We start from the raw sequence: 57671 nt of genomic DNA on the forward strand, positions 1-57671 counted from the left end.
CGTTGGTCTCATTGTTAAACGATGAAACCCTGCAGGATCGCGTAGAAGAAATCCGTGAAGAGCTGGAAGAGGCGCAGGATGCCGCGCGTCATATTCAGCAGCACGGCGTTTCCCTGACCAAGCTGGAGCCGTTGCTGTCGGTGCTGCAGAGCGATCCGCAGCAACATGAGCAGTTACAGCAGGATTACATCCAGGCGCAAAGCGTACAGCGTCAGGCTAAACAGCAGGCGTTTGCCTTGATCGAAGTGGTGCAGCGCCGCGCGCACTTCGGTTATACCGACTCTGCCGGTATGCAAAACGCCAACAACGATTTGAACGACAAGCTGCGCCAACGTCTTGAACACGCGGAAGCGGAACGTACCCGTGCCCGCGAGCAGTTACGTCAGTACCAGACCCAGTTTACTCAGTACAGCCAAGTGTTGGCGTCGCTGAAAAGCTCGTATGACGCCAAGCGCGACATGCTGAAAGAACTGAGCCAGGAGCTGGTCGACATTGGCGTACAGGCGGATGCCAATGCTGAAGCCCGTGCCCGCGCACGTCGTGATGAACTGCACGCCGGCCTGAGCAACAACCGCGCGCGCCGCAACCAGTTGGAAAAACAGCTGACCTTCTGCGAAGCGGAAATGGACGGTCTGCAGAAGAAACTGCGTAAGCTTGAGCGTGATTACCATCAGTTGCGTGAGCAGGTGGTGACCGCCAAGGCGGGCTGGTGCGCAGTGATGCGCATGGTGAAAGACAACGGGGTTGAACGTCGTCTGCACCGTCGCGAATTGGCCTATATGGACGGCGACGAACTGCGCTCGATGTCGGATAAGGCGCTCGGTGCGCTGCGTCTGGCGGTATCGGATAACGAACATCTGCGCGACGTGCTGCGTCTGTCGGAAGATCCTAAGCGTCCTGAACGCAAGATCCAGTTCTATATCGCGGTGTACCAGCATTTGCGCGAGCGTATTCGTCAGGACATCATTCGTACTGATGACCCGGTTGAGGCTATCGAGCAGATGGAAATCGAGCTGGGCCGTCTGACCGAAGAACTGACCGCCCGTGAGCAGAAGCTGGCGATCAGTTCCAAGAGCGTGGCGAACATCATTCGCAAAACCATCCAGCGCGAACAGAACCGTATCCGCATGCTCAACCAGGGCTTGCAGGCGGTTTCCTTCGGCCAGGTGAAAAGCGTGCGATTGAACGTCAACGTGCGTGAAGCGCATGCGACCCTGTTGGACGTGCTCTCTGAGCAGCAGGAACAGCATCAGGATCTGTTTAACAGCAACCGCCTGACCTTCTCAGAAGCGCTGGCCAAGCTGTACCAGCGCCTGAATCCGCAGATTGATATGGGCCAGCGCACGCCGCAGACCATCGGTGAAGAGCTGCTGGATTACCGTAACTACCTCGAGCTGGAAGTAGAAGTATTCCGCGGTTCCGACGGCTGGTTGCGTGCGGAGAGCGGCGCGTTGTCTACCGGTGAAGCGATCGGTACCGGGATGTCGATTCTGGTGATGGTGGTACAGAGTTGGGAAGAAGAATCTCGCCGCCTGCGCGGTAAAGATATCTCCCCATGCCGTCTGCTGTTCCTCGATGAAGCGGCTCGACTGGATGCCAAATCCATCGCGACCCTGTTCGAGTTGTGCGACCGCCTGGAAATGCAGCTGATCATCGCCGCACCGGAAAACATCAGCCCGGAAAAAGGGACCACGTATAAGCTGGTGCGTAAGGTGTTCCAGAACCATGAACACGTACACGTTGTGGGGCTGCGCGGTTTCGCTAACGAACCGCCTGCGGCACTGGGTGTCACCGCGGCTGAAACGCCGTAAGCGCAAAAAAGCCCGCTAATAATCTGAAAATAGCCGCCCTGGGGTGGCTATTTTTTTGTACGCATGGATGATAGTCCTGCTTTTTTATCCGCTTTTAAACGGGTAGCTTAATGAATTACAGTTATTCATTAGTGCCAAAGGGCAAAATGGCTTTTCTGTTCGTATACTGAAACTAATAAGCTGTCTTGGTTGTATTTTTTGTGAGCATACAGGGGGCAATGGATGTTGCTTAGAAATGGAAACAAGGTACGACGTTTGGCGTTGAGTTGTGCAATGGCATGTGGTCTTGCGTCGTCGCTACCCGTATGGGCAACCGTTCCTGCATTCCCGGTGGCGTCTTCCGGCATGTCAGTTGCGCAAAGTCGTTCGGAATTGCTCGCAGCGTTGCCGAAGGGCATTACGCCACATTATCTTTCAACGCTTGCTCCTTTGTACGCAGCGAACCGGATGCAACTGATGTGGCAGGATCGCGAAGCGGTACAGCAATTTCAGCAGCAGTTGGCCGAGTTGGCGATGTCTGGCGTTCAGCCGCAGTTCACCCAATGGGTGAAATTGCTGACCAATCCAGCCATTACCGGTGTGGCCCGCGATATCGTACTGTCTGATGCGATGTTGGGCTATTTGCAGTTCGTTTCATCGATCGGCGCCAATGGCAACAGCTGGCTGTATAGCAACATTCCCTACAAGCTCGGTTTGCCGCCGAATACGGTGATTAACCAGTGGCAGTTGGCGGTGCGTCAGGGTAAAACGGTGCCGTATGTCAACTCGCTGGCACCACAGCACCCGCAATACGCCAAGATGCATCAGGCATTACGCGACATGCTGGCTGATGGACGCCCATGGCCGCAGATGGCCAATGGCCCGAGTTTGCGCCCCGATCAACTGAGCGATGATATTCCTGCCTTGCGCGAGATCCTGGCGCGCAACGGTATGCTGACCACTTCTGCCGCGCCGGCAGAGGCGCAGGAGCCGCCTGCGGTATTGACCGGTTCGCGCAATGAGCCAGACGATGGTGGCTTATCGGTAGATGAAGAGAAAAATCGCGAGGCCCAGAGTGCGGTAGTCAGCCCGGCCGCCGCGCCGGTAAAAGACTTGGCGCCGTCACCGCAATCGCCGTTCAGTCAGCAGCAGGAGAGTCCGGTCACGGTCACGGACAATCGCTATACTGCCGATTTGGTTGAGGGCGTTAAACGCTTCCAGAAATGGCAGGGGTTGAGCGCTGATGGCGTGATTGGCGTACGCACCCGCGAATGGCTTAACGTAACGCCGCAAATGCGTGCTTCGCTGTTGGCACTGAACATCCAGCGTTTACGCATTCTTCCCGGCCGTGTTGACACCGGAATTATGGTCAACATTCCTAACTACTCGTTGACCTATTACCTGAACGGCAATGAGGTACTTTCGTCACGGGTGATCGTAGGGCGGCCCAGCCGCAAGACGCCGTTGATGAACAGTGCGCTGAACAATGTGGTAGTTAACCCGCCGTGGAACGTGCCGACCACGCTGGTGCGCGAAGACATTGTGCCGAAGGCGATGCGTGACGGCAGCTACTTCCAAAAACACGGTTATACCGTGCTTTCCGGCTGGAGCAACGATGCTGAGGTGATCAACCCGGCAATGATCGACTGGAATATGGTGTCGGCCCGTAACTTCCCGTACCGGATCCGCCAGGCTCCGGGAGCGACCAACTCGCTGGGGCGTTTTAAATTCAACATGCCGAGTTCGGACGCCATCTATTTGCACGACACGCCGAACCATAACCTGTTCCAGAAAGACATTCGTGCCCTGAGCTCGGGTTGCGTGCGGGTCAACAAGGCTTCGGATTTGGCGAATATGCTGTTGCAGGATGCGGGCTGGAACAATACCCGTGTTTCCTCCACCCTAAAACAGGGAAATACCACCTACGTAAATATCCGCCAGCATATTCCGGTTAAATTGTATTATTTAACCGCCTGGGTCTCTGATGATGGAAAGCCACAATTCCGTACAGATATTTACAATTACGATGATACGGTGAGATCGGGTGCACAAATTTTGGCTCAGGCCGAAAAATTAATGCAATAAATGCAGTAATTATAAATAAATAACGGTCAGAATATCGGGCCATGGTGCAGGCACTCATTCCGTGAGTGCCTGCAAACCGCGGGATATCACGGGTTGACTCAATCAGTGTGGGCGGTTATGGTTCAGGCAGTGCGCTGTTTTGTGCATATATTTTGATATTCTTGCCGGGTTTAACAGAAACATGGACAAAATTGATCATCATCGCCGTAAGTGGCTGGCGTTAGGTAGCGCCGCTGTGGGCATAGCGCTGCTCCCTGGGCAAGCCTTTGCCAGTCTTTCTACTTCGCGCCCGCGTATTCTTGTCGTTAATAATATGCATACGGGCGAATCCTTGAAAGCCGAATTCTTCGACGGCAAGGGATATAATAAAGACGAATTAGTTCGTCTTAATCATCTCTTCCGTGATTATCGAGCCAATAAAGTCAAGTCGATCGATCCTCGTCTATTTGATCACCTCTATCGCCTGCAGGGTCTGTTGGGCACCAACAAACCGGTACAGTTGGTTTCAGGTTATCGTTCCCTGGATACCAACAATGAGCTGCGTGAGCGCAGCCGCGGTGTGGCCAAGCACAGCTATCATACCAAGGGCCAGGCGATGGACTTCCATATCGAAGGCATCCAGTTGAGCAATATCCGCAAAGCGGCGTTAAAAATGAGCGCCGGTGGTGTAGGATATTACCCACGTAGCAACTTTGTACACATCGATACCGGCCCGGTGCGGACCTGGTAATCGCTGTGCACCATAAGTGAGTAGCGCCAGCCCGTCAGGGTATGGCGCTGTTGTCGTTGGAGCCTTATGAAATACCAAATTATTCCCGTTACCGCTTTTAGTCAGAATTGCAGCCTGATCTGGTGTGAGAGTACCCAACAGGCGGCGTTGGTCGATCCCGGCGGCGAAGCTGAGAAATTAAAGGCCGAAATTGCCAGGCAGGGCGTGACGGTCACGCAGATCCTGCTGACGCACGGCCATCTCGATCACGTAGGGGCAGCGGCTGAGCTGGCGGAACACTATCAGGTACCGATCTACGGTCCGGACAAGGAAGATGCTTTCTGGTTGGATGGTTTACCTGCACAGAGCCGGATGTTTGGTCTGGAAGAGTGTGCGCCTCTGACGCCAACTCGCTGGCTGGAAGAAGGGGACAGCGTGCAGGTGGGTGAAATGACGCTCAAGGTGCTGCATTGCCCGGGTCATACTCCTGGCCATATCGTGTTTATTAATGAGCAGGCGCGGTTGGCGCTGGTGGGTGACGTATTGTTTAACGGTGGCGTGGGTCGCAGCGACTTCCCACGCGGCGATCACCAGGCATTAATCAACTCGATCCGCACCAATCTCCTGCCACAGGGGGATGACATGGCGTTTATCCCGGGGCACGGACCGATGTCTACCTTCGGTCAAGAGCGTGAAACCAATCCGTTCCTGCGAGAAGAACCGGCCATCTGGTAAGGTTATTTCCCGGCAGAAATAACTAAGGGGCGCATTGAGCGCCCCTTTTGCTTATTTGAAACCGTAACCTTTACAGCACGGCGACGATGGCTTCACACAGAGGCGCCATATTGTCTGGCGTCATGCCGGCGACGTTAACCCGGCCGGAGTTAACGGCGTAAACGCCAAATTCGTCACGCAGGCGCAGCACCTGTTCTTTGGTCAATCCGCTGAACGAGAACATGCCGTTCTGATTAATGATAAAGCTGAAGTCCTGCTCTGCGCCTTTCTCCTGCAGAGTATTCACGAACAGCTGACGCATGCGGTGAATACGTTGACGCATATCGGTCAGCTCCTGCTCCCACAGGGCGCGCAGCGCATCATCACCCAGGATGGTCGCAACCACCGCAGCACCGTGGGAAGGCGGGTTGGAGTAGTTGGCGCGAATGGCGGCTTTCACCTGGCTGAAGGCGCGGTCAGCGGTATCCGCATCTGCAGCCACCAGAGTACAGGCGCCGACGCGTTCGTTGTATAGGCCGAAATTCTTCGAGTACGAGCTGGCTACGATCAGTTCCTGATGCTTGGCGGCGAAAATACGCAGGCCCTGCGCATCTTCTTCCAGACCTTTCGCGAAGCCCTGATAAGCAAAGTCGAACAGCGGCAGCCAGCCGTTAGCCACAGACAGCTCGGCTAACTGAGCCCACTGCTCAGGCGTAGGGTCAATGCCGGTTGGGTTATGGCAGCAACCATGGAACAGGACCACATCGCCTGCCTGAGCCTGTTTCAGGCTGTTCAGCAGGCCATCGAAGTCCAGCGCATGATTGGCCGCATCGTAGTAGGCATATTCCAGCACTTCCAGGCCGACGGCGCCAAACACATTTTTATGGTTCGGCCAGCTTGGGTTGCTGATCCAGATGCGTTTAGCGCTGGTCTGGTTGGCGATGAAGTCAGCTGCCACACGCAGGCCGCCGGTGCCACCAGGCGTTTGCGCGGTGCGCGCACGCTTGTCGGCAATGATTGGACTTTGTTTGCCGAACAGCAGCTCTTGCGTGCAGTTGGCGAAAGCGGGGATGCCCTCAATGCCGAGATAGTTTTTGGTGGCTTCATTTTCCAGCAGATACTGCTCAGCTTTTTTCACGCTGGTCAGCACCGGCGTTTTGCCGGTTTCGTCTTTGTAGACGCCAATGCCCAAATTGATTTTGTTCGGGCGCGCGTCGGCGCGGAAAATGTCGGTCAGACCCAGAATCGGATCGGCAGGTGCAGCAGTGATTTTTTCAAACATGTCAGGTGCTTCCATGGCTCGGAGTTAAGCAGACAGAAGCATCAGGGTAGCGCCAGTTATGCGCTTTGCCAACCGTTTGCGAGAAAAACACAGCGATCTTGTGAAGGGCGCAGATTCAGCATAAAAAATGAGGAAGAAGGGGACATTGGCAGGATAAAAATTTACGCGTAGCGCAAAAACAAAAACAGGGCCGAAGCCCTGTTTTTTAACTTAGCCGACGGTGAACCGCCGTTAAGTGAGACAACTTAGAACTGGTAAACCAGACCAACACCTACGATATCATCGGTAGCGGTGCCAGTAGCTTTGGTGAACTCGTTGTCGTCCAGCAGGTTGATTTTATAATCAACGTAGGTAGACATGTTTTTGTTGAAGTAGTAAGTGGTACCAACAGAAACATATTTAACCAGATCCTGGTCAGAACCCACGCCTGGGACGTTCAGGTTTTTACCTTTAGACTGCAGGTAAGACACTTCTGGACGCAGACCGAAGTCGAACTGGTACTGTGCAGTCACTTCGAAGTTCTGAGTTTTGCTGGCGAAGCCGCCGCAATCGGTAGAAGCATTACAGGTTGAGCTGAAGTTGCCGCCGCCGAATGGAGTCATGTTACGAGTTTCTGCGTACATAGCTGCCAGGTAAACGTTGTTAGCGTCGTATTTCGCGCCAACGGTCCATGCATCAGCTTTGTCGCCACGTTCGTTAGAACGCAGTTTTTGATCATCGGTACGGTTGGAAGAAGCGTATGCTGCACCTACGCTGATGCCTTCGCCGATGTCATAAGTAGAAGACAGGCCCCAGCCGTCGCCGTTTTGTTTCTTAACGTCACGGCCGTCGTTCTGGTTTTTACCTTGGTACTGAACAGCGAAGTTCAGACCGTCAACCAGACCGAAGAAGTTGTTGTTACGGTAAGTCGCAACGCCGTTGGTACGGCCAGTCATGAAGTTGTCGGTGTAGGTATAAGTATCGCCACCGAACTCTGGCAGCATATCTGTCCAGCCTTCTACGTCGTACAGTACGCCGTAGTTACGGCCGTAATCGAATGAACCGTAGTCAGCAAATTTCAGACCAGCGAAGCCCAGACGAGTCTTGGTGCCTTCGGTGCCTTGAGATTCAGAGTGGTTAGCCTGAACGTTGTATTCCCACTGGCCGTAACCGGTCAGTTGGTCAGTAATCTGGGTTTCACCTTTGAAGCCGAAACGAACATAGGTCTGATCGCCATCATTGCCTTTGTCGTCTGAGAAGTAGTGCAGACCGTCAACTTTACCGTACAGATCCAGTTTGTTGCCGTCTTTGTTGTAGATTTCAGCAGCGTTAGCTGCACCAGCGGCTAACAGAGCTGGGATTACCACTGCAAGAATATTGCGCTTCATCATTATATTACCCTCATTGGTGTTATTCGGACACCTTTGCCACTGCCGCCAATAATTCTTTTGGAACTATTGTTGATAGATTGGTGTCGTCCTGTGTCTGCACGCAGTGTTCCATTCACGGGCAGGTTAATCTAGAACGAAAATGCTACCAATGTCCTAATGAGGTTTCAAAAAGAAAGTATTTGTAACCAAATGTAATATTCACGGAACTTTGTGACGCTCGTCAATATTAAAAAATGCGAAAGGCCAGCTAAGCTGGCCTTGGTTTTGTAACTAAATTAATTGGAAAATGTATTATCTGATTAATTAAAAGGTTGCATTACGTGGTGTGCGAGGGAACGGAATTACGTCGCGCACGTTTTGCACACCGGTGACATAGGCGATTAAACGCTCAAAACCTAAACCGAAGCCGGCGTGTGGCACGGTGCCGTAACGACGCAGGTCACGATACCACCAATAATCTTCTTTATTCAGGCCCATGGCATCCAGACGCTGATCCAGCACGTCCAGACGTTCTTCACGCTGAGCACCGCCGATGATCTCGCCGATGCCCGGAGCCAACACGTCCATCGCCGCAACGGTTTTGCCGTCGTCGTTCATACGCATATAGAAAGCTTTGATGTCTTTCGGGTAGTTTTTCACCACCACCGGCGCTTTGAAGTGTTTCTCGGCCAGATAACGCTCATGCTCGGAAGACAGATCGATACCCCAGGAAACCGGGTTCTCGAAAGTCTGGCCAGAGGCGATCAGAATTTCCACCGCTTCGGTGTAATCAACCTGAGCGAAGTCGGAAGAAACAAAACGCTTCAGGCGGTCAATCGCATCTTTGTCTACGCGTTCTGCGAAGAACTGCATGTCATCCATACGCTCGTTCAAGACGGCCTGGAACACATACTTCAGCATTTTCTCTGCCAGTTCCGCGATATCCTCGAGGTCAGCAAAGGCGACTTCCGGTTCGATCATCCAAAACTCGGCCAGGTGACGGCTGGTGTTGGAGTTTTCGGCGCGGAAAGTCGGGCCGAAGGTGTAAATTTTCGACAACGCACAGGCATAGGTTTCGCCGTTCAACTGGCCGGAAACGGTCAGGAACGCTTCTTTACCGAAAAAGTCCTGACTGAAATCGACAGCGCCTTTATCGGTGCGCGGCAGGTTTTCCAGATCCAGCGTGGAAACGCGGAACATTTCGCCAGCGCCTTCGGTATCGGAAGCGGTGATCAGCGGGGTGGAAACCCAGAAGAAACCATTCTCGTGATAGAAGCGGTGAATAGCCTGCGCCAGGGTATGGCGAACACGGGCAACGGCACCGATCAGGTTGGTACGTGGGCGCAGGTGCGCCACTTCGCGCAGGTATTCGATGCTGTGGCGTTTGGCCGCCATCGGGTACGTGTCCGGATCGTCAACCCAACCGACCACTTTAATCTCAGTCGCCTGCAGTTCGAAACTCTGACCTTCGCCTGGAGAGGCGACCACTTTGCCTGTCACTTCAATCGAGCAACCGGTGGTCAGATGCAGCACTTCATCCTGATAATTCGGCAGAGAATTATTAACGACGGCCTGTAACGGATCAAAGCAGGAACCGTCATAGACGGCCAGGAAGGAGATACCAGCTTTAGAATCTCTCCGGGTACGCACCCAACCGCGCACGGTGACTTCACTGTCAACCGCAGCACGGCCTTGCAGTACGTCGACTACAGGCACTACGCTCATAGATTTCTCTCTTAATAATTTGGTTTAGAAATAGCTTACAACCCAAGAATATGGGGATGTTGCTATGTTACTTGCCGCGGTGCAGAGCACAAGCAGAAATCGCCGGATTGGTGCAACATTTCTTGGCTCTGGGCGAAAAGGGAGCACGGCGAAGTCTCTTATAAAGAAGAAAAAAGCCGGCGTGAGGTCTTCAGCCGGCTTTTTCGCGTTGGCAGGGCGGTGTGGCTTAGCTGGCTTTCTTCACCAGCGGTAAATCGAAGGCCTTGCGTAACGCTTTCACAAAGGCCTGATCCTGGCAGATGGTCTTGCCCGGGCTGTCGGACAGTTTAGCCACCGGCTTGCCTTTGCATTCGACCAGCTTGATCACGATGTTCAGCGGTTTAACCCCCGGGATATCGCAGGTCAGACGCGTACCTATGCCGAACACCAGATTGACGCGTTGGTAGAAACGGCGATACAGCGCCATCGCCTTGTCCAGATCCAGATTGTCGGAGAACACCAGCGTTTTGCTCATCGGGTCGATGCCCAGCTTCTGATAATGCGCAATGGCTTTCTCGCCCCATTCGAACGGATCCCCCGAATCATGGCGCAGGCCCTGATAACGCTGGGCGAACTGCGGACCGAAATCACGCAGGAAGGCGTCCATGGTGATGCAGTCGGTCAGCGCGATGCCGAGCTGGTCCGGATATTCATCCAGCCAGGCTTGCAAAGCTGCACGTTGGCTGTTGGCCAACACCGGGCTGATTTGCTGATGCGCCTGGAACCATTCATGAGCCTGAGTACCCACGGGCGCCAGAGCAAGCTGGTGAGCCAGATCGTAGTTGCTGGTGCCGACCAGATAAGGAAATTCGTCTTTCAAGGTGCTGACAATCGCCTGCTGCACACTCTGCGAGAAACGACGGCGGGTGCCAAAGTCCATCAGTTTGAAGCGAGAAATGTCCACGTCAGCGCTCATGGCTTTAAAATGCTCGAGTTTGCTGCGCAGATGAGCGACGGCCATCTCAGGCGTGACTTCCGGGGAGCGGTGACGGTGCACCACCTCACTGATCACTGCCAGCAGTGGGACTTCCCACATGATCACTTCACGCCAGGGACCGGCAATGCGGATGTGCAACTTGCCCGCATGATCTTCGATCTGAACCTGTTGCGGATCGTAACGAAACTCGCGCAGCCAGTTCAGGTAATCCTCGCGGAAGAAAGGCAGCCCGGAAAGATAGTTGAACTCAGCGTCTGTTAGCGCCAATTGGCTCATCAGTGCGATCTGGGCACGGATCTCGTCGGCATATTCGCCAAGCAGCTCGTCACCGCGGCAGCGGAATTCCGCCGCCACGCTGATAGCAGGATAGCGATGGAACACTGCTTGCTGCATATGAAGCTTATAAGCATCAGTATCAAGCAGTGATGTCAAAATCGGGGAGGCGTATTGAGTCATATCGCGTTACTGCATCCTCGTCAGGCGCGTGTCCAAATCCGGATAATCATAAAAAAGTGGGGGGAGTATACCCGGATTATCCTGTTATTGAAGCTGCATCACACCACAATTCATCGGAGCCGGTCGAGGATTAAACGTGCCTTTATCTCTGCTTGCCATCAGGATGCCGACAGAAAAGTCAGATAAGTCTGTAAGGTGAATGACTTAGCCTAATTAGTCATAAAAATTATAATGTTAATTATTTTAAACAACAATTCAGATAAAACCGTTCTGGGTATGAATGCCTATCCGGTCTTTGCCGTTTTTCTTGCAAAAATAGAGCGCTTCATCCGCCTGTTTGATTGCTGCCGGCAACAAGCGGATATCGCGAACCTGGGCAATGCCGCAACTGGTGGTGAAGCGGACGTTTTGCCCATCGGTTAGTGTCAGGCTGAACTGGTGCGTACGCTCGCGTAGCTTGGACATCACTTCCTGCGCATTTTCCAGCGTACAGTTACCGAGGATCACGGCAAATTCTTCACCACCGTAGCGACAGAAAATGTCGCTGGAGCGGAAGGTGCTTTGCAGCAGCTTGCCAAATGCCACCAGCACCAGGTCGCCTACGTGATGGCCGTAGGTGTCATTGAGGCTTTTGAAATTATCAATGTCGATCAGACAAAAAGCGAGTGGGTAGCTGCCGGCAGCCAGCGATTCGCACTCCAGGAAGAATTTGCGCCGGTTATAGATATTGGTGAGAGGATCGAGATAGGAGGAGGCTTCCAGCTCTTTAATCAGCAGGTGTTTCTCATTTTCCAGCGTTACCTTTTCTAACTGGTACTGTTTAAGCTGTTTGATAGCGTCGCTGATGGCTATCAACTCCTGGCCGTAGAACACTTCGTTGCGAGCGATATTCATATCGCCGTGGGACAAGCGCAAAATATTATTATGCGTTTTCGTCAGCCAGCGGCTGATATTTGAACAGTAAACCAGCGTAGGCAGGAAGATAAATAGCGCAATCAGACCCGCCAGCGAAATCATGCCGTCAATGGCGGTTTGGCTGTCATAAATCTTGCTCTGCGAGGCGGCGGTCTCCATTTCGAAACTGCGCTGATAGAGCCGTTGTGACAGCTCACTCAGGTTTTTAACATAGGGATAAATAGCGTCTGTAGGGTAGGCGGTATGCGTGTTTACGGCGGTATATAATCCCTCGGTAATGATCTTGATCTGCTGAGCTGACAGCTGCCCCAGGATCTCATTCACCAGTGCAGTAGTTTTCACGTCGTTATAGGTAAGTTTCATAAAAATCAGCCGAGTGCTCAACGCATTCAATACGCCGGTGAGCTGAATTGCTTTCAGATAAGCGTCTTTGCGCGCCAGTCGATTGGTATTGACGTCAATAATCTGATCGATGAGTTCGGTCACCGACATGTTCAGCCGGTTATTTAATCGCACTGCCTCAAGAAACATAAATGAATCGCCATCGACCATGCGGTTATCGTAGCTATAGCGGTAGTAACTTTTACTGGCCTGGGAAATATAGTAAGCGCTATTGATATTGAACAGATTGGCATTGGCTTCGGTCACCTGCGAAAGCTGCAGGTTGTCATTATTGAGCAATTGTTCCATCAGACTGAGCATGGAAAGCGCGGCAATTTTTTGCCTGATGCCGAGCCGTTGCGAGATTTCGCTGTCGATGTGCGGTCGAAAGTGGGCGATTTTCTCCCGCGCTACGCGATCGGCGTCTTGCCACTGATGTGGAGTGATACGTGGGTCGATCAGGCTCAAACGTTTAAGGCGATGTGCCAATAGTGTGGCCTGAAAAGCCTCTGAAATCTCTTTGGCTCGGGTAATTTTGTATAGATTGAGTTGGTTGTCGCGATACTCGGTGTCAGCTTCCGACAACTCATCGGAAATAAACAGGGCAAATGAGGACATCAGGGCAAAGGTAAAAAAATAGATCAGATATTTTACTTTCATATGCACTACGCGTCCTTGAGCCCGATCCGCTAATTATATCACTGAGTCTCCCGGCCTGTCTTGGCTATACCCAATAAGGGAAGATTGCCTGCAAAGTGCCGTTGAGCCGGGAAGGCTGCCCCGTGAGATAGGGTAAGTTCGCACTTTTGACGCCGATGTTCTCATCTGGAAAACGTACAACTCCGCAGGGCATCTTTAGCATTTAATGCTGATTTTGATGCCGCATCAGGTGAAGGAACCTGATGGCGTGGGCAATTCTTCGACAGGATTACGATCCACCTCCGATTTCTCCGCTCCTGTGGCCTGGTCTCTCTGGGTTTTTTTTGTAGCTGTGATACAGTTTATTTACAATCAGGCTCATCGAAATTTCTGCTCTTTTCCGACGGCGAAATAGGCGAATGATGAAAGCCTGGCACCTGTAACTCACTGAGACGTCAAAGGGTTTTTATGACACAACAGCCACAGGCGAAGTATCGCCACGATTATCGCGCGCCAGATTACACCATCACTGATATTGACCTGAATTTTGAGTTGGATGCAGAGAGCACTCGCGTCACTGCCGTCAGCAAAATCAAACGCCAGGGCGCTGCCGATGCGGCGCTGGTGCTGAACGGTGAAGACCTGACGCTGGTGAGTATTGAGATCGACGGTCAGCCGTGGACAGCCTATCAGTTGCAGGATAACAAACTGGTTATCGAGCAATTGCCAGCACAATTTACCATGACTATTGTCAATGATATCCACCCGGCCAAAAACACCGCGCTGGAAGGACTGTATCTGTCCGGCGAAGCGCTGTGTACCCAATGTGAAGCTGAAGGCTTCCGCCACATTACTTATTATCTCGACCGCCCGGACGTGCTGGCGCGGTTTACCACTCGCATCGTGGCCGACAAGGCGCGTTACCCGTTCCTGTTGTCAAACGGCAACCGCGTGGGGCAGGGCGAACTGGAAGATGGGCGTCACTGGGTGCAGTGGCAAGATCCTTTCCCAAAACCCTGTTATCTGTTTGCGCTGGTGGCGGGTGATTTCGACGTGCTGCGCGACAGCTTTACCACCCGTTCCGGTCGCGAAGTGGCGCTGGAGCTGTTCGTTGACCGCGGCAACCTGGATCGCGCCGATTGGGCAATGACCTCGCTGAAGAACTCGATGAAATGGGACGAAACCCGTTTTGGCCTGGAGTACGATCTCGACATTTATATGATCGTCGCGGTCGACTTCTTCAACATGGGCGCGATGGAGAACAAAGGGTTAAATATTTTTAACTCCAAATACGTGCTGGCGAAAGCCGAAACCGCCACCGACAAGGATTACCTGAATATCGAGGCGGTGATCGGCCACGAATATTTCCACAACTGGACCGGCAACCGCGTGACCTGTCGTGACTGGTTCCAGCTCAGCCTGAAGGAAGGGCTGACGGTATTCCGCGATCAGGAGTTCAGCTCCGATTTGGGCTCGCGTCCGGTCAACCGTATCGATAATGTGCGCGTTATGCGCGGTGCGCAGTTCGCCGAAGATGCCAGCCCAATGGCGCATGCTATTCGTCCGGACAAAGTGATTGAAATGAACAACTTTTACACCCTGACGGTGTACGAGAAAGGTTCTGAAGTGATCCGCATGATGCATACGCTGCTGGGAGAAGAACAGTTCCAGAAGGGGATTCAGCTGTATTTCGAGCGTCATGATGGCAGTGCGGCAACCTGTGACGATTTCGTTCAGGCGATGGAAGATGCGTCCAACGTTGACCTGTCGCTGTTCCGCCGCTGGTATAGCCAGTCCGGTACGCCATTACTGACGGTTCGTGATGAATACGACGCCGAGCACCACCAGTACCGCCTGCACGTCAGCCAGAAAACCGCGCCGACCGCCGATCAGCCGGAAAAACTGCCGCTGCACATCCCGCTGGATATTGAACTGTACGATGCACAAGGCAACGTGATTGCCCTGCAGAGAAACGGCTCGCCGATCAATAACGTGCTTAACGTCACCGAAGCGGAACAGACCTTCGTGTTTGATGGCGTGGCGCACAAGCCGGTACCGTCCCTGCTACGTGAGTTCTCTGCACCGGTTAAACTGGATTATCCGTACAGCGATCAGCAACTGACCTTCCTGATGCAGCATGCTCGCAATGAGTTTGCCCGTTGGGATGCGGCACAGAGCCTGCTGGCGACCTACATCAAACTGAACGTGGCCAAACATCAGCAGCAGCAGCCGTTGTCGCTGCCGCTGCACGTTGTTGATGCGTTCCGCGCCGTATTGTTGGACGAGAAGTTGGATCCGGCGTTGGCTGCACAGATCCTGACGTTGCCTTCAGAAAGTGAAATTGCCGAGCTGTTTGCCACTATCGATCCTGAAGCGATCGCCGTGGTGCACGAAGCGATCGTCCGCTGTCTGGCGAAGGAAATGGCCGATGAGTGGCTGGCGGTTTATCACGCTAACAAGACCGACGGCTACCGGGTTGAACATGCTGACATCGCGAAACGTGCGCTGCGCAACGTGTGCCTGGGTTACCTGGCCTTTGGCGATGAAGCGCTGGCTGACCGATTGGTGACGGAGCAGTATCGCCAGGCGGATAATATGACCGATTCGCTAGCGGCACTGGCCGCTGCGGTGGCGGCGCAATTGCCTTGCCGCGACGCGCTGTTGGCGGCCTTTGACGAACGCTGGCACCAGGATGGTCTGGTGATGGACAAGTGGTTTGTGCTGCAGGCGACCAGCCCGGCGGCGGACGTGCTGACCAAAGTGCGTGGGTTGCTGAAACACCGTTCATTCAGCCTGAGCAATCCAAACCGCACACGCTCATTGATTGGGGGCTTTGCTTCCGCCAACCCGGCGGCGTTTCATGCAGCGGACGGCAGTGGCTATCAGTTCCTGGTGGAAATCCTCAGTGATTTGAACCAGCGCAACCCGCAGATTGCTGCTCGCCTGATCGAACCTTTGATCCGCTTGAAACGCTACGATGCTTCACGTCAGGCATTAATGCGCAAAGCGCTTGAACAGTTGAAAGGGCTGGAGAATTTGTCCGGCGACCTGTTCGAGAAAATCACCAAGGCGCTCGACGCGTAAGTCTAGGAAGGGACGGCATGCCGTCCCTTTTTTAATTTGCTGCGCGGCGTGTGGCCTGGCTTAAGGGGGAGGGCGGAGACAATACTCTGTCCAGCACCTCGGCTTCCAGCTCTGCCAGTTTGACTGACCCTTTGCGTCGTGGGCGCGGCAGGTCGACGGTCAGATCCAGGCCGATACGGCCTTCCTCAATCAAAATGACGCGATCCGCCAACGCAATGGCTTCACTGACGTCATGCGTCACCAGCAATACGGTGAAACCGTGCTGTTGCCACAACCCTTCAATCAATCCCTGCATTTCAATCCGCGTCAAGGCGTCGAGCGCCCCCAAAGGTTCGTCCAACAGCAACAGGCGTGGACGGTGGATCAGCGCACGTGCCAGAGCCACTCGCTGTTTTTGTCCTCCGGACAAGGCCGCCGGCCACTCGTTGGCGCGGTCGGCCAGCCCGACGGCTTCCAGTGCTTGCAACGCATCGGCACGCCAGTTACCGCGCAGGCCAAGGCCCACATTGTCGATCACCTTTTTCCACGGTAGCAGGCGGGCGTCCTGAAACATTAAGCGGGTATCGTCTCTGGCGCTGGCAAGGGGCGCATTCCCGCTCAGCAAGGCGCCGCTGGTGGCTTTTTCCAGTCCTGCCATTAGACGCAGCAGCGTGCTTTTACCGCAGCCACTGCGGCCGACCACGGCGACAAACTGTCCCGCGCTGATGCGCAATTGAATATTGTCCAGCACGGTGCGGTTACCGTAGCGCTTGGCAATGGACTCGAGCGTGACCGGCGTCCCTTGGGGAATTCGAGCGGGAGTCGTCATAGCGCTTCTCCTTGTTTCAGTTGATAGGCCGGGTGCCAGCGCAACCAGACGCGTTCCAGCAACTGTGCGCTGACGTCCGCCAGCTTGCCGAGCAGGGCATAAAGCACAATCGCCACCACCACCACGTCGGTCTGCAAGAATTCACGTGCGTTCATCGCCAGATAACCGATACCCGAATTGGCGGAAATGGTTTCGGCCACGATCAGCGTCAGCCACATAAAGCCCAACGCGAAACGAACGCCGACCATAATCGACGGCAGAGCGCCCGGCAAAACCACCTGAGCAAAGAGCTGGAAACCGCTCAGGCCGTAGCTGCGCGCCATTTCAAGCAGGCCGTGATCGATATTCTTGATACCGTGATAGGTATTCAAATAAATGGGGAACAGCGTGCCTAACGCCACCAGAAAAATCTTGGCGGATTCATCGATGCCGAACCACAGGATCACCAGCGGGATCAGCGCCAGATGCGGCACGTTGCGGATCATCTGCACGGAGCTGTCCAACAGGCGCTCGCCCCAACGCGACAGACCGGTGATAAAGCCCAGCACCAGCCCAATGCTGCCGCCGATGCTAAAACCGATCAGTGCGCGCCAACTGCTGATCGTCAGGTGTTGCCACAACTCGCCGCTTTTGGTTAGCGTCCAGAAGGCGGTGACGACCGCGCTCGGCGCCGGCAGAATACGGTTCGACAGCCACCCCGCCTCGACGGAGATTTGCCAGATAACCACCAGCGCTACCGGCAATGCCCAGGGGGCCAGCCGGTGCAATATGCGTTGTGTACCCTTCGCCATAAGGGGGCTCCTCAGCTTTGCGACGCTTTTTGCGGAATATAGATATTGGCCACCACTTCTCCCTGGGCCTTGACCGGTTTGCGCTGCGTGGGGATTTGGTTTTCCACCAGGTCAAGATGGGGGAACAGCAGTTCGCCGACGCGATAGGCCTCTTCCAGATGCGGGTAGCCAGACAGGATAAAGGTATCGATGCCCAGATCGGCATATTCCTGCATGCGCGCCGCCACCGTCGGGCCGTCGCCGACCAGGGCAGTACCGGCCCCGCCACGGACCAAACCCACCCCGGCCCACAGATTGGGGCTGATCTCCAGATTGTCTTTTTTGCCGCCGTGCAGCGCTGCCATGCGTCGTTGCCCTACAGAGTCAAAGCGGGCAAATGCCTTTTGTGCATCGGCGATGGTTTTTTCATCCAGATTGGCAATCAGTCGGTCTGCTGCACGCCAGGCTTCTTCGGTAGTTTCACGCACGATCACGTGCAGGCGAATGCCGAAGCGCACCTTGCGACCTTTGGCCGCCGCTTTGGCGCGGACCTCGGCAATTTTTTCTTTCACCTGCGCCGGGGGTTCTCCCCAGGTGAGGTACATTTCAACCTGTTCGGCGGCCAGATCCTGCGCAGCGGCAGAGGATCCGCCGAAATACAGCGGCGGACGTGGTTGTTGCACCGGCGGGTACAGCAGCTTTGCCCCCTTCACCTGAATATGCTTTCCATCGAAATCGACGGTTTCCCCTTCCAGCACCTTTCGCCAAACGTGGGTGAACTCTGCCGAAGCCTCGTAACGTTCTTCGTGATTCAGATGCAGCCCTTCCGCCGCCAGCTCCTCGGGATCGCCGCCGGTAACCAGGTTGAACAACGCTCGACCATTGGAAAGACGATCCAGCGTCGCCGCCTGGCGAGCCGCCAGGGTGGGCGAAATTATGCCGGGGCGCAAAGCCACCAGGAACTTCAGCCGCTGAGTGACCGGGATCAGCGAGGCGGCCACGAGCCAGGAGTCTTCACAAGAACGGCCGGTGGGGATCAACACGCCGCCGAACCCCAGCCGATCGGCAGCTTGGGCAATTTGCTGCAAATAGCCGTAATCGACGCTGCGCGCGCCTTCGGTGCTGCCGAGATAGTGGCCGTCGCCATGGGTTGGTAAAAACCAGAATACGTTCAGGCTCATCGTCTATTCTCCAAAATTATTGTGCGCTCGGGCGCCAGATGCGTTGTGAGATGTCGACCTTCACGGGCACCAGACGGTTGGCGTAAAACAGATCGGCGGTTTGCTGCTGGGCGGCAATGGTGCGTGCGTCCAGCGGTTTGATGGCGGTCGGTGGGCGGTGATCCAAATAAGACGAGATCACTTTTTCCGGCAGCCCCATGGCGTTCGCCAGCAGCGTGACGCTTTGCGCCCGATCGCTTTGGGTCAGCGCATCCGCTTTGGTCAACTCATCGAGCACCTGTTGAATAAACGGCCCGTTAGCTTCGGTATAAGTGCGCACCGCCAGATAGAAGGAGCCGGTTTGATTCAAATCGGTGCCGTCACCCAGCACCCGCACGCCGCCCTGCAACAAGGCTGCGGAATAGTACGGGTCCCAGATGGTCCAGGCATCGACGTTGCCCTGCTGGAATGCGGCGCGGGCATCTGCCGGCGTCAGGTATACCGGTTGGATATCGGTGAATTTCAGTCCGGCTTTTTGCAGCGAACGCAGCAGCAGGTTGTGGGAACTGGAGCCTTTCTGGAAGGCGACTTTGTGGCCTTTCAAATCAGCGACGGTTTTGATCGGGCTATTTTCCGGCACCAGGATCACTTCCGCCTTGGGTTTAGGTGGCTCTACGCCGACATACAGCAGATCCGCCCCGGCGGCCTGGGCAAAGATCGGCGGAATATCGCCGGTGCTGCCCAGATCGATACTGCCGACGTTCAACGCCTCAAGCATCTGCGGGCCTGCAGGGAATTCGATCCAACTGATTTTGGTAGTGGGGAAACGCTGTTCCAGCAGGCGGTGTGATTTTGCCAGTACCAGACTGACCGATCCTTTTTGATAACCGATACGAAACTGCGCCGGATCCTGTGCGCTGGCGGAATTGATCCACGCCAGTGAGATGATGCCGGCCAAAGCGCCAGTGCCAAGCCAACGGCCAAGTGATGAAAGTCGCGTCATTCTCTTTCCTTATATAGAGCGTGCTGTCAGGCGGTTTGACGTGCAAACAGAGACGGGGAGAGTTTTACCTGGGGCGGTTTACGGCGACCGAGTGCCAGGTAGAAGCTTTCCAGGGCTTCTTCCAACCGCGATGCCAGCCCGTCGGACAGCGTGATATCTTCACCGCTCAACGCCACTTGGCTATCGTCGGCGAACACCCCATGCAGCACTTCCTGAGCTTTCAATGCCGCCAACACCGGCTTAAGGGCATAGTCCACTGCCAACATATGACCAATAGAACCGCCGGTAGCCAGGGGTAACACCACCTTATGGTCAAGCGCTCGCTCAGGCAGCAGATCCAGCAGGGTTTTCAGCGCACCGGAAAACGAGGCCTTATACACCGGCGTAGAGACCAACAGGCCGTCGGCCAAAGCCAGTTGCTCGGTAAAGGCTTTTATCGCCGGGCTATTGAAATTGGCGTACAGCAAGTCTTCTGCGTCAAAGTCGTGCAGGGTGTAGGAGATCACTTCTACGCCTTGCTGCTGCAACCAATTTTTACTCAAGGAAAGCAGGGCCGCTGAACGTGATGGGATGCGAGGGCTGCCGGACAGTGATATAACGCGCATTACCACTCCTTATAACTAAAAGTTAGGTTTAATTAAAAAATCGTCGAGAAGTGTTTTAAACCTATCAGCAAAGGGGCGGGTTACTTAAATCTCATTTTTTGATTTTGATATGCGTAAATGCGGATTGGCGGGGCATTGGCTCCCCGTCAGGGGAAACGATTGCGTTAAAAACGCTTTTTTTGCTTTTAATCAATTCCAATTGGCCAAGGGATACCGGATAATACGCCCCCGGTTTGCAACCGGGAAATCAGGAGAGTACATGTACTACCCCCTCATCAGAAAAGCGTTGTTCCAGCTCGATCCCGAGCGTGCGCATGAATTGACTTTTCATCAGCTCCGCCGCGTCACCGGCACCCCGTTAGAATTTGTTATTCGCCAGTCTGTGCCGACCAAGCCAGTAAGCTGCATGGGGCTCTCTTTTAAAAATCCTTTGGGTTTGGCCGCTGGCCTGGATAAAGACGGCGAGTGCATCGACGCATTTGGTGCCATGGGCTTTGGCTTTGTCGAAGTTGGCACCGTGACGCCACGCCCGCAGTCGGGCAATGATAAACCGCGTCTGTTCCGCATCGTGGAAGCGGAAGGCCTGATCAACCGAATGGGCTTTAATAACCAGGGCGTGGATAATCTGGTTGAAAACGTTAAGAAATCCCATTTCGGCGGTATTCTGGGGATTAATATCGGTAAGAATAAAGATACCCCGGTCGAGCAAGGAAAAGACGATTATCTGATCTGTATGGATAAAGTTTATCCGTATGCCGGTTATATCGCGATTAACATTTCGTCACCCAATACGCCGGGGTTACGATCCTTACAGTACGGCGAAGCGTTAGACGATCTTTTGGCCGCCATTAAAAATAAGCAGCAGGAATTGCATGCGCGCCATCACAAATATGTGCCGGTGGCGGTAAAGATCGCGCCGGATCTTTCAGAAGAAGAATTGATCCAAATAGCCGACAGTTTGGTGCGCCATAATATTGATGGTGTGATCGCGACCAATACCACGCTGGATCGTAAATTGATCCAGGGGCTGAATTATTGCGAGCAAATGGGGGGCCTGAGTGGTCGTCCGTTGCAGGCGAGCAGCACCGAAGTGATCCGTCGTTTGTCGCTAGAGCTGCAAGGGCGTTTACCGATTATCGGCGTTGGCGGAATTGATTCCCTGATGGCCGCACGGGAAAAAATGGCGGCCGGTGCTTCGCTGGTACAAATTTATTCCGGATTTATCTTCAAAGGTCCGCGCCTGATTAAAGATATCGTTAACTACATCTAATATTTTTCCTTTCATTTTCAGCCGGGGGTTTATTTCTTCCCCCGGCTCGTCTATATTTTGTCCACTAGCATAAATATCGTTCGCGGAATTATCCGATGTTTAAGCGACTTGAGTGGTGATAAAATCACCTTTTAGGGTAAATACGGCGTGGCATGGGCAGCGAGAAGGATAAGACATGAAGATAAAACCTGACGATAATTGGCGTTGGTATTTTGACGCCGAACACGATCGGCTAATGCTGGATTTAGCCAATGGGATGATCTTCCGCTCGCGTTTTCCTGCCAAAATGTTAACCCCGGATGCCTTTGATGAGTGTTCTTTCTGTGTGGATGACGCGGCGCTTTATTTTAATTATGAAGAGCAGTGCAAACAGATAAAGCTCAGCCATGAACAACGCGCCGAACTGGTATTAAATGCCCTGGTGGCCTATCGCTTCCTGAAACCGCTGATGCCGAAAAGCTGGCATTTCTCGCAGCAGCATTACCCGTTGCAGCCGAAAAATGGCGAATTAGCGGCGGTGAAGGTGATGGAGAGCGGCGTTGAGGCGCGTCTGCTGGTGGTGGAAGCCGGTGATAACGCCAGCCTGTGCCTGCTGGCGCAAAACCAACTCTCCGTCGCTGGTCGCACTATGGTTCTGGGTGACGCCATCAAAGTGATGCACGATCGCCTTAAACCCTGCGCGCAAGATGAAACCTCCGCCCCGGCTTACGACAGGGCGGTATAACGGCGATTACGCCAGCGTCAAATCGCTTTTTGGAATACAGCTGCAGCAAAGGATGGTGCCATTGTTGGCTACCGCACTTTTCTTCAGCGGCGCCACTTCGCCACTGACCAAAGTGATGCGACAACTTCCGCAAATTCCCGCACGGCATGAATAAGGCACGCGGAGCCCTTGCTGTTCCAACTGCTCCAGTAAGATCTGCTGATTATTGCCGGTAAACACCGTTCCCGCGTATTCGATAGTGACGCTATGTTCACTGTCCTGCGGTGCCTGCACGCTCTCAACCACTTTTCCAGCGCCATACGGGCGTGGCGGCTTGGTGGATAACACTTCTACCCTATCGCCGACGCGGATAATACCGCTGCTGCGCGCCACCATATTCTGGCCAAAATCGATATCGCCGTTATCAGCCGTGCGGAATTTCTGCAGAGTGCTCAGTGGTTCGCCGCTTGGGTGCTTGCGCCCACGTTCGGTGCTGACGGTGGTCAACACGCAGCGGCTACAGGGTTTGACCAGATCAAACATCACGTCACCGACGCGGATCACCTGCCAACCATCCTCGGCCCAGGCATTCGCGCCGGTGACCACCAGATTGGGGCGGAACTGCTCAAGCTTGATGCTGCCGGGGCAACGCTGCTGCAAATCGTTGAATGAGGCTTCGTTGATCAGCAAATAAGGATAGCCGTCGGCGAAAGAAAGGGGGATTTCCGGGTGTTTTTTCACGCGGCGGGTCAGCTCGGGGCCAAGCCAACGCAGCTGCACTTCACGCTGGAAATAACCGCTCAGCCAGCTGTTAATCGCTGCCGGCGCAATCAGGGCGGTGAAATGATTGCCCCAAACTTCGGTCGGTTGCGCCTCAGGGGCGAAATCGCTGAAGCGGATGGCCGCGCTTTCTCCGTCCGGCGCGGTCAGGAATAGCCCATCGGGCAGCAGAGCCGGGGTGAACATCACCATTTGCGGATATTGGCGCGCGGTAATAAAGGTGCCATCCGGTTCGGTGATCATAAAGGTACGGTCGAAAGCCAATCCACTGCTGGAAGCCTGCGCGTGCGAAAGCTGCAAACCACGAAGCGATTTCACCGGATGAACGTAAATTTTCGAAAGCGTAATCACCCTTATCCCCGTGCGATTATTAAATAGAAGGGAGCAACTTTATGACAAGCGGTCTGGATTAGCTATAATGCGCAACAATTTTCTTTTTGGTGATAAGTACGATATGAACTCTCTGTTTGCCAGCACGGCGCGTGGACTGGAAGAACTGTTAAAAAGCGAACTGGAAGCGCTGGGCGCTCACGCCTGTAAAGTAGTGCAGGGTGGGGTACATTTTCAGGGTGACGATCGTCTTCTGTACCAAAGCTTGCTGTGGAGCCGTCTGGCCTCACGTATTTTGCTGCCGCTGAATGAATTCCGCGTGCACAGCGATCTGGATCTGTATCTGGGCGTGCAGGCGATCGACTGGACCAACATTTTCGGCGTGGATAAAACCTTCGCCGTGCATTTCAGCGGCGTGAACGAAGAGATCCGCAACAGCCAATATGGTGCGCTGAAGGTTAAGGACGCCATCGTCGACAGCTTTACTCGCAAACTCGACCAGCGTCCGACGGTTGCGAAGCAGCAGCCGGATATTCGCGTAAATGTGTTCCTGCAGCGCGATATGGCCAGCGTAGCGCTCGATCTGAGCGGTGAAGGCCTTCATCAACGCGGCTACCGTGATCTGACCGGCCAGGCACCGCTGAAAGAGAGCCTGGCGGCGGCGATTGTGCAACGCTCCGGCTGGCAACCGGGGACTCCGATGCTCGATCCTATGTGTGGCTCGGGGACGCTATTGATCGAGGCGGCGATGATAGCTTCCGATCGCGCTCCGGGTCTGCACCGTCAACATTGGGGCTTTACCGCCTGGAATGGCCATAACGTCGATCTGTGGCGCGAAGTGATCACCGAAGCGCAGGTGCGTGCACGCCGTGGCTTGCAAGAAACCACCTCACGCTTCTTCGGTTCTGATATCGATCGTCGGGTGATTGAAATGGCGCGCGGCAATGCCCGTCGTGCAGGCGTTGCCGAACTGATTACCTTTAACGTCAACGACGTCGCCAAACTGACCAATCCACTGCCGGAAGGCCCGACGGGCACCGTAGTGTGCAACCCGCCGTACGGCGAGCGTCTGGAAAGTGAACCGGCGCTGATCGCCTTGCATAATATGCTGGGCCGCATCATGAAGAGCGCATTCGGCGGTTGGCAGTTGTCATTGTTCAGCGCATCGCCGGAACTGCTGAGCTGCCTGCAGCTGCGTGCCGAACGCCAGTTCAAGGCCAAAAATGGTCCGCTGGACTGCGTGCAGAAAAATTACCAACTGGCGGAGAACCCACAGGGCTCCGGCGGTATTCAGGTAGCGGAAGATTTTGCCAACCGCCTGCGCAAGAACCTGAAGAAGCTCGACAAGTGGGCCAAACAGCAGGGCATTGAATGCTATCGCCTGTATGATGCTGACCTGCCGGAATACAACGTGGCGGTAGACCGCTACGGCAGCAAGGTGGTGGTACAAGAGTATGCGCCGCCGAAAACCATCGATGCGCAGAAAGCGCGTCAACGTCTGTTCGATGTGATCAATGCCACGCTGGCGGTGCTGGAATTGCCGTCCAATCAGCTGATCCTGAAAACCCGTGAGCGCCAGAAAGGCAAAAACCAGTATGAAAAACTGGCACAGAAGGGCGAGTTCCTGCTGGTGGAAGAGTTTAACGCCAAGCTGTGGGTTAACCTGACTGACTATCTCGATACCGGCCTGTTCCTCGACCACCGCATTGCTCGCCGCATGCTGGGTGAGATGAGCAAGGGCAAAGACTTCCTCAACCTGTTCGCCTATACCGGCACTGCCAGCGTACACGCCGGGTTGGGTGGCGCGCGCAGTACCACCACGGTGGATATGTCGCGTACCTATCTCGAATGGGCAGAGAAAAACCTGCGCGTTAACGGCCTGACCGGCAAACAGCACAGATTGATCCATGCGGATTGCCTGTCATGGCTGCAAAATGCCGACGAACAATTCGATGTGATCTTTATCGATCCGCCGACCTTCTCCAACTCCAAGCGGATGGAGAACACTTTTGACGTTCAGCGTGATCACCTGGTGCTGATGCAAGATTTGAAACGGTTGCTGCGTCGTAACGGGACCATCATGTTCTCGAACAACAAGCGCGGTTTCCAGATGGATATGGCCGGCCTGAGCGCCCTGGGTCTGGAGGCGAAAGAAATTACCGCCCAGACGCAGTCGCAGGACTTTGCCCGTAACCGTCAAATTCATAACTGCTGGCTGGTTACCCACGCCGGCGAAGGAAAATAATTACTATGTCGTTAATCAGCATGTCCGGTGCCTGGCTGTCCTTCAGCGATGCGCCGCTTTTAGATAACACCGAAATTCATATTGAAGACAACGAACGCGTTTGTCTGGTTGGGCGCAACGGCGCAGGTAAATCCACGCTGTTGAAGATTCTCGGTAAAGAAATTCCGCTGGACGATGGCCGGGTGATTTACGAGCAAGATCTGATCGTTGCGCGTCTGCAACAGGATCCCCCGCGCAATATCGGCGGGACAGTATTCGATTTCGTGGCCGAAGGCGTGGCCGAGCAGGCGGAACACCTGAAGGCCTATCACGCGATTTCGCACCTGGTGGAAACCGATCCGAGCGAAAAAAACCTGACGCGTATGGCGCAGATTATGGAGATCCTCGATCACCAGGGGCTTTGGCAACTCGACAGCCGCATCAGCGAAGTGCTGCTGCAGCTGGGCCTGAACGGGGACGCGGAGCTTTCCTCGCTGTCCGGCGGTTGGCTGCGTAAAGCGGCGCTGGGGCGTGCGCTGGTCAGCTCTCCACGCGTATTGCTGCTGGACGAACCGACCAACCACCTGGACATTACCACCATCGACTGGCTGGAAGGCTTCCTGAAAGAGTTCCAGGGCAGCATCGTGTTCATTTCCCACGACCGTTCCTTTATCCGCAACATGGCGACGCGCATTGTCGATCTCGACCGTGGCAAGCTGGTGTCCTGGCCGGGCAATTATGATCTGTATCTGCTGAGCAAAGAAGAAGCGCTGCGCGTAGAAGAGCTGCAAAACGCCGAATTCGACCGCAAGCTGGCGCAGGAAGAAGTGTGGATCCGTCAGGGCATCAAGGCGCGTCGTACCCGTAACGAAGGCCGCGTACGTGCGCTGAAGGCGTTACGTAACGAGCGTTCAGAACGTCGTGAAGTGATGGGCACCGCCAAAATGCAGGTTGAAGAAGCGGTACGCTCCGGCAAGATTGTGTTCGAGATGGAAGACGTAAACTATCAGGTCGGCGGCAAAGTGCTGGTGCGCAATTTCTCCGCTCAGGTGCAGCGCGGCGACAAGATTGCCCTGGTCGGTCCGAACGGCTGCGGCAAGACGACCTTGCTGAAGCTGATGCTTGGCCAGTTGAAGGCCGACAGCGGTCGCGTACATTGCGGCACCAAGCTTGAAGTGGCCTACTTCGACCAGCACCGCGCCGAACTGGATCCGGAACGTACGGTGATGGACAACCTGGCAGAAGGCAAGCAGGAAGTGATGGTCAATGGCCGTTCCCGTCACGTACTGGGCTATCTGCAGGACTTCCTGTTCCATCCGAAACGCGCCATGACGCCGGTGAAAGCATTGTCAGGCGGCGAGCGTAACCGTCTGTTGCTGGCCAAGCTGTTCCTGAAGCCAAGCAACTTATTGATTCTCGATGAACCAACCAACGATCTTGACGTCGAAACGCTGGAGCTGCTGGAAGAGTTGATCGATGGCTATCAGGGCACCGTGCTGCTGGTGAGCCACGATCGTCAATTCGTCGACAACTCCGTGACCGAGTGCTGGATCTTTGAAGGCAACGGCGAGATCAGCACCTTTGTCGGCGGTTATTACGATGCGCACCACCAGCGCGCAACGGCAAAACCTATTCGCCAGGTCGCGGCTGAACAGAATAAACCGGCGGCGGAGAAAAAGGCTGAACAGCCCAAGAAACCGGCGGCTAAACTGAGCTATAACTTGTTACGCGAACTGGAACAGTTGCCGCAACGCCTTGAACAGCTGGAAGCGGAAATTGAAGCACTGCAGGCGCAAATGAGCGATGCTGATTTCTTCACGCGCCCCCACAGCGAAACACAACAGGTGTTGACGGCGCTGGCCGCCGCCGAAGGAGCGTTGGAAGAAGCCTTCGCCCGTTGGGAAGAGTTGGAAGCGATGAAAAACGGCTAACCGTTGAGAATACCGTCCGCGCGCTGCTGCGGACGGTATTGCCGTAACGGTGAGCAACGTTGTTAAGGAGGATTATGGTGTGTTCCCACGAGAATCACGAGCAGCACAGTCACGCAACACAGCAACAGGACAATCTGATGCTGTGTCCACAATGCGACATGTTGGTGGCCTTGCCGCCGCTGGCATATGGTTCAAAAGCGGTATGCCCGCGTTGTAAAACGACCCTCAGCTCCCGCTGGCAGGAACCGCGCAAGCGGCCAATCGGCTATGCACTCAGCGCATTGTTCATGCTGCTGCTGGCGAATATTTTCCCGTTTATCAATATGCGCGTTGCCGGCCTCGGTAACGAAATCAAACTGATCCAGATCCCGCAGGTGATGGTGGCGGAAGACTACGCCAGCATGGCCACGTTGTTTATGGTGTTCGTACAGTTGATCCCTGCATTCTGCATGGTGGCGATCATTGTGCTGTGTGCCCGAGTGCGTATCCCCCTTGGCCTGAAAGAGTGGATGGCCAAGATGCTGTTCCAGTTTAAAACCTGGTGCATGGTGGAGATTTTCCTCGCAGGGGTGTTGGTCAGCTTCGTCAAGCTGATGGCCTATGGCGATATCGGTATCGGCAGCAGCTTTGTGCCTTATTGCCTGTTCTGTCTGCTGCAGGTGCGCGCCTTCCAATGTGTCGATCGCCGCTGGTTATGGAATGACATTGAACCTGCACCGCGGCTCGATCGTCCAATGCAGGTTGGGCACATCGGGTTGCGCCAGGGCCTGCGCTCTTGCCAATGCTGTACGGCGATTCTGCCGGCCGAGATGACCCGTTGCCCACGCTGCCACACAAAAGGTTATGTCCGTCGCCGCCACAGTTTGCAATGGACATTGGCACTGCTTTTCACCTCTATCATGCTGTATATTCCGGCTAATCTGCTGCCTATTATGGTTACCGAAGCCCTGGGTAACAAAATCACCTCTACCATCATGGCCGGGGTGATCCTGCTGTGGGGCGAGGGATCTTATCCGGTGGCGATGGTGATCTTCATCGCCAGCATCATGGTGCCGTCGTTGAAAATGTTGGCGATTGGTTGGTTGTGCTGGGATGCTAACGGCAGGCATAAACCCCGGGCTGACAGCGAACGGATGCACTTGATTTATGAAGTGGTTGAATTCGTTGGCCGCTGGTCAATGATCGACGTGTTTGTGATTGCCGTGCTTTCGGCATTGGTACGGATGGGACAATTGATGAGTATTTATCCTGCTACTGGCGCACTGCTGTTCGCCATGGTGGTGATCCTCACTATGTTTGCTGCCATGACGTTTGACCCCCGGCTGACCTGGGATCGCGTAAATGAAACAATAAAAAAGGAGCCGCAAGGTGACGGAAAATAATCATAGCGTCGCGGACGTTGAAAAGATCAAGCGCTGGTCGCCGGTGTGGATTATCCCCATCGTCACTGCGCTGATCGGCGCCTGGATCCTGTTTTACCATTTCAGCCACCAGGGGCCTCAGGTGACGCTGGTCACCACAACCGCTGAAGGTTTGGAGGCGGGTAAAACCAAAATCACCAGCCGTAGCGTTGACGTCGGTGTAGTGGAAACCGTGACCCTGAGCGATGACCTGAGCAAGGTGGTGGTGCAGGCTCGGTTAAACTCCGGCATGGAGAAATTGCTGCGCGAGGATACCGCCTTCTGGGTGGTGAAACCGCAGATTGGCCGTGAAGGCATTTCCGGTCTGGGTACGTTGCTGTCTGGTGCTTACATCGAGCTGCAGCCGGGCAAAAAAGGTAAAGAGAAAAACGATTACCAACTGCTGGATGCACCACCGTTGGCTTCTCCGGACGCCAAAGGTTTGCGCATCATACTGGACAGTGAGAAATCGGGTCAGTTGAATGCCGGCGATCCGGTATTGTTCCGTGGCTACCGCGTTGGCTCGGTAGAGACCAGCTATTTTGATCCGAAAATGCGCGCCATGCGCTATCAGCTGTTCGTCTCCGCTCCTTACGACCAACTGGTGACCAGCAACGTTCGCTTCTGGAAAGACAGCGGCGTGGCCTTCGACATGTCCGCGCAGGGGATGCGGGTAGAAATGGGGTCTCTGGCTACGCTGTTCAGCGGTGGCGTCAGCTTTGACGTGCCGGACGGTTGGGATCGCGGTGAGCAGGTAAAAGAGAAAACCGAATATCAGCTGTTCGATAACCAACGCAGCATCCAGGATTCGTTGTACACCGTACACAAAGATTACCTGATGTTCTTCTCCGACTCGATCCGTGGCCTGCAGCCGGGTGCGCCAGTTGAGTTCCGCGGTATCCGTTTGGGGACCGTGGCGCAAGTACCATTCTATAAAGAAGGTATGATGCAGCGTCTGGATAACGACTACCGGATCCCGGTGCTGATCCGCATCGAACCCGATCGTTTCCAAAAACAGTTGGGCGGCAATTTCGATATTGAAGGCCATCTGAAAGATGCTGAATCTCGCGGTATGCGTGCTGCGCTCAAATCTGCCAACCTGTTAACCGGTTCACTGTATATCGATCTGGATTTCTATCCGCAGGAGAAACCGTGGAAAGGGCCGCGTGAGCTGTTTGGTTATCCGTTGATGCCGACCACCAGCGGCGGTTTGGCGCAGATCCAACAGAAACTGATGCAGACCTTGGATAAGATCAACGCGATGCCATTGAATCCGATGATCAACGAAGCGACCAAGACCCTGGCGGAAAGTCAGAAAACCATGAAGTCGACGCAACAGACCATGAAATCGTTGAACGACATCATCGCCAGCAAAGAGATGAAGGCACTGCCGCAGGATATGCAAAAAACGCTGCAGGAGCTGAATCGCAGCATGAAAGGCTTCCAGCCAGGTTCACCGGCCTACAACAAGATGGTCGGCGATATGCAACGTCTCGATCAGGTGCTGCGTGAGTTGCAGCCAGTGCTGCGCACTCTGAACGAAAAGAGCAACGCGCTGGTATTTGAAGCCGCGGGCAGTAACGATCCTCAGCCGAAGAAGGCCAATAAATGATGAAATGGATTCCTGTAGCCCTGGCGCTGGTACTCAGCGCCTGTAACAGCACACCACAGAAAACCTACTACCAACTGCCGGCGCTGGGTGCGCCGACACAGGTGAGCGGCGGTGAGACTTCTCGCCAACTGTGGTTGGAACACGTCACCGTGGCGGATTATCTGGCGCAGAACGGCGTGGTTTATCAAACCAATGATGTGCAGTACGTTATTGCTCAGAATAACCTGTGGGCCAGCCCGCTCGACCAGCAGCTGCAGCAAACGCTGGTCACTAACCTGAGCAGCGCATTGCCGGGCTGGGTGGTCTCCTCCCAGCCGATGAGCAGCGATCAGGATGTGTTGAACGTGACGGTCAGCGGTTTCCATGGTCGTTTTGATGGCAAGGCGATTATTCGTGGCGAATGGGTGCTGAGTCATCAAGGCAAGCTGACCAAACGGCCATTCAGCCTGGAGCTGAAACAGGGCGAGGATGGTTACGATGCGTTAGTCCGTACCCTGGCGCAAGGCTGGCAGCAAGAGGCGCAGTCCATCGCCTCGCAGGCCGGTCGTTTTTAGTCATAATTTGGACTAAAAAGGTCTAATCCCTTCCGATGAAAAATATTAAAACTTTTCGTCGGGAGGGATTTTTATTTTATTTCAATCAGTTAACCTCTTTCCCGGCATATCAGCCACTTAGCCAATTCTGCGTGTGTAGCTCACAAATATGACATTGGCGTGAATTTTGCGCATTGATCTTCCCTTCATTTAGCGCTATTGCTTATACGTGGCTGCACAAAAAGCAGCCATTGTTTTCTTTCCACCAGACCAAATATGAGGGAAACGAGGCATGAAGAGACAGAAACGCGATCGTCTGGAAAGGGCGCATTCACGAGGTTATCAGGCAGGTATCTTAGGGCGTTCTAGGGAATATTGTCCCTACCAATCATCTGTGGACGCCCGGTCTCAATGGCTGGGAGGTTGGCGAGAAGCCATGGAAGACAGGGCTGTGACCGCTTAAGCGGCTCTCTGTCAAAAAAAAGGAATAACCTCCGCTCCGGGCGGAGGTTTTTGTTTAAACCGTCTTATTCCTGCCAGCGTTTCAGCAAGATACTCGCATTCACGCCGCCAAAGCCAAAGCCGTTCGACAGCGCGTAGTTGATGGTCATTGGTTGCGCTTTATTGGCCACCAAATGCAATCCCTCGGCCGCCGGGTCTGGATTATCCAGATTCAGCGTGGCTGGTGCGATCTGATCGCGCAGTGCCAGCGCCGTAAATATGGTTTCCAGCCCGCCTGCAGCCCCGAGTAAATGTCCCGTAGCAGATTTAGTCGAAGTGATGGCTATGCTGCCCCCGGTACCGAACAGGTGTTTAATGGCGTTGATCTCACCCAAATCACCGACGGGTGTTGAGGTCGCGTGGGCATTCAGGTGCTGAATTTGCTCCGGTGTGACACCGGCCTGTTTCAGCGCAATTTTCATTGCGCGATAGGCGCCGTCACCGTCTTCAGCACCGGAGGTCATGTGGTAGGCATCGGCACTGGTACCGTAGCCGACAATTTCTGCCAGTGGTGTGGCACCACGCGCCAGCGCATGTTCCAGCGTTTCAATAACCAACATGCCGGCACCTTCCCCCATGACAAAACCGTTGCGGGCACTGTCGAATGGCCGGGAGGCTTTTTCTGCCTCTTCAGGTGACGTTGTGGACATGGCGCGCGCTGCGGCAAAGCCCCCGAGGCTGACGGTGTCGATTGCGGCTTCTGTACCGCCACACAGCGCGATATCGGCCTCATCGTTACGAATCACGCGTACCGCGTCACCAATAGCCTGTACGCCTGCTGCACAAGCGGTAACGGGGGCGCCGATCGGGCCCTTGAACTGGTGTTTAATCGACACATGACCGGCCGCCAGATTGACCAGGAACGAAGGAATGGTAAATGGCGAAAGGCGTTTGGCACCCCGGCTGTCGGTGGTACGCACCGCGTGAGCAATCGCCGGAAAGCCACCGATACCGGAGGCAATCACGGTTGCGGTGCGCTCCTGCTTATCTTCCGTATCCGCTGTCCAGCCTGCCTGACGAATGGCCTCATCGGCCGCCGCCATCGCCAGCAGAATAAAGCGGTCCATTTTCTTTTGGTCTTTTGGCGGTACGGAGCTGTCGGGGTCAAAACCTGCCTCGGCATCCTGCTCCAGTGAAGGCACCTGCCCGCCGATTTTAACCTGCAGGTCGGCAACGATCTCTTCCGGGAGCGGACGAATACCGGACTGGCCATTCAGCAGACGCTGCCAGATAGCCTCTACGCCGCATCCCAGTGGCGAAACGGCGCCCATGCCGGTAATGACTATACGACGACTGTTCATAGTGACTCCTTGGATGATTCGGGGGGGGAATGCAGAAAGGTTCTGCTGCATCAGGGCCGCGCGTTGGCGCATACCGTCGGTCGCTGCCGGCCCTGGCGCTAAGGTAATATTATGCAGCGCGATAGGCTGCCGGGTAATGCTGTCGATCAGTTCTACGCGTATTGGCTGCCCGGTACGGCGGTCGACCAGTTCCGCGCTAATGCCGTCATCGGCCAGATGGGTATTTCCCCAATGGAACAGGGCCGCGAGCACTGGGAAGAAATCTTTGCCGCGTTCGGTGAGCAGATACTCATACCGTACTGGCCGGGTTTGATATCGCTGCTTATGCAGGATACCGCTTTCCACCAGGTATCTCAGGCGGCGGGTCAATATGGTGGGCGAAAGCCCCAGGCTTTGCTGGAATTCATCAAACCGCGATAGGCCATGGAACGCATCGCGAAGTATCAGGATGCTCCACCATTCTCCCACGCGGTCCAGTGAGCGGGCTACTGGGCATGGCATGTTGTCAAAACGGGTTTTCTGCATGGCATACCTCCTGGTAACTACAATAATTGTAGTTACTATTTAGCCGCCATGAACCTGAGGTTTAAAGCACAGGGCATAATAGCGGCGGGGAAATAAAACGGCGACCGGGAAGGGCCGCCGTGACTGCGATTAGAACGCAGCAGTGTCCTTGAACAGGCCCACTTTAAGATCGCTGGCGGTGTAAATCACCTGGCCGTCGACCAGAACTTCACCATCTGCCACACCCATAATTAGCTTACGGATGATCACGCGTTTGAAGTTGATGCGGTAGGTGACTTTCTTCGCGGTCGGCAATACCTGGCCGGTGAATTTAACTTCACCCACGCCCAGCGCACGACCTTTGCCTTCGCCACCCAGCCAGCCGAGGTAGAAGCCTACCAACTGCCACATGGCATCCAGACCCAGGCAGCCTGGCATCACTGGATCGCCGATAAAGTGGCAACCGAAGAACCATAAGTCAGGATTGATATCCAGTTCCGCTTCCACATAGCCTTTGTTGTGGGTACCACCGTCTTCGGTCATCTTGACCACGCGGTCCATCATCAACATATTACCTGCCGGCAACGGCGGGCCGCCGGCGCCAAACAGCTCGCCACGGCCGGATGCTTCGAGGTCTTCTTTCGTATAGGAGTCGCGTTTTTCTACCATGTTCTCAGTAAACCTTATTTTAATGAAGGGCGCAGATTAGCTTACACGTGTACGCTGAACAAGTCCGATCAGCCGTGGTTGAACCAGTTGAGCCAACGAAGTGGCCACGGCCAGCGCCGGCGTTCCTGCGGATTCACCTGTGCAATCCGTTCCTGAATCGCAGCCAACAGATTAGGTTGCTGTTCATCAGAGTAAGGATAACCGGTGAGTAATGGCAAGGCCTCTGCGGCGCTGTCGACGGCCCACAGATGGAATTGCCCCTCGCGCACCGCATCGACTACGTCCTGGCGTAGACACAGGTGGCGCACGTTGGTAGCGGGCATGATGATGCCCTGTTTGCCTGTCAAACCGCGACGTTGGCAAACTTCGAAAAAGCCTTCGATCTTCTCGTTGACGCCGCCAATAGGCTGAACATTGCCGAATTGGTCGACGGAGCCGGTTACCGCAATCTGCTGGGTAATTGGCTGCGACGAGAGTGCACTGATAAGCGCACATAACTCGGCCAGTGAGGCGCTGTCGCCATCCACTTCGCCGTAAGATTGCTCAAACACGATTGAAGCCGAGAAGGGCAGCGGCTGGTCCAGTTCCAGTTCGGAAATCAGGAACGCCTGCATAATCATCATGCCTTTAGCATGCAGATTACCGCCAAGTTCGGCCTTGCGCTCGACGTCGGTAAATTCGCCATCGCCAAGATGCACCACACAGCTGATGCGAGACGGTTCGCCAAAGCTGCGTGGGTGGCCAGGATATTCCAACACCGACAGGCCGTTGATCTGGCCGACGACTTCCCCCTCGGTTTCAATCAGGATTTGGCCCAGCTCAATTTCATCCTGCATCCGCTCTGCGAGGTAGCTTTCACGCCATTCGCGGGCATTCAATGCGGCTTCGAATGCTTTGGCGGTGATGCTCTCTTCCTCGGCATACAGCGCCGCTTCAGAAAGTTGTTGGCTGATCCACAGCGGGGAGAGCGGCAGATTGCCCTGATCGCCGCTGTGACGCACGGCTTGAACCATTAACGGATACCAGGCATCGGCGGCCAGCGGTGGTAACTGCTTCTCGTCGATAAGGGCATTGACGTAGCCACACCATTGCACCATGTCATCGATTTCGGTGAGTTGCAGATCTTCTTCGTATTCGCCGTAGACCGCCTGCTCGCTCAGCTCCGGCTCGATATCATGGAAATCGGCCAGGCCGTGGCGATCGCCCACAACGATTAGCCGTAATTCCAACGGCATCGGGGGAATGGCAATCGGCAGCGGTCGCGTTTCATCCGGGGAAACCCAATGGAATTGGCGCTGGGTGATCATTTGCTTCAAGCGCAGCCACAGTAACGGCTGAGCCAGCAGGGAACGTGCCGACAGGATCAGCACGCCACCGTTGGCTTTATGCACCAGACCAGGTTGCAAGCTGATTTCATTGTTGTGGATCCTGACGCAGCCAAACAGCTGCTCCGGCTCAATCCACTCCTGAAACACACAGGCGCCACCGGCCGCAAAGGCTTCATCACCCTGGCTTGCGGGTTCAACGCTGACTTTGCTGCCCTGGATCACATAGTGACTGCCCTTAAACGCGGTATTCTGCGGTTGCAGTTGCTCAACTGCCTGGGCTATCAATGCCAGATACTCACGCGTTTCCTGCGCTTTCAACAGCATGAAACGCGGTGGCGACTGTGGATGGCAAAACAGCGTCAGTGCATTTTCCAGCCGAGGCTGAATGGAAGCAAAGGACACGGGCGCCAACTGCGCGGCGGTATCAAATATCGCTTGATAAGGCGTAACGTCCGGCAACAGTGATTGCCATTCAAGTCGGTTATTGGTCAAAGTGTTAGATGCAATCGTCAAAAAGGGAAAGGGCGATTATACAAGAATAATGACAGCTTGATACATGCAGAGTCGTAGTTGGTGTCAGGGAGTTTGACATCGCGCGATGACTGTGCAAAAAACAGTCTAAAAGAGGGGTAATTGCCGGGGAAATTCGGCGTAAAGCTGTTATGCTTAATTAAAGTTACGCGGTCACTGAAGAGCTCATGATGAAATATCAGCAACTGGAAAATCTGGAGAGCGGTTGGAAATGGAAGTACCTGGTGAAGAAGCATCGGGAAGGGGAAGCTATTACCCGCCACATTGAAAACAGCCTTGCTCAGGAAGCCATTGAAGAGCTGCTGAAGCTGGAAAATGAGCCGGTAAAAGTGCTGACGTGGATTAGCCACCATATGAATCCGGAACTGGATAACCGGATGAAGCAGACGATCCGCGCACGGCGTAAACGTCATTTTAACGCAGAACACCAACATACGCGTAAAAAATCTATCGATCTGGAGTTTTTGGTTTGGCAGCGTTTGGCCGGCCTGGCTCGTCGCCGCGGCGTGACTTTGTCAGAAACCGTGGTCCAGCTGATTGAAGATGCGGAACGTAAAGAGAAGTATGCCAGTCAGATGTCATCGCTGAAACAGGATTTAAAAGCCATTCTCGGTAAAGACGAACAGTAAGTCCCGTTCCGTGATTCGGTGAAAGGGTGCACGTAGCCAGTTCCGCTGATTTTGAGCGAAAAAAAACCCCGCATAGCGGGGTTTTTTACTAAGAGTGGTAGCTTAGCCTTGTGGCTGAGTTACAACGTCTTTGATACCTTTAACTTCGATCTCTACGCGACGATCTGGTGCCAGGCAATCGATCTGTGCTTTGGTAGCACGGCCAGCTTTGTAGCCACAGGTGTTACCAGTGACGGAATCAGCTTCGCCCATACCACGTGCAGAGATTTTGTCTGAAGGAATACCTTTAGATACCAGGTAGTCAACAACGCTTTGAGCGCGTTTTTCAGACAGTTTCTGGTTGTACTGGTCAGAACCAACGGCGTCAGTGTAACCCAGAACTACAACAGAACCATCTTTAGGATCCATGGAGCTCAGCTGAGTGTACAGCTGGTCCAGAGCCTGTTGGCCTTCTGCTTTCAGAGTGGATTTGTTGAAGTTGAACAGCACGTCAGACTTCAGAGTGAAACGCTTGGTTTCAACAACTGGAGCTGGAGCCGGAGCTGGTGCTGGAGCAACAACATCATCCTGACCGAAACGGTAAGAAACACCCAGGCTCAGCATGGTGTTGTCTGGACGTGCGCCGACAGTACCTGCATCACCGATGTTGCTAACGAATTGGTAGTCCAGGCGAGTAGCCCAGTTTTTGGTCAGTGCGTACTCAACACCCACTGCAGCCAGCGGAGAAACGCCAGTGTCGTGGTCGCTCAGACGAGTGCCATTGCCGTAGTTAGCTTTGGAATCTGCACGCCATACCATACCACCCAGACGAGTGTAGATGTCCAGATCGTCGATGATTGGGTAGCTCAGTTTAGCTGCCAGTTGAACGCCCTGTGCTTTGAAAGCACCGTTGTTCACGCTGCCTTTGTAAGGCATACGGCCAAGCCAGTCATAGCCCAGCTCGAAGCCCAGGTATTGGTTCGCCTGGTAACCCAGGAACGCGCCAGCACCCAGTTGATCTTTATGGTTCGGACCATTGCCGATACCATTCTGGTAACCGTTGCCGTAGAAACCAGTGTCATGGTACTGGGACCAGCCCAGTTTAGCACCGGTGTACCAGGTATTATCTTTTGGGGCGGCTTGCGCTACGGTAGCGAAACCAGCCAGTGCCACTGCTAATGCGATAGCTGTCTTTTTCATTTTGCGCCTCGTTATCATCCAAATAGGCAATGAGCTTTAAAGCTGTTTTAAGCCCTTGGTTAAATTCCTTCGCCAAGGTTTGAGCCCTCGTTTGTTACTCGGCCAGTTTATCTGGCGTTATAGAGCAACCTTGGCGATGTAAAGTCTACAACGTGGCGCGAAAGTTACAAGTGTGATGTGATAAAGCTCTAAAAAAAAACGCGGAATCGTACATATTTACTAACATTAACCGGCAAAAAAACGAGCAATCCAGCCTTCGTTTTGGGCCGCGGAACCGCAGCCGCACTCGCTTTTCCCCTGATCCCATAAAGGTTCCCTTGAAGAACGATGAAAATGATGGGAAAAATCCTAAATTTACTTAATGATACAAAGAAGAGTGAATTTTTAGGGTGGAACACTGTCCGTGAATCGGGTTTATGTCACGTTGAGGACGCATAATGAACCCATAAGCGTTACCTAATTCTGCCGCGCGTCTTAATTTTAGACGATCTTCTTCCGTAAGATCGGGTAACCAGCCGAGTACGACACTGTAATTTCCCGTCAGTAACGCTTTTTCCATCGCTTCGACCGTGTCCAGCGGACTGATTTGGCTCAGCTGCACCACTTTCCCAACCGGCAGGCCGGACTGCTGTAGCCACCTTTTACTCAGCTTTTGCTGTGGGGTCAGCCATAACAACCAGCGCGACTGCATGCCCAACTGCTGTAGCAAAGGCAGCAACAATTGCGCCACTGCGGGCTGATGCTCGTTGTAAACAAGTTCACTGATAAGGCCATTTTTGTTGCCGGCATCTGTGTTTTCTGCAGCATTGTTCACCGCAAAAGAGGTGTGGCTGAAATGGGTTTTGTAGAGTGATTGAGTACGCATAAAGTATCCCGCCCGTAGTGTCACTGTATGTTTATACAGTACATCCAGTTGTCAGTAAGATCAACCCAAATCTTCGTAGCACCTCGCATAATTGCGATCATTTTTTATACGGCAGAGTTTTGTGATTGGCATGCCCATGGATAGTGCGTATTTTTCTAATTACTTGTTCACGTTAGTTTTATTTCATTGATACGGGAAATGATAGAACGCTAACCCACACCAGGAGGACGTTATGAAAGGGAAATCAATGGGAAGGATCGCACAGGCCAAGGCCTGTTTTTGCGCATTGGGCACTATCACTACTCGCTCGCAGTTCGGGGGCTACGGGGTACTGGCCGACGGCATCATGTTCGCGGTTATCGCTGAAGGAGAGCTTTATCTTCGCGCTACGGAGGGGCTGGAATCGGTCTTTCGCTCACGCGGTATGGTCAATATGGTTTACTCCAAACGCGGTGTGCCTATCACTATGCGCTATTACTGGGTAGATGAGACCTTGTGGCGTGATAGGGATGAACTGGTTGGGTTAGCCTGGCAGGCCATTCGCGAAGCGCGTCGGGAGCAAGAGATTAAAGCGGACAACCAGAGTCGGTTAAAAACCTTACCGAATATCGACATCAATATGGAACGTTTGCTGTGGCGAGCCGGTATTCGTAATGTTTATGATTTGCGGTTAAACGGGGCCAAGCGCAGTTATCTTCGGCTACTGCAGCAGCAAAAAAATTTGGGGTTGCGGGTGCTGCTTTCATTAGGCGGGGCCATCGCCGGCTATCATCACGCCGCTTTGCCTTCGGAATTACGCAGCGAGCTGACGCACTGGTTTGAGCGCACCATGATGTTGCTTAGCCACGGCCATAACCCAAGAGTCCAGGGCCTTATGAAAGGCCCTGAATGATTATGCCGATTTACCTATTTGCGCATTCAGCATCGTGAGTTCCGGCAAGAGCTCAATCACCAGCCCAATCTGCTGCAACACCAATTGATCTTTGCTTTCCGGTTCCGGCGCCGCGTGTTGAATTCGTTCAGCCAGGCTTTCCAACGCCTGAGTGATGCGCCCACTGTCCTGCTCTTCTTGATGCAGGGCGCCATCGACATAACAGACAGCATCATTCAGCAGATCCAGGGTCGCAGGATTATTCAGGCGTTCACGGTGTGCCCCCAACGCCGAGATATAACTCAATAAGGTGTGGTTCAAACACAGCAGACGGAAGGCCGCATCCTGAACGTCTTTATTGGCTTTGGGATCGGCAGACATATTTGAAATCACCGATGCCAGCTCCGCGTCACTGTTGTGCGCATCCCGCCGAGCGATACGGTAGGACAGGCCGTTGTCTTTTCCCTGATGGTATTGCACCAAAATGGCATCCAGATAACGGCAGTTGGCGTTCAGCGTCTTACTGACCACCGTGGGTAATTGCCGGAACTTCCAGTCAGGCCAGATAAAGCTAACTGCGGCCCAAGCGATGGCGCAACCCAGCAGCGTGTCGTAAACGCGCGGCGCGGCGACTTCGAAACCTTCGCCCAGCAGGTTAAAGCACAGCAATACCAACAGGGTGATAAACATGGTGGCATGTGCGTACTGCACGGTGCGAAAAGCAAAAAACAAAACGCCGCTAATCACAATCAGCACGAGTTGGCCTTCCACCGAGGGCACAAAATAGAGGATTGGCAGCCCGACAAGAATACCGGCCAGTGTGCCGATTATCCTCAATGCCAGCCTGCGGCGAGTGGCGTTGTAGTTGGGTTGGCAGACAAACAGGCTGGTTAACAGGATCCAATAGCCATGCTGCATCCCAGTAAATTGAATAAAGGCATAACCAATACACAGCACCACAGACATGCGAATGGCATGGCGGAACAAGGCCGATTGCGGCGTCAGATGGCGGCTGATGCGCAAGCGAATATCGCTCCAGCCGGTGAGCCGGTCATCCGACAGGCTGTTCTCTTCCACCTGGCCGTTGGCCAATGCCTGTTCGGATTCAATATTTGCCAGCTGTGCGTCAATCGCGCGCAAATTTTTCAACAGGTGCGACAGCGCCTTGGTCAACTCGCGATTTTCCGGGGTCAGGGTAACGCGCGCTAAAGCTTCATCAATGCGGGCAAAGGCCGGTTCGAAGCGAACGTTATGCTGATACTTTTGCCGCATCAAAATCGACTGGGCCAACTGCTGGCAGGCACGAGCCTGCATGCTGAGCAAGCGCTGAAAGCGGAACAGGATATCGCTATGACGGAATTGTCGGCTTAGCGCCTGGTATTGAACGTGCGCGGAGCTGGCGCGTTCATGGATGTCCTGCGCAACGAAGTAGTAATGCAGTGTGCGGCGGGTGCCTCGTTGGCCGCGATCGCCTTTTAACCGCGTCAGCAATGAAGCCTTGGTTTGGTTGAGGATAGTCACCAGCGTGCTGTTGGCCATGGCAACGTCCATCCAGGGCAGGTCTGCATCCTGTTCGGCATCGGGATCAAACAGGTTGGCTTTGGCGTCCAGATAATTCGCCAACTGGTCGTAACAACGCGCCAGATTTTCCTGTAGAGGACGGATAGGGAAGATCAGATGACCTATCAGCGTCAGCAGGTTGTACCACAGGGCACCAATGATCAGCAGCATAGGCTGTTGATACCAGGCGTCATACATCGAAGTGCCGAGCATGGTGTAAACCGCGATCAGCAAGGCACCAAATGCAATGGTGGCGTAACGTTGTCCCAGAGCACCTAACAGAATAAAGCCACAGGTGGAGGTCGTCAGGCCAAGCGCGAACAGCCAGGGGTAGGGAAACAGCAGTTCAATGGAGGCGGAGGCAACAAAGAAACACACCAGCGTAATCAGCAAGTTGCGTAGTCTGCCGGTCAGGCGGTCGTCCAAATCGGTCAACGCCGCCGCCACCACCCCCAGAGTCAGGGGAATAGTGAGTTTCGGAATACCGAGCCACCAGGGGACGGCGGCTGCGCCGGCCAGCGCAATAAAAATACGCAGGTCATAAAGCAGGTTGCTGTTGTAGGCATAACGGCGTATTGCTGGTGCAAAAGAGAGCACAAAAAACTCCTCGGGCGGAGAAAAAATTAACGCTGCTGATACTGACGACGGGCATTTTCAGTTCTGGCCTGTTGCGCCATTTCTACTGAGACCACGCGACGCCCAACCGGCCACAGGGCAATGGCGGCGATTTTGAAATTGGCAATGCCCACCGGAATGCCAATAATAGTTACGCACTGCACAATACCGGCGGCGATATGCGACAGGCAGAGCCACCAGCCGAACAGGATCAGCCAGACAATATTCAGCAGCGAGCCGCTAGCGGAAAGCAGCGCATTACTTTTTTCCGGGTAAAGCTCATTAACGTGAATAGCTTCATTACCGAACGGCAGTAACGACAGCTTGGTGATCTCCCAGCAGGAGCGAGTCAGTGGCAGGGTGATGATCAACAGCACGCTAAATACCGTGGCGATCAGCCAGCCCAGGGTAGTGACAAAACCGCCCAACACAAAATTAAGAATATTCAGTACAGTACGCATAGTCGTCATTCTGCTCTAATGATGGCCAAACCGCGATGCGGTTGCGTTTGCTATCAAAACGCAAAATCTATTCTACCCTTTTTTTAGCGCTAGAGTGCCACTGCTTATCGCAGGTAAACTGGCAGATATCCGTTATTTAATCTCAACATAGTCATGGCGCGAAGATATGGAACTTAAAGCGACATCGCTGGGGAAACACCTGGCTCAGCATCCTTATAACCGCGTGCGGTTGCTGCACGCCGGGGTCGAGGTGAGCGGTGAAAAGCATGAATACCTTATTCCTTTCAATCAGTTGATTCAGGTTAGATGCAAGCGTGGCATCGTCTGGGGCGAGCTGGAGTTTGAGCTGCCGGATGAAAAAGTGGTGCGCCTGCACGGGACTGAATGGCAGGAAACTCAGCGTTTCTATCATTACCTCCAGCAGGCCTGGCAGCAATGGAGCGCTGAGATGAGCGAGGTCAGCGCCGGCGTTTTGCAGCAACAGGTCGAACATATTCAGCGAATTGAGCAGCAGGATAAGTGGTTTAAGAAATCCGAACTGGGCAAGTTGCAGCAACAGATTCGCCAGTCTTTCGGTGCTTTGCCCATGCCGGTTGCACGGCTGGAGGAATTTGACAACTGTCGGGAAGATTATCAAATCTGCCGCCAATGGCTGCAGCACGGGTTGCACAGCGTGGAGCAGCGTAACCGGCAGTGGACCGAACGGATGCTGGAGACGCACCAGGATTTCTTCCAGAGCATAGAAAGCTCACCGCTGAACGACTCGCAAAGTCGCGCCGTAGTTAACGGTGAAGACTCGGTATTGGTATTGGCCGGAGCAGGCAGCGGAAAAACCTCGGTATTGGTGGCGCGCGCGGGCTGGCTATTGCGCCGTCAGGAGGCCGAACCCGGGCAAATACTGCTGCTGGCATTCGGTCGCCAGGCGGCGGAAGAGATGAACGAACGCATTCAGGAACGACTGGGCGGCGTGGCTATCCAGGCCAAAACCTTCCATGCGCTGGCACTACAGATTATCCAACAGGGCAACCGCAAGGTGCCGGCGATCAGTAAGCTGGAAACCGACAGCAAGGCTCGCCGGGCTTTGCTGATTACTCATTGGCAGCAGCAGTGCGCAGAGAAAAAAGCCCAGGCTAAAGGCTGGCGCCAATGGTTGATTGAAGAGTTGGAATGGGAAGTGCCCGAAGGCGATTTTTGGCAGGACAAGCGCCTGGCGGAGCGGTTGGCCGGCAGACTCGAACGCTGGTTGGGCCTGATGCGCATGCACGGCGGTAGCCAGGCAGAAATGATCGAACAGGCGGATGAAGAAATCCGTGACCTGTTCTCAAAACGCATTCGCTTAATGGCCCCTTTGCTCAAGGCCTGGAAAGGGGCGTTGAAAGAGGAAGGGGCGGTGGACTTCTCAGGCCTGATCCACCAGGCGGTCAATATCTTGGAGAAAGGTCGGTTCGTCAGCCCGTGGAAACACATCCTGGTGGACGAGTTCCAGGACATTTCACCCCAGCGTGCGCAATTACTGGCAGCGTTGCGTAAACAAAATAAACAAACCTGTCTGTTTGCGGTAGGTGACGACTGGCAGGCCATTTACCGCTTCAGCGGGGCCGAGCTGACGTTGACCACCGCCTTTGCCGAGAACTTTGGCGAAGGTGCCCAGTGTGCGCTCGATACCACTTACCGTTTCAATGATCGTATCGGCGAGATCGCGAACCGTTTTGTGCAACAGAACCCGCATCAGCTGAAAAAACCGTTGAACAGCCTGAGCAAGGGCAATAAGAAATCGGTGATTTTATTACCGAATGAGCAGCTTGAAAATCTGTTGGACAAGCTGAGCGGTTATGCCAAGCCGGATGAGCGAATTCTGGTGCTGGCACGCTATCACCATTTGAAACCGCAGGCGCTGGCAAAAGCGGCGACCCGTTGGCCAAAACTGACCCTCGAGTTTATGACCATTCACGCCAGTAAAGGGCAGCAGGCGGAGTACGTGATCATCGCCGGTTTGCACCAAGGCAGCGACGGTTTTCCGGCGGTCGCGCGTGAGTCGGTATTGGAGGATGTTTTGTTGCCGCAGCCGGAAGATTTCCCGGATGCCGAAGAGCGGCGACTGCTGTATGTAGCGCTGACTCGCGCCAAGCACCAGGTCTGGTTACTGCAGGATCGTGAACGTCCGTCGGTCTTCGTCGAACAACTGCAGGATCTCGGCGTTCCTGCTCAGAAGAAGCCTTAAAATTAAGGCCTGGCGGAAACCAGGCCGCGAGCGTTACTTCAGGCGATCCTGCAAATAGCGCTGATAATCAGGAATGGCAATTTCCACTTCACGTTTGAAGAGTGAAGAATCGATCAGGAAATCCGCCGTTGAGCGGTTGGTGGCGACGGGAATGTTCCATACCGTCGCCAGACGCAGCAGCGCTTTCACATCCGGATCGTGGGGAACCGCATTGAGGGGATCCCAGAAGAAGATCAGCATATCTATTTTGCCTTCGGCAATCAGCGCGCCGACCTGCTGATCGCCTCCCATCGGGCCGCTTAACATGCTTTGCACCGGAATGCCGCTGGCACGCTGGATCAGGTTACCGGTAGTGCCGGTGGCGTACAGTTGATGATGCTCAAGGACGGATTTGTTTTCTTCAACCCAGGCAAGCAGGGCTTGTTTGCGGTGATCGTGTGCCACCAGCGCAATGTGTTTACGCGCGGCGATAGTGCGGGTAGTAAATTCCATCTCGATGTCCTTCGCTAATCAGGGGATGTGCGACAGATTACTGAAACTGTTTTTCACTGCCTAGCGTTTACACCTGAAAATGCGAAGAAAGCGCGCCTTTAAATAAAGGCGCCGGTAATCTTAACGCACGGGCTGTTTATTCGCCCAATGGAGGAAACGCTTTTGCGTCTCTTTGTCCGCCTGCTGGAACCAGTATTGCAGCATCTGTTCGGAAACGTTTTCACCCTTCAAAGTGACCGTGGGGGAGTTCAGCGCGGCACTGGCGAGCGGAGAGGAAGGCGTAGTCGCGCGCACCTGGGTGAAAGCCGGCACCGAGGCCGGGCGGTTTTGACTGTTGTAGTCCGCCATGACTTTTTCCAAATCGACGCTGAGAGTGGCGCCATCGGCATGCAGCACGTCGTGTTTCATCGCCAGCGCGTTACCGTTCTTATCAATCACTTGATAGTTGAGCGTTTTATCGAATCTTTGGCCATCACGTACATTTTCAATACGCGGCAGCTCAATAGCAACGGAGCTGACATTCTGCGTACTGAAGGTCGCGATCAGCGGAGGGGAGGTATAGGCAGTTTGTTCGCGCTGTCCTGAACGTACAGACTTGGCCACTTTAAACAGCAACTGATGTTGCCCGCCATCCAGCTCCAGGCTGTCGGCACCTTTTAACAACGCTCCTGTCATTTTCTTGCCGTCAACCACCAGCAGATCGATGTCCGGGGAGAGTTTCAGGGTCGTAGCCACGGCAGGCATGCTGATACTGATGCTGAGCAGCCCCGCAACCATCAGACCAAATTTCATGGTTATCTCCTTATAAGTGGCATCGCTATTAGTGTTGAACACGCCATAGATTGTGTCAAAGTTTTTCAGCATTACGGCTTTGTTTACAAATGTACACATTTATTTTCATTTGGACATTTATTTGAACCGGATATGCTGGCAGTGACAGCATCAGACCGCAAAAGTGGCCGGGAGTTTCCGCATGGTTGCGTTTAGCCGATTTAAAGCCGATAGAGTACACTCGGAACAGGGAAATCGCCCGTTGATGATTGGAGCCGAAGATGCAAGACCATGAGATTGCCGACCTGCTCAAGCAGGTGAAAACCATTGCGCTGGTGGGTGCCAGTGATAATCCGTCCCGGCCCAGCTTTGGTGTCATGGCTTATTTGCTGTCACAGGGATATCAGGTAACGCCGGTCAGCCCCAAGCTGTCAGGGCAAACGTTGCTTGGCCAGCAGGCCTATGCCACGCTGAAAGATATTCCGCACCCGGTGGACATGGTTGATGTGTTCCGTAATTCGGAGGCGGCGTATGGCGTAGCGCAAGAGGCGATTGCGATTGGTGCCAAAGCGTTATGGCTGCAAATTGGCGTTATTAATGAACAGGCCGAGGCGTTGGCACGTGAGGCAGGATTGAAGGTGGTAATGGACCGTTGTCCTAAAATCGAGCTTCCTCGCCTGGGTCTGGAGCGCTGAAAGCCGGTAAAAGAAAAGGCCTGACAAATGCCAGGCCCTTATTGGGTGTTTCTCAGGCCTGGCTAATCAGTTGCGCAGGCGCGGGGCTTGGAGCTGGTGACGGATAGATTCCGCCAACTCGTCCAGTGAAGGTTGTTCAGGATGGGCATCCTGGGCTTCGCCATCCAGCTGTGCTTCCGCCAGATAGGTATGCACTGGTTGGCCTTCTTCGTCCTCCATCACCACGTGGTACCAAGGGGCGAAACGTAGATCGGTATTCGCCGCTATTTCATCAGCTTTAGGCTGTTCCATAGAGTATTCAGGGTCGATATCAATTACCACCCCCAAGTACCCCAGCAGCTTATGCCGAACCTGTTGTCCGATACCGAATTTGCTGGCAATCATGATGACCTCCTGAGAAACAGTGCCTTGCTCTCTATATGAGGGCAAAACAGCGTATTTCAAGTTACATCACCCGACACGCAAACCCTTTCAAATACAGCCCTTCAGGGTAAGTCGCAATTACCGGGTGATCGGCAGCCTGACGATACTGCTCTATAAATTGTACATCACGCCCGGCATCTACAGCGGCATCGGCCAAAATTTTCTGGAACAAATCGGTAGGCATCAGACCGGAGCAGGAGAAGCTCAGCAAAATACCGCCTGGATTCAACAACTGAAGCGCTAACATGTTGATATCTTTATAGCCGCGGCAGGCACTGGCCAGCTGGTTTTTATTCTCGACGAACTTCGGCGGATCCATAATGATCAGATCGAATTTTTCACCCTGCGTGCGGTAGTTGCGCAGCAGTTGGAACACGTCATCGCGCACAAACTCGGCCTTGCTCAGATCCAACCGGTTCAGTTCAACGTTCTGTTTGGCGATATCCAACGCCGCTTGCGATGTATCTACGCTGATCACCTGTGAGCAACCGCCCATCAATGCAGATACCGCGAATGCGCCGGTATAAGAGAAGCAGTTAAGCACGCGGCGGCCGGCGGAATAGTTACGGGCAGCCAGGCGGCTGTCGCGCTGGTCGAGGTAAAAACCGGTCTTATGGCCCTGCTGAATGTCCACCAGCAGCTTCATGCCATGCTCGGTGATTGGCAACAGAGCAGGGGGCAGGTCACCCAATACCAGGCCTTGCGCCAACGGCAGGCCTTCTTTCTTACGCACCGCGACGTCTGAGCGATCGTAAATGGCGCATTCCGGGTAGCAATGCTGCAAGGCGGTAATCAGCGCAGCACGCTGATACTCGGCGCCGGCAGACAGCAATTGCAACACCAGGAAATTCTGGAAGCGATCGATGGTGATGCCCGGCATGCCGTCGGATTCACCGGCGATCAGACGGTATCCGTCCAACCCGTCGCGCTTCGCAACCCAATCACGCCAGCTTTGTGCCTGCTGTAAACGGCGGATGAAGAATTCGATGTTAACGTCTTCATCCTGCTGGAAAGTCCAGACACGGGCACGGATTTGCGATTCAGGCGAGTAGGCGCCGCGCGCCAGCCATTTGCCCTGCGCGTCGTGAATATCGATGGTTTCGCCGGACAGGGCTTTACCTTCAATACGTTGAACGGCACCGGAGAAGACCCATGGGTGGCGACGGAGTAAGGACTTTTCACGTCCTTTGGCGAGAAATAAGCGCATTTTTAAATTTCTTTATAATCAATATGTTAAATGACTAAGGTCATTATCAGTCGAAATAAGTTCATAATCATATCTGAATATCATGTCATCCACTACCGCGCGGATCCTGGTTGTGGGCGTTTGGGCGACAAATTGCATGGCTAATTTGGGCATAGTGCCATACAGAGTTGTACAACCCGTTCGATTTTTAATCGGATATTGGGTGGTTTATTCCTGCACAATGACAAGTATCGATAATCCGATGAATTGTCATAAAGATATCGATATTGCTCCCGATAAAATTATGGGGAAAGGATGTCACCTATGACATAGCTCACCACTAGTCATGCGGTAGTTACATAAAGATACATATTATAATTAAATATAATATTCATTGATTGATATGAGATACGAATGGTGAAGCTTTTGCTGCTGCTGTCTCCGCCGCCAGATGGTGAAGCCGCTAGAGGCAGTATCGCAACAGGTTTGGAAAGCCCTGTCGCTAGGGAAATACGGATGTTTGGATAATGTCGTTCAAGTATAATTATGATTAATTTATTGTTTATTAACAATTGGTTATGTTTTTATTGTGATGTGGTATCAAGGTTATAAACCATAATGGATTAATATACTTAATAACTATGTGTGATTTAACTTATTGATTTTTATATATTAAAAATGGATAGCACTTGGAATGATTGGAAATTATGCCAGATATAGTGGTGGGTGGGGAGCAGGGAAGGGCGTAAAAGTCCAGTTTGAAATCGTTTTGGTTATAGGGGATTAATCTTATTTTGTAATCAAATTATAACTATTTCGTGATTTATAGGCTTTTCGCATTGACAAAAAACGGCTCATACTCTTTTATTAACAACTTTGCTACCTTTGTATCGAATTTACTTAGGATGTGGGTTACATGTTGAAAAAAAGAGACTTATCATTCGATTTATTGAAAGGAACTCTTATATTACTGGTAATCATTGGACATGTGTTACCTGGCAGTGCTGATTCAGGTTTACGTGGCGCAATCTATTTTTTCCATATGCCGCTATTTTTGGGGGTGACGGGATACTTCATTCGACGTTATTTTCTTGATGCTGGTGTGGTAAGTATTTTAAATAAATATAAATGGCGGATGATTATTCCTTATCTGCTAGCATTTGTTATATACAGTGTATACGCTTTGTATGTGACAGGTAAAGGCGATGGGATTAATTTTAAGGAGATCATTGGGTTGGGATTGTATCCTTATTATCATCTGTGGTATATCCCAGCGGTCATTATATTTGTTTTTTATACCTTAATCATTTATAAAAATAGATTTTCACTTATCTTGTTTATGTTTTTGTCTATAGTGATATCCATATTTTGGTATTGCTATGCGGACGTAATGGAAGATAAATATGCCGTTTTGAAGTTCATTGGCGATAAGAGATTCTATTATTATTACTCGTTCTTTTTATTGGGTTTTTGTATTTCAGATTGGAAATTAAGGTTTAAGCCTATGTTGTTTCTGCCGGTGACATTAGCCTCCGGTGTGTTGAGTTACTATGTTGCCAATGAAACGCTGATTGATGCGGGGCTGTGGTTTGTTTTTAATGGTTCATTAATATTTATGTTAATTGGATTATGTAAAGATTTTGATCTGAAAAAAGAAAATGTTCTGGTGAAAATGGGGCAAGTCTCGCTACCTATTTATCTATGGCATGTTATTCCTATTATAGTGTTTGGGATGCTATTAGACACTAATTCAACAGAGTTTTACGTATTTATTGTTATTTCTATTTCGATTATGGTATTAGGGTTTATCGCACTACGAGGAAAAACGCGTTTCCTTGATTATTATTTTTATGGTGAGCGTGATAAGTGGCAGTCTGAGAAATAATTTTTATATTTATATGGCTGAATGGACTCGGCCAAAAACACTGTACTATTACACATCCTTTCTTATTCTCCCTGTTGTCTATAATTATCCATTGAAGATGCTGATTCTCTATAAAGGGCCGATTATGACACAAGTTTGTATTGCTGCGTATGTCTATGGCGTGGTGCAAGGGGTAGGGTTTCGCTACAACACCCAGCATCAGGCGACGGCGTTGGGATTAAGCGGATATGCGCGCAATCTTGATGACGGCAGCGTCGAGGTGGTGGCCTGCGGCGAGCAACCGCAGGTGGATAAACTGGTGGAATGGCTGAAAAGCGGCGGTCCGCGTAGCGCACGTGTCGATCGCGTGCTGGTGGAACCGCGCGGTACGGCAGATTATCAAGGCTTCAGCATTCGCTATTAGCGTCTCAGATGCATTTTACCGGCTTCGGCAAACCGGCGATTTTTGTTGCCTGTTTGGCCGGGCCTTTGGGGAACAGGCGATAGAGGTAGCGGCTGTTGCCTTTCTCCTCTCCGTACTTCTGCGCCATAGCTTTGACCAGCATGCGGATCGCCGGTGAAGTATTAAATTCCAGGTAAAAGCCGCGTACGAAACGCACCACTTCCCAATGCGCCTCGGTTAGCGTGATTTCTTCCTGCTCGGCCAGCAGCGGCGCCAGAGCCTCGTGCCAGTCGGCGCTGTTTTTCAGGTAACCCTGTGCGTCAGTTTCAATAACCTGACCTTGATACTCCAACATACTGCCTCGGTAACGGGTAATTCAGAACGGCCGCCAGTTTAGCAAACTTTTACCGCCGCAAAAAATAAAGCCCCGCCGGAGCGGGGCTTTGGGTATGACTCAGACGCCGAATCAGTTGCTGCGCGCGAAGCCCAGAATGCTCAACAGGCTGATGAACATGTTGTACAACGATACGTACAGGCTGACGGTGGCGCGAATGTAGTTAGTCTCGCCGCCGTGAATAATGTTGCTGGTTTCCCACAGGATGGCACCGGCGGAGAACAGGATAAACAGTGCGCTAATCGCCAGGTGCAGGGCCGGGATCTGCAGGAACAGATTGGCGATCACCGCCACCAGCAGTACTACAAAACCGGCCATCATCATTCCGGACAGGAACGACATATCCTTGCGGGTGGTCAGCACGTAGGCTGAACAGCAGAAGAACACCACTGCGGTGCCTCCCAGCGCCAGCATGATCAGGTCGCCGGCTCCGGTATTAATAAATGAACTGAGGATGGGGCCCAGGGCATAACCCATAAAACCGGTCAGGGCGAATGCCGCCAGGATGCCCGCAGGGCTGTTAGCCAGCTTGTGGGTCAGGAACATCAGCCCGTAGAAGCCGACCAGCATCAGCAGCAGGCCCGGTGCCGGCAGCCCCAGCATGGTGCTGGCGGTTGCGGTGAGCGCCGAGAAAGCCAGCGTCAGTGAAAGCAGAAAATAGGTGTTACGCAGAACCTTATGCGTACTCAGCAATGAGTCGCGCGAGGAGGATGAGACGACAATACGGTCCATAATGATCTCTCTTAGTCAGGTCATCACAAAATTAGTGACGATGATAGGCAGCGCAAGCGTTTGATTAAAGTTTGTTTACCAATCTTTACCCTTAGTTATCATTGCTGCAACCTTGAGCCGGAGTTGGCGATTTCTTCAACGCTCAAGCGTGAGGTGCTGGTTTTTCGTTCGGTTGAACGGCCTTGGGCTTTACAAGCGGATCGGCTCTGTTTATAGTTCGCCTCGTTGCGGAGGGGTGGCCGAGTGGCTGAAGGCAACGGTCTTGAAAACCGTCGACGGGAAACCGTTCCAGAGTTCGAATCTCTGCTCCTCCGCCATAAATTATGACCCCGTGCTCTCTGAGCGCGGGGTTTTTTATTGGGTTTGAAAAACGGCAATCGCCGCCGTGGACCCATAAAAAAAACCGCCCCGGCTGGGACGGTTTGTCTGGCAAAGCAACCGCTAACGAACCAAATGCAGGAAGTGCAGGTGCTTCTCGTACTGGTCGAGAATATCGTGAATGATCTGTTCTTGCGTCCAGCCCATCACATCGTAATCCTGGCCCCCTTCCTTCAGATGAACCTCACCGCGATAGTATTTATGTTCCTCGTCGCGTTCCTCATCTTTCAACCCCGCCAGAGCAAAGGCCGGTTGAATGTAAGCGCGCAGACGAACTTCATAGACAAAGTTCAGATCTTCCCCTAAATCGACTTCGAAACGGATGCGATCGTCTTGCGAATCGTCAATCGAGGAGGTGGTATTTTGCTTGGCCAGTTCGGCTTCCACCAGCGCCATCGCCGGTTGAACCACTTCACCGACAAAGCGTTTTACCTGAGAACGTTTCGGGAAATAGGCAATATTACGCAAACGCCGCTGCCATGAGATCGGGTTGCGCGCGGCGGTCGGCGCAATCGTGGTCATCATCTGGCTGTCGCGTTTGTAGGCGTCGATACGTAAGGCTTTTAACAACCCGTAGATTGAGACCAGCAGGATCATCGAAAACGGCAGGGCGCTGGCGATAGTCACGGTTTGCAATGCGCTTAAACCGCCGGCAATCAACAACGCAATCGCCACCAGACCCATCAGGGAAGCCCAAAAGATCCGCTGCCATATGGGGGTTTGATCCGAACCGCCCGAAGCCAGCGTATCAACCACCATCGCCCCAGAGTCTGCCGACGTGACGAAGAACACCACGACCATCGCCATGGCGATAAACGACAGAATATTAGAGAACGGGAAGTGCTCCAGGAAGTTGAACAACGCCAGGGCTACGTCGTTTTGCACCGTATTGGCCAGATCGCGCGCCCCTTCGTTCATGATCAAATTAATGGCGCTGTTGCCGAAAACGGTCATCCACAGCAGCGTAAAGCCCGCCGGAACGAACAACACGCCGGTAACGAATTCACGGATGGTACGTCCGCGTGAAACGCGGGCGATAAACATGCCGACGAACGGCGACCAGGATAGCCACCAGCCCCAATACAGCAGTGTCCAGCCCCCCAGCCAGTTGCTGGACTTCGGCTCGTAGGCATACAGGTTAAAGGTTTTATTGACGATATCGGAAAGATAGCCGCCGGTGTTTTCAACAAAGGATTTCAGCAACAGCACGGTCGGGCCGAGCGTACCCACCAGGACCAGCAGCAGCACCGCCAGACCGAGGTTCAGTTCGGAAAGAATGCGGATGCCCTTATCCAACCCGGAAACCACCGACAGCGTTGCCAGCCCGGTGATCACCACGATCAGCACCACCTGCACCGTTGCATTGATCGGCAAGCCGAACAGGTGATTAAGCCCGGCGTTAACCTGCAACACGCCGTAGCCCAGGGAGGTCGCGACGCCGAACACGGTACCTATTACCGCAAAAATATCGACTGCGTGGCCAATCGGCCCGTATATGCGATCGCCGATGATGGGATAAAGCGCGGAACGCAGCGTCAAGGGCAGGCCATGACGGTAGCTGAAGAACGCCAGGATCAGCGCCACGATGGCATAAATCGCCCAGGCATGCAGGCCCCAGTGGAAGAAGGTTAGGCGCATGGCCTGTTTAGCCGCTTCCACTGTTTCCGGTGTCCCGGTCGGGGGAGAAAGGTAGTGCATCACCGGTTCGGCGACGCCAAAGAACATCAGACCAATGCCCATACCGGCAGAAAACAGCATGGCAAACCAGGAAACATAGCTGAAGTCTGGCTGGGCGTGATCCGGCCCGAGCTTGATATTGCCGTAACGCGATAAACCCAGATAGGTCACGCTCAGAAGGATCAGGGCGACCGCCAGAATGTAAAACCAGCTGGCGTTAGTGAAAATACCCTGTTGCAGCGCCTTGAACTTACGATCGGCTAACTCAGGATAGAAGGCGGCAAAGGCCACCAGGACGATGATTAAAGCGGCAGATATAAAAAATACCGGAGGATTGATATGGCTACGACGTGCCACAATTTCAGTGTCGTTTTGGCTCATAGAATACCTTCTTGCTAGTCCGTTAGGGAATGGGATAGTCCGTTAAAACAACTCCATAAAAAGAGGGGCAAACAGGCTGCCCAAGAAATTAAACTCCGCGAGTATATAGAAAAATCGGGGCAATTTACATTTTTATGGTCAAAAAGGCTGTTTTAGGTGGTTTTGTTAGACGTTTTAGCTATATAAAAACATTGCGATGAGAAAGGGTAATTCACTCTTTTTGCAGGGAAAAACCGGTGCAGAGGATCTTGCATGGCTTTCACTATGACAAAATGCGGGCAAAAACAGGATCAGGCTGCGGGCAGGGTTTCTGAGGCAGTTCAAGGGGGTTTTAGCGGCAGGTAGAGCAGATCATGATAGAAATCCCTATAACAGTGGCCTGAACCCGGAGGGATCTGCCGTTTACTATTGATCCGATCAAGCCAAGGGTTAAAATAGGTCCATTCGCTCGCGTTTAACGCTTTCATGGAGATAAAGATGAGCTGGTATCAAATAGCGTTATGGACCATGATCTTTCTGAAGTCCGGTGCCTTTCTGGTGTTCGTTTGGTGGTGGATGTTCAAACGCGCAACCAAGCCTTATGTCCGCCCGCAAGATGTTGTGATTGACGAAACGCCGGATGATGACAATCTGACCATGGAAGAAGTGATGAAGAAACACGGTATTACCCGTGTGGAAAATCAAACGCAATAACCCCCGTTCTTTTCAGATTCGGTCTGCGAACTATCCCTGTGGAAATGCGGCAATGCCTGCAAGCCGGGGATAGCTCCCCAGCCTGCAGTCATCAATTCAGCGCCGTTTTCTCCCCAACAGCCATGCCATAAAGATCAACGCCACCACCGCAATGCCGATTGCCGGGGCCATATAAGGCTGCAGCATCGCCAGCAGTGGCACCGGGCCACCCAGGCGCAATACGGTCACGTCCGCAGCGCTGACCTTCACTGTGGGATTGCCGTACTGCTGCAGCACATAATTGCTGATAGCGGCGATCTGCTGGTCGTTCAACGGATTGACGTACGACAGCGGGCCAAAGTTCGGCATCAGCACGTGCTGATCGCCCACCTTTCGCTCGACCCCGAACAGTATGGCCGAGATCAGGTTGGCCGGATTGCTTGAACCGGTGGCGGTATTATTGAACAGCGAAGGATAAGCCTGGTTTCTGCTGCCGCTGCCGTCCGGTTGGTGGCAACTGGCGCAGTTGCCGCTGAATAACGCTGCGCCGTCGGTAACGGTGTTGTTGGCATTGGCAGGCTGCAACCCGCGCAGCTGAGGCTCAACGTTCAACGGCTTGCCGTAACTGTCGGCCGGCTGGCTATCTTTCGTATCTCTGATCGGCGTGGTGCTTTTCAGGTAAACGGCGATAGCCGCCAGATCGTCATCGGAAAAATATTGCAGGCTGTTTTCGATGGCTTCCGCCATGCCACCGGCGGCCTGGTTTTTGCCGACCACCCGACCGGTTTTCAGGTACTGCACCAGTTGCTGGTTGCTCCAGCCGCCGATACCGCTGATCGAGTCTGACGTGATATTGGGGGCGTACCAGCTGCCGACCATGCCACCCGCAAGAGCTTGACTGCTGTCTTCAGCCATCAGCAGGTTGCGCGGGGTATGGCAGGTGTCGCAGTGCCCAGGCCCGTTGACCAGATAAGCCCCCCGGTTCCATTGCTCGCTTTTGGCCGCATCGGGTGCAAATCGGCCGTCTTTGAGAAACAGCAGATTCCAGGCGGCCATGCTAAAGCGCAGGTTGAAAGGGAAGGGCAGGTCGGTCAGCGTATTTTTCTGATCGACCGGCTTCACGCCGTGTATAAAGTAGGCATACAGCGCCTTGATGTCCGCATCGCTCAACCTGGTATAAGAGGTATAGGGCATGGCGGGATAGAGGTGGGTGCCATCGGCACGGATCCCGTCCCTGACGGCACGAGCAAACTGCTCTTCGCTATAACTGCCAATGCCCTCCGCGTTTGATGGGGTGATGTTGGTTGCGTAAATCACGCCCATGGGGGAACTGATACCATATCCGCCGGCAAAGGGAGTACCGCCTTCGGGTTTGGTATGGCAGGCCTGGCAGTCCGAGGAGATAGCAATCTGCTCGCCTTTTTTAATCAACGCCGCACCGCTTAACTCTCCGTTATCCGACGCCTGCACGGCGCTGCCGCCGAGCAACAGCAGGGATAATAGCGTCAGTTTCGCCTGTTTTTTCATGGTTTCACCGCCAGTGCCCGCGCAATGTCATCGGCGGCCTTGATGCCCAGAGCCGCCATGGTCAAGGTACTGTTCACCACGCTGGCGGAAGGAATTGCGCCGCCGCCCGGCAACCAAAGGTTGGCATGGTCATGGGTGCGGCAGTTGCCATCGACCACCGAGTCTGCTGGGTTATCGCCCATGATGGTGCCGCCCATGATGTGGTTATTGGCATTCAGGCTGGTGGTGATGTTGAACTCTTCGGCGTCGAACAGTTGGCCGATATGTTCCAATTGCTTATGTGCGGCCTCTGCGCCTTTACGCACGTAATCGCCGACATCGTAGTGGATGTCCGGGCAAGGCAAACCGTGGGCATCCTTGCGGGTTTTACTCAGCGTCAGGCGGTTATTGGGGTCTGGTAACGGTTCCAGGCTGATGGATAAATCGACGCCGTAGGCGGCACGGCGGCGTATTTCGGCATCCAATTCTTTACCGACCAAGCCTTGTTCCAGCGCCTTCTGGGTGGCAGGCACGACCCGGTTGATGTTGTTGAGGATCATCTTATTGGCCGAGTAGTCTTTGCGGAACTCACCGTCACGTGGGCCGACCAAGCAGCTGCTCTGCGCCGGGCCACGCCCGAGCCACAGCGGCTCTTTCGCCAGGAAAGTACAGTGAAAACCGGAGTGATCCATCATGTTACGACCGACCTGGTCGGAAGCGTTGGCGATGCCGTTCGGGTTGCGATCGTTGGCCGCCATCAGCAACAGGCGCGGCGTTTCTATGCCGTTACAGGCCAGAGCGAAAGCCTTGGCCGTGGCCTGGTGAGACTGCTTTTTGTTGTCAAGCCAATGCACCGCAGTGACCCGATTTTGTTCATCGGTATCTATCTTGTAGACCACCGCTTCCGCCAGCACCACCGCACCTTTCATTTCAGCACGTTCAACATGATGAATGCCGTTGTACATGGCGCCGATGGGGCAAATGGGCTGACAGTTGTTGTTGCCGCAGCAGGTTGGACGGCCCTTCCACGGGTGGGTACTGCGCCCCTGTGGGATCGGGACTGAACGGTAGCCGTGCGGGTTAACCACTTCGGCAAAACGAATATCGCCATGCGCCCAGGGCACCATATCCATTGGGTAGGGTTTGCTGCGTTCAACCGGCGACTGCTGCTGCGGATCGTTAGGGCCCGCCACGCCAATTTCCTCTTCGGCCCGGCAATAGTACGGCTCAAGTTCATCATAGGAAATCGGCCAGTCGCGGCCAACGCCGTACAGGGTTTTCATTTGGAAATCGCTGGGCAGGTGGCGCCAGCAGGACGCGGCCCAGTGCCAGGTGGTGCCGCCGACGGTACGCAGATACCCTTGCTTGAAGCTGCCTGCGCTCGGGCCGCTCAGGGCGACATAGTTGTTTTCAGGAAAATAGAGCGGAGCGGTGGCAAACTCTGATTGCGGGTACAACCCTTGATAATCGGAGCCGGCGCGGTTATCAAAAGGCATATTGCGCCAGTTTTCTACGGCCTGGGCGCGTTCAATACGCAGGCCTGCTTCCAGCACCAGCACAGAATAACCCTGGCTGACTAATTGATCGGCCATCATGCCGCCCACAATGCCGGAGCCCACGATCACGAT

At 53.6% G+C, this 57671-nt stretch carries 47 protein-coding genes, 1 tRNA gene and 1 pseudogene (2 of these 49 running past the window's edge); 21 read left to right on the top strand and 28 right to left on the bottom strand.

What is annotated here, in order from left to right; genetic code table 11:
* The 4 genes from mukB to AC1RKG_RS06145 form a co-directional block, all read left to right on the top strand.
* Window positions 1-1811, top strand: the 3' end of a protein-coding gene (gene mukB / locus AC1RKG_RS06130; RefSeq protein WP_020826145.1) for a chromosome partition protein MukB. 2641 nt of this gene lie to the left of the window's left edge; only the last 1811 of its 4452 coding nucleotides appear in the window; the start codon falls outside the window, past its left edge; it ends in the stop codon at window positions 1809-1811.
* 222 nt (window positions 1812-2033) lie between these two features.
* Window positions 2034-3875, top strand: a complete 1842-nt coding sequence (gene ldtD / locus AC1RKG_RS06135; RefSeq protein ID WP_051150508.1) for a L,D-transpeptidase — start codon at window positions 2034-2036, stop codon at window positions 3873-3875.
* 181 nt (window positions 3876-4056) lie between these two features.
* Window positions 4057-4605 carry a peptidoglycan L,D-endopeptidase MepK gene (mepK, locus tag AC1RKG_RS06140; protein WP_020826147.1) on the top strand — a complete coding sequence of 183 codons (549 nt, stop codon included), beginning with the start codon at window positions 4057-4059 and terminating at the stop codon, window positions 4603-4605.
* A gap of 66 nt (window positions 4606-4671) precedes the next feature.
* Entirely contained in the window at window positions 4672-5319 is a 648-nt protein-coding gene (locus AC1RKG_RS06145) for an MBL fold metallo-hydrolase (RefSeq protein ID WP_493182367.1), read from the top strand.
* A gap of 70 nt (window positions 5320-5389) precedes the next feature.
* Here the strand turns inward: AC1RKG_RS06145 and AC1RKG_RS06150 are convergent, their stop codons facing one another.
* From AC1RKG_RS06150 to AC1RKG_RS06170, 5 genes are all read right to left on the bottom strand, one after another.
* Complete coding sequence (locus tag AC1RKG_RS06150; RefSeq protein ID WP_044549564.1) at window positions 5390-6580, bottom strand: amino acid aminotransferase; 1191 nt, start codon at window positions 6578-6580, stop codon at window positions 5390-5392.
* 245 nt (window positions 6581-6825) lie between these two features.
* Window positions 6826-7950: a porin OmpC gene (gene ompC / locus AC1RKG_RS06155; protein WP_044549566.1), complete on the bottom strand. Its 1125-nt coding sequence runs from the start codon at window positions 7948-7950 to the stop codon at window positions 6826-6828.
* Between the two features lie 303 nt (window positions 7951-8253).
* On the bottom strand, window positions 8254-9654 hold the full coding sequence (gene asnS, locus AC1RKG_RS06160; RefSeq protein WP_020826151.1) for an asparagine--tRNA ligase: 1401 nt from the start codon (window positions 9652-9654) through the stop codon (window positions 8254-8256).
* A 226-nt stretch (window positions 9655-9880) separates the two neighbouring features.
* The gene (gene pncB / locus AC1RKG_RS06165) at window positions 9881-11086 is read right to left on the bottom strand and encodes a nicotinate phosphoribosyltransferase (RefSeq protein WP_020826152.1); all 1206 of its coding nucleotides are present in this window, start codon (window positions 11084-11086) and stop codon (window positions 9881-9883) included.
* A gap of 255 nt (window positions 11087-11341) precedes the next feature.
* Window positions 11342-13042 (bottom strand): GGDEF domain-containing protein, encoded by a 1701-nt coding sequence (locus tag AC1RKG_RS06170; RefSeq protein WP_128864124.1) that lies wholly within the window; start codon window positions 13040-13042, stop codon window positions 11342-11344.
* A gap of 447 nt (window positions 13043-13489) precedes the next feature.
* Here AC1RKG_RS06170 and pepN point away from each other — a divergent pair, with 447 nt between their 5' ends.
* Window positions 13490-16105, top strand: a complete 2616-nt coding sequence (gene pepN / locus AC1RKG_RS06175) for an aminopeptidase N (protein WP_122078266.1) — start codon at window positions 13490-13492, stop codon at window positions 16103-16105.
* 31 nt (window positions 16106-16136) lie between these two features.
* Here the strand turns inward: pepN and ssuB are convergent, their stop codons facing one another.
* The 5 genes from ssuB to ssuE are packed head-to-tail and all read right to left on the bottom strand — an operon-like array spanning window position 16137 to window position 20451.
* On the bottom strand, window positions 16137-16913 hold the full coding sequence (gene ssuB, locus AC1RKG_RS06180; RefSeq protein WP_020826155.1) for an aliphatic sulfonates ABC transporter ATP-binding protein: 777 nt from the start codon (window positions 16911-16913) through the stop codon (window positions 16137-16139).
* Window positions 16910-17704, bottom strand: a complete 795-nt coding sequence (gene ssuC / locus AC1RKG_RS06185; protein ID WP_020826156.1) for an aliphatic sulfonate ABC transporter permease SsuC — start codon at window positions 17702-17704, stop codon at window positions 16910-16912. The genes ssuB and ssuC overlap by 4 nt, the downstream gene beginning before the upstream one ends.
* Window positions 17705-17715: 11 nt before the next feature.
* A complete protein-coding gene (gene ssuD, locus AC1RKG_RS06190; RefSeq protein ID WP_020826157.1) occupies window positions 17716-18864 on the bottom strand; it encodes an FMNH2-dependent alkanesulfonate monooxygenase in 1149 nt (382 codons plus the stop codon).
* 16 nt (window positions 18865-18880) lie between these two features.
* Entirely contained in the window at window positions 18881-19846 is a 966-nt protein-coding gene (locus AC1RKG_RS06195; protein ID WP_020826158.1) for a sulfonate ABC transporter substrate-binding protein, read from the bottom strand.
* A gap of 26 nt (window positions 19847-19872) precedes the next feature.
* Complete coding sequence (gene ssuE, locus AC1RKG_RS06200; RefSeq protein WP_261135164.1) at window positions 19873-20451, bottom strand: NADPH-dependent FMN reductase; 579 nt, start codon at window positions 20449-20451, stop codon at window positions 19873-19875.
* 259 nt (window positions 20452-20710) lie between these two features.
* On the opposite strand from ssuE, the gene pyrD reads away from it, so the two are divergent.
* Entirely contained in the window at window positions 20711-21721 is a 1011-nt protein-coding gene (gene pyrD, locus AC1RKG_RS06205) for a quinone-dependent dihydroorotate dehydrogenase (protein ID WP_020826160.1), read from the top strand.
* A gap of 175 nt (window positions 21722-21896) precedes the next feature.
* Window positions 21897-22445: a cell division protein ZapC gene (locus tag AC1RKG_RS06210; protein WP_020826161.1), complete on the top strand. Its 549-nt coding sequence runs from the start codon at window positions 21897-21899 to the stop codon at window positions 22443-22445.
* Between the two features lie 6 nt (window positions 22446-22451).
* Here AC1RKG_RS06210 and AC1RKG_RS06215 read toward each other — a convergent pair whose 3' ends face one another.
* On the bottom strand, window positions 22452-23555 hold the full coding sequence (locus AC1RKG_RS06215) for a YcbX family protein (protein WP_020826162.1): 1104 nt from the start codon (window positions 23553-23555) through the stop codon (window positions 22452-22454).
* Between the two features lie 103 nt (window positions 23556-23658).
* Here AC1RKG_RS06215 and rlmKL point away from each other — a divergent pair, with 103 nt between their 5' ends.
* The 6 genes from rlmKL (at window position 23659) to rmf (ending at window position 31697) form a co-directional block, all read left to right on the top strand.
* Window positions 23659-25779 carry a bifunctional 23S rRNA (guanine(2069)-N(7))-methyltransferase RlmK/23S rRNA (guanine(2445)-N(2))-methyltransferase RlmL gene (rlmKL, locus tag AC1RKG_RS06220; RefSeq protein WP_104410963.1) on the top strand — a complete coding sequence of 707 codons (2121 nt, stop codon included), beginning with the start codon at window positions 23659-23661 and terminating at the stop codon, window positions 25777-25779.
* A gap of 5 nt (window positions 25780-25784) precedes the next feature.
* Window positions 25785-27689, top strand: coding sequence for an ABC transporter ATP-binding protein (locus tag AC1RKG_RS06225; protein WP_046373980.1), 1905 nt, complete (start codon window positions 25785-25787; stop codon window positions 27687-27689).
* 74 nt (window positions 27690-27763) lie between these two features.
* A complete protein-coding gene (gene pqiA / locus AC1RKG_RS06230; RefSeq protein ID WP_493182369.1) occupies window positions 27764-29071 on the top strand; it encodes a membrane integrity-associated transporter subunit PqiA in 1308 nt (435 codons plus the stop codon).
* Window positions 29058-30701, top strand: coding sequence for an intermembrane transport protein PqiB (gene pqiB, locus AC1RKG_RS06235; protein ID WP_020826166.1), 1644 nt, complete (start codon window positions 29058-29060; stop codon window positions 30699-30701). Before pqiA ends, pqiB begins: the two co-directional genes overlap by 14 nt.
* Entirely contained in the window at window positions 30698-31255 is a 558-nt protein-coding gene (gene pqiC / locus AC1RKG_RS06240) for a membrane integrity-associated transporter subunit PqiC (protein ID WP_493182371.1), read from the top strand. The genes pqiB and pqiC overlap by 4 nt, the downstream gene beginning before the upstream one ends.
* A 271-nt stretch (window positions 31256-31526) precedes the next feature.
* On the top strand, window positions 31527-31697 hold the full coding sequence (rmf, locus tag AC1RKG_RS06245; protein WP_071827009.1) for a ribosome modulation factor: 171 nt from the start codon (window positions 31527-31529) through the stop codon (window positions 31695-31697).
* 64 nt (window positions 31698-31761) lie between these two features.
* Here the strand turns inward: rmf and fabF are convergent, their stop codons facing one another.
* From fabF to AC1RKG_RS06265, 4 genes and pseudogenes are all read right to left on the bottom strand, one after another.
* Window positions 31762-33036 (bottom strand): beta-ketoacyl-ACP synthase II, encoded by a 1275-nt coding sequence (gene fabF, locus AC1RKG_RS06250; protein WP_493182573.1) that lies wholly within the window; start codon window positions 33034-33036, stop codon window positions 31762-31764.
* A 222-nt stretch (window positions 33037-33258) separates the two neighbouring features.
* Window positions 33259-33561 (bottom strand): annotated as a pseudogene (locus tag AC1RKG_RS06255) (winged helix-turn-helix transcriptional regulator); the annotation flags it as partial.
* Window positions 33562-33690: 129 nt separating this feature from the next.
* Entirely contained in the window at window positions 33691-34209 is a 519-nt protein-coding gene (fabA, locus tag AC1RKG_RS06260) for a bifunctional 3-hydroxydecanoyl-ACP dehydratase/trans-2-decenoyl-ACP isomerase (protein WP_012006178.1), read from the bottom strand.
* A gap of 68 nt (window positions 34210-34277) precedes the next feature.
* Window positions 34278-36029 carry an AAA family ATPase gene (locus AC1RKG_RS06265; RefSeq protein WP_170868509.1) on the bottom strand — a complete coding sequence of 584 codons (1752 nt, stop codon included), beginning with the start codon at window positions 36027-36029 and terminating at the stop codon, window positions 34278-34280.
* Window positions 36030-36238: 209 nt separating this feature from the next.
* On the opposite strand from AC1RKG_RS06265, the gene matP reads away from it, so the two are divergent.
* A complete protein-coding gene (gene matP, locus AC1RKG_RS06270; protein WP_122080598.1) occupies window positions 36239-36697 on the top strand; it encodes a macrodomain Ter protein MatP in 459 nt (152 codons plus the stop codon).
* Between the two features lie 102 nt (window positions 36698-36799).
* On the opposite strand, the gene ompA is transcribed toward matP, so the two are convergent.
* Both ompA and sulA read right to left on the bottom strand, forming a co-directional pair.
* Window positions 36800-37876: a porin OmpA gene (gene ompA / locus AC1RKG_RS06275; protein WP_187962616.1), complete on the bottom strand. Its 1077-nt coding sequence runs from the start codon at window positions 37874-37876 to the stop codon at window positions 36800-36802.
* 358 nt (window positions 37877-38234) lie between these two features.
* Entirely contained in the window at window positions 38235-38741 is a 507-nt protein-coding gene (sulA, locus tag AC1RKG_RS06280; protein ID WP_044549608.1) for an SOS-induced cell division inhibitor SulA, read from the bottom strand.
* Between the two features lie 232 nt (window positions 38742-38973).
* Here sulA and AC1RKG_RS06285 point away from each other — a divergent pair, with 232 nt between their 5' ends.
* Entirely contained in the window at window positions 38974-39633 is a 660-nt protein-coding gene (locus AC1RKG_RS06285) for a TfoX/Sxy family DNA transformation protein (protein ID WP_493182373.1), read from the top strand.
* Here the strand turns inward: AC1RKG_RS06285 and yccS are convergent, their stop codons facing one another.
* Both yccS and AC1RKG_RS06295 read right to left on the bottom strand, forming a co-directional pair.
* Window positions 39634-41769, bottom strand: a complete 2136-nt coding sequence (yccS, locus tag AC1RKG_RS06290) for a YccS family putative transporter (RefSeq protein ID WP_128864128.1) — start codon at window positions 41767-41769, stop codon at window positions 39634-39636.
* Between the two features lie 26 nt (window positions 41770-41795).
* Window positions 41796-42248: a YccF domain-containing protein gene (locus AC1RKG_RS06295; protein WP_020826176.1), complete on the bottom strand. Its 453-nt coding sequence runs from the start codon at window positions 42246-42248 to the stop codon at window positions 41796-41798.
* A 166-nt stretch (window positions 42249-42414) separates the two neighbouring features.
* Here AC1RKG_RS06295 and helD point away from each other — a divergent pair, with 166 nt between their 5' ends.
* Window positions 42415-44469, top strand: a complete 2055-nt coding sequence (gene helD / locus AC1RKG_RS06300; RefSeq protein WP_259216766.1) for a DNA helicase IV — start codon at window positions 42415-42417, stop codon at window positions 44467-44469.
* Window positions 44470-44502: 33 nt separating this feature from the next.
* Here the strand turns inward: helD and AC1RKG_RS06305 are convergent, their stop codons facing one another.
* Window positions 44503-44961 (bottom strand): methylglyoxal synthase, encoded by a 459-nt coding sequence (locus tag AC1RKG_RS06305; protein WP_020826178.1) that lies wholly within the window; start codon window positions 44959-44961, stop codon window positions 44503-44505.
* Between the two features lie 120 nt (window positions 44962-45081).
* Entirely contained in the window at window positions 45082-45753 is a 672-nt protein-coding gene (locus AC1RKG_RS06310) for a DUF2057 family protein (protein ID WP_493182375.1), read from the bottom strand.
* Between the two features lie 260 nt (window positions 45754-46013).
* Between AC1RKG_RS06310 and AC1RKG_RS06315 the strand changes: the two genes are divergently transcribed.
* Window positions 46014-46427, top strand: coding sequence for a CoA-binding protein (locus AC1RKG_RS06315; RefSeq protein ID WP_046373973.1), 414 nt, complete (start codon window positions 46014-46016; stop codon window positions 46425-46427).
* A 66-nt stretch (window positions 46428-46493) separates the two neighbouring features.
* Here the strand turns inward: AC1RKG_RS06315 and hspQ are convergent, their stop codons facing one another.
* Both hspQ and rlmI read right to left on the bottom strand, forming a co-directional pair.
* Entirely contained in the window at window positions 46494-46811 is a 318-nt protein-coding gene (gene hspQ / locus AC1RKG_RS06320; RefSeq protein WP_020826181.1) for a heat shock protein HspQ, read from the bottom strand.
* A gap of 61 nt (window positions 46812-46872) precedes the next feature.
* Window positions 46873-48057: a 23S rRNA (cytosine(1962)-C(5))-methyltransferase RlmI gene (gene rlmI / locus AC1RKG_RS06325; RefSeq protein WP_493182377.1), complete on the bottom strand. Its 1185-nt coding sequence runs from the start codon at window positions 48055-48057 to the stop codon at window positions 46873-46875.
* 895 nt (window positions 48058-48952) lie between these two features.
* On the opposite strand from rlmI, the gene AC1RKG_RS06330 reads away from it, so the two are divergent.
* Window positions 48953-49921 carry an acyltransferase family protein gene (locus AC1RKG_RS06330; RefSeq protein WP_493182379.1) on the top strand — a complete coding sequence of 323 codons (969 nt, stop codon included), beginning with the start codon at window positions 48953-48955 and terminating at the stop codon, window positions 49919-49921.
* Between the two features lie 124 nt (window positions 49922-50045).
* Window positions 50046-50324 carry an acylphosphatase gene (gene yccX / locus AC1RKG_RS06335; protein WP_020826183.1) on the top strand — a complete coding sequence of 93 codons (279 nt, stop codon included), beginning with the start codon at window positions 50046-50048 and terminating at the stop codon, window positions 50322-50324.
* 4 nt (window positions 50325-50328) lie between these two features.
* Here yccX and tusE read toward each other — a convergent pair whose 3' ends face one another.
* On the bottom strand, window positions 50329-50658 hold the full coding sequence (gene tusE / locus AC1RKG_RS06340; protein ID WP_020826184.1) for a sulfurtransferase TusE: 330 nt from the start codon (window positions 50656-50658) through the stop codon (window positions 50329-50331).
* A gap of 111 nt (window positions 50659-50769) precedes the next feature.
* Entirely contained in the window at window positions 50770-51429 is a 660-nt protein-coding gene (yccA, locus tag AC1RKG_RS06345; protein ID WP_004942825.1) for an FtsH protease modulator YccA, read from the bottom strand.
* A gap of 229 nt (window positions 51430-51658) precedes the next feature.
* Here yccA and AC1RKG_RS06350 point away from each other — a divergent pair.
* A tRNA-Ser gene (locus AC1RKG_RS06350) sits at window positions 51659-51746 on the top strand.
* Window positions 51747-51870: 124 nt separating this feature from the next.
* On the opposite strand, the gene AC1RKG_RS06355 is transcribed toward AC1RKG_RS06350, so the two are convergent.
* Window positions 51871-53865: a BCCT family transporter gene (locus tag AC1RKG_RS06355; RefSeq protein ID WP_020826185.1), complete on the bottom strand. Its 1995-nt coding sequence runs from the start codon at window positions 53863-53865 to the stop codon at window positions 51871-51873.
* Window positions 53866-54342: 477 nt separating this feature from the next.
* Between AC1RKG_RS06355 and AC1RKG_RS06360 the strand changes: the two genes are divergently transcribed.
* Window positions 54343-54558: a hypothetical protein gene (locus AC1RKG_RS06360; RefSeq protein ID WP_020826186.1), complete on the top strand. Its 216-nt coding sequence runs from the start codon at window positions 54343-54345 to the stop codon at window positions 54556-54558.
* A 96-nt stretch (window positions 54559-54654) separates the two neighbouring features.
* On the opposite strand, the gene AC1RKG_RS06365 is transcribed toward AC1RKG_RS06360, so the two are convergent.
* Together AC1RKG_RS06365 and AC1RKG_RS06370 are read right to left on the bottom strand one after the other, a co-directional pair.
* A complete protein-coding gene (locus AC1RKG_RS06365) occupies window positions 54655-56064 on the bottom strand; it encodes a c-type cytochrome (protein WP_493182381.1) in 1410 nt (469 codons plus the stop codon).
* Window positions 56061-57671, bottom strand: the 3' portion of a protein-coding gene (locus tag AC1RKG_RS06370; RefSeq protein WP_046373969.1) for a GMC family oxidoreductase. It continues 45 nt past the right edge of the window; 1611 of the gene's 1656 nt are visible here — the last part of the coding sequence; its start codon lies off the right edge, out of view; it ends in the stop codon at window positions 56061-56063. Before AC1RKG_RS06370 ends, AC1RKG_RS06365 begins: the two co-directional genes overlap by 4 nt.

This window comes from Serratia sp. GW822-FHT06D09 (assembly GCF_058799515.1).

Excerpts from the sequence above, each read along its gene's own strand:
- ldtD (WP_051150508.1), top strand. The coding sequence starts at position 2,034 with ATGTTGCTTAGAAATGGAAACAAGGTACGACGTTTGGCGTTGAGTTGT.
- mepK (WP_020826147.1), top strand. The coding sequence starts at position 4,057 with ATGGACAAAATTGATCATCATCGCCGTAAGTGGCTGGCGTTAGGTAGC.
- AC1RKG_RS06145 (WP_493182367.1), top strand. The coding sequence starts at position 4,672 with ATGAAATACCAAATTATTCCCGTTACCGCTTTTAGTCAGAATTGCAGC.
- AC1RKG_RS06150 (WP_044549564.1), bottom strand. The coding sequence starts at position 6,580 with ATGTTTGAAAAAATCACTGCTGCACCTGCCGATCCGATTCTGGGTCTG.
- ompC (WP_044549566.1), bottom strand. The coding sequence starts at position 7,950 with ATGATGAAGCGCAATATTCTTGCAGTGGTAATCCCAGCTCTGTTAGCC.
- asnS (WP_020826151.1), bottom strand. The coding sequence starts at position 9,654 with ATGAGCGTAGTGCCTGTAGTCGACGTACTGCAAGGCCGTGCTGCGGTT.
- pncB (WP_020826152.1), bottom strand. The coding sequence starts at position 11,086 with ATGACTCAATACGCCTCCCCGATTTTGACATCACTGCTTGATACTGAT.
- AC1RKG_RS06170 (WP_128864124.1), bottom strand. The coding sequence starts at position 13,042 with ATGAAAGTAAAATATCTGATCTATTTTTTTACCTTTGCCCTGATGTCC.
- pepN (WP_122078266.1), top strand. The coding sequence starts at position 13,490 with ATGACACAACAGCCACAGGCGAAGTATCGCCACGATTATCGCGCGCCA.
- ssuB (WP_020826155.1), bottom strand. The coding sequence starts at position 16,913 with ATGACGACTCCCGCTCGAATTCCCCAAGGGACGCCGGTCACGCTCGAG.
- ssuC (WP_020826156.1), bottom strand. The coding sequence starts at position 17,704 with ATGGCGAAGGGTACACAACGCATATTGCACCGGCTGGCCCCCTGGGCA.
- ssuD (WP_020826157.1), bottom strand. The coding sequence starts at position 18,864 with ATGAGCCTGAACGTATTCTGGTTTTTACCAACCCATGGCGACGGCCAC.
- AC1RKG_RS06195 (WP_020826158.1), bottom strand. The coding sequence starts at position 19,846 with ATGACGCGACTTTCATCACTTGGCCGTTGGCTTGGCACTGGCGCTTTG.
- ssuE (WP_261135164.1), bottom strand. The coding sequence starts at position 20,451 with ATGCGCGTTATATCACTGTCCGGCAGCCCTCGCATCCCATCACGTTCA.
- pyrD (WP_020826160.1), top strand. The coding sequence starts at position 20,711 with ATGTACTACCCCCTCATCAGAAAAGCGTTGTTCCAGCTCGATCCCGAG.
- AC1RKG_RS06210 (WP_020826161.1), top strand. The coding sequence starts at position 21,897 with ATGAAGATAAAACCTGACGATAATTGGCGTTGGTATTTTGACGCCGAA.
- rlmKL (WP_104410963.1), top strand. The coding sequence starts at position 23,659 with ATGAACTCTCTGTTTGCCAGCACGGCGCGTGGACTGGAAGAACTGTTA.
- AC1RKG_RS06225 (WP_046373980.1), top strand. The coding sequence starts at position 25,785 with ATGTCGTTAATCAGCATGTCCGGTGCCTGGCTGTCCTTCAGCGATGCG.
- pqiA (WP_493182369.1), top strand. The coding sequence starts at position 27,764 with ATGGTGTGTTCCCACGAGAATCACGAGCAGCACAGTCACGCAACACAG.
- pqiC (WP_493182371.1), top strand. The coding sequence starts at position 30,698 with ATGATGAAATGGATTCCTGTAGCCCTGGCGCTGGTACTCAGCGCCTGT.
- rmf (WP_071827009.1), top strand. The coding sequence starts at position 31,527 with ATGAAGAGACAGAAACGCGATCGTCTGGAAAGGGCGCATTCACGAGGT.
- fabF (WP_493182573.1), bottom strand. The coding sequence starts at position 33,036 with ATGAACAGTCGTCGTATAGTCATTACCGGCATGGGCGCCGTTTCGCCA.
- fabA (WP_012006178.1), bottom strand. The coding sequence starts at position 34,209 with ATGGTAGAAAAACGCGACTCCTATACGAAAGAAGACCTCGAAGCATCC.
- matP (WP_122080598.1), top strand. The coding sequence starts at position 36,239 with ATGAAATATCAGCAACTGGAAAATCTGGAGAGCGGTTGGAAATGGAAG.
- ompA (WP_187962616.1), bottom strand. The coding sequence starts at position 37,876 with ATGAAAAAGACAGCTATCGCATTAGCAGTGGCACTGGCTGGTTTCGCT.
- sulA (WP_044549608.1), bottom strand. The coding sequence starts at position 38,741 with ATGCGTACTCAATCACTCTACAAAACCCATTTCAGCCACACCTCTTTT.
- AC1RKG_RS06285 (WP_493182373.1), top strand. The coding sequence starts at position 38,974 with ATGAAAGGGAAATCAATGGGAAGGATCGCACAGGCCAAGGCCTGTTTT.
- AC1RKG_RS06295 (WP_020826176.1), bottom strand. The coding sequence starts at position 42,248 with ATGCGTACTGTACTGAATATTCTTAATTTTGTGTTGGGCGGTTTTGTC.
- helD (WP_259216766.1), top strand. The coding sequence starts at position 42,415 with ATGGAACTTAAAGCGACATCGCTGGGGAAACACCTGGCTCAGCATCCT.
- AC1RKG_RS06305 (WP_020826178.1), bottom strand. The coding sequence starts at position 44,961 with ATGGAATTTACTACCCGCACTATCGCCGCGCGTAAACACATTGCGCTG.
- AC1RKG_RS06310 (WP_493182375.1), bottom strand. The coding sequence starts at position 45,753 with ATGAAATTTGGTCTGATGGTTGCGGGGCTGCTCAGCATCAGTATCAGC.
- AC1RKG_RS06315 (WP_046373973.1), top strand. The coding sequence starts at position 46,014 with ATGCAAGACCATGAGATTGCCGACCTGCTCAAGCAGGTGAAAACCATT.
- hspQ (WP_020826181.1), bottom strand. The coding sequence starts at position 46,811 with ATGATTGCCAGCAAATTCGGTATCGGACAACAGGTTCGGCATAAGCTG.
- rlmI (WP_493182377.1), bottom strand. The coding sequence starts at position 48,057 with ATGCGCTTATTTCTCGCCAAAGGACGTGAAAAGTCCTTACTCCGTCGC.
- AC1RKG_RS06330 (WP_493182379.1), top strand. The coding sequence starts at position 48,953 with ATGTTGAAAAAAAGAGACTTATCATTCGATTTATTGAAAGGAACTCTT.
- yccX (WP_020826183.1), top strand. The coding sequence starts at position 50,046 with ATGACACAAGTTTGTATTGCTGCGTATGTCTATGGCGTGGTGCAAGGG.
- tusE (WP_020826184.1), bottom strand. The coding sequence starts at position 50,658 with ATGTTGGAGTATCAAGGTCAGGTTATTGAAACTGACGCACAGGGTTAC.
- yccA (WP_004942825.1), bottom strand. The coding sequence starts at position 51,429 with ATGGACCGTATTGTCGTCTCATCCTCCTCGCGCGACTCATTGCTGAGT.
- AC1RKG_RS06355 (WP_020826185.1), bottom strand. The coding sequence starts at position 53,865 with ATGAGCCAAAACGACACTGAAATTGTGGCACGTCGTAGCCATATCAAT.
- AC1RKG_RS06360 (WP_020826186.1), top strand. The coding sequence starts at position 54,343 with ATGAGCTGGTATCAAATAGCGTTATGGACCATGATCTTTCTGAAGTCC.
- AC1RKG_RS06365 (WP_493182381.1), bottom strand. The coding sequence starts at position 56,064 with ATGAAAAAACAGGCGAAACTGACGCTATTATCCCTGCTGTTGCTCGGC.